54 protein-coding genes and 1 tRNA gene (1 of these 55 cut by a window edge) are annotated in these 55,961 nt (G+C 66.5%); 39 read left to right on the top strand and 16 right to left on the bottom strand.

Annotation, left to right across the window (positions count from 1 at the left end; genetic code table 11):
• The 3 genes from ntrB to EJI01_RS08855 all read right to left on the bottom strand — a co-directional run.
• Positions 1-600 carry the 5' portion of a nitrate ABC transporter permease gene (gene ntrB / locus EJI01_RS08845; RefSeq protein WP_126836743.1) on the bottom strand. The gene continues 327 nt to the left of window position 1, outside the view, so 600 of the gene's 927 nt are visible here — the first part of the coding sequence; its start codon is at positions 598-600; its stop codon lies beyond the left edge, outside the window.
• A gap of 10 nt (positions 601-610) precedes the next feature.
• Positions 611-1,855 carry a CmpA/NrtA family ABC transporter substrate-binding protein gene (locus EJI01_RS08850; protein ID WP_126836744.1) on the bottom strand — a complete coding sequence of 415 codons (1,245 nt, stop codon included), beginning with the start codon at positions 1,853-1,855 and terminating at the stop codon, positions 611-613.
• Positions 1,856-2,170: 315 nt separating this feature from the next.
• Positions 2,171-3,469 carry a nitrate regulatory protein gene (locus EJI01_RS08855; protein WP_126836745.1) on the bottom strand — a complete coding sequence of 433 codons (1,299 nt, stop codon included), beginning with the start codon at positions 3,467-3,469 and terminating at the stop codon, positions 2,171-2,173.
• An 84-nt stretch (positions 3,470-3,553) separates the two neighbouring features.
• Here EJI01_RS08855 and tsaD point away from each other — a divergent pair, with 84 nt between their 5' ends.
• On the top strand, positions 3,554-4,606 hold the full coding sequence (gene tsaD, locus EJI01_RS08860) for a tRNA (adenosine(37)-N6)-threonylcarbamoyltransferase complex transferase subunit TsaD (RefSeq protein ID WP_126836746.1): 1,053 nt from the start codon (positions 3,554-3,556) through the stop codon (positions 4,604-4,606).
• Here the strand turns inward: tsaD and EJI01_RS08865 are convergent.
• Together EJI01_RS08865 and EJI01_RS08870 are read right to left on the bottom strand one after the other, a co-directional pair.
• Positions 4,551-5,294 carry an alpha/beta hydrolase gene (locus EJI01_RS08865; RefSeq protein WP_126836747.1) on the bottom strand — a complete coding sequence of 248 codons (744 nt, stop codon included), beginning with the start codon at positions 5,292-5,294 and terminating at the stop codon, positions 4,551-4,553. The genes tsaD and EJI01_RS08865 overlap by 56 nt on opposite strands.
• Before the next feature lie 207 nt (positions 5,295-5,501).
• Entirely contained in the window at positions 5,502-5,873 is a 372-nt protein-coding gene (locus tag EJI01_RS08870) for an Hsp20/alpha crystallin family protein (RefSeq protein ID WP_126836942.1), read from the bottom strand.
• A 123-nt stretch (positions 5,874-5,996) separates the two neighbouring features.
• Here EJI01_RS08870 and EJI01_RS08875 point away from each other — a divergent pair, with 123 nt between their 5' ends.
• The 25 genes from EJI01_RS08875 (at position 5,997) to EJI01_RS08995 (ending at position 29,893) form a co-directional block, all read left to right on the top strand.
• Positions 5,997-7,283, top strand: a complete 1,287-nt coding sequence (locus EJI01_RS08875) for a branched-chain amino acid ABC transporter substrate-binding protein (RefSeq protein ID WP_126836748.1) — start codon at positions 5,997-5,999, stop codon at positions 7,281-7,283.
• A gap of 19 nt (positions 7,284-7,302) precedes the next feature.
• Positions 7,303-8,460: a pyridoxal phosphate-dependent aminotransferase gene (locus EJI01_RS08880; protein WP_126836749.1), complete on the top strand. Its 1,158-nt coding sequence runs from the start codon at positions 7,303-7,305 to the stop codon at positions 8,458-8,460.
• A 203-nt stretch (positions 8,461-8,663) separates the two neighbouring features.
• Positions 8,664-8,930 carry a 30S ribosomal protein S15 gene (gene rpsO / locus EJI01_RS08885; protein ID WP_007837783.1) on the top strand — a complete coding sequence of 89 codons (267 nt, stop codon included), beginning with the start codon at positions 8,664-8,666 and terminating at the stop codon, positions 8,928-8,930.
• Between the two features lie 205 nt (positions 8,931-9,135).
• Complete coding sequence (gene pnp / locus EJI01_RS08890; protein WP_126836750.1) at positions 9,136-11,427, top strand: polyribonucleotide nucleotidyltransferase; 2,292 nt, start codon at positions 9,136-9,138, stop codon at positions 11,425-11,427.
• Between the two features lie 78 nt (positions 11,428-11,505).
• Positions 11,506-12,504: an NAD(P)H-quinone oxidoreductase gene (locus tag EJI01_RS08895; RefSeq protein WP_126836751.1), complete on the top strand. Its 999-nt coding sequence runs from the start codon at positions 11,506-11,508 to the stop codon at positions 12,502-12,504.
• Between the two features lie 11 nt (positions 12,505-12,515).
• Entirely contained in the window at positions 12,516-13,268 is a 753-nt protein-coding gene (gene tpiA, locus EJI01_RS08900; RefSeq protein ID WP_126836752.1) for a triose-phosphate isomerase, read from the top strand.
• Between the two features lie 39 nt (positions 13,269-13,307).
• Positions 13,308-13,739 carry a preprotein translocase subunit SecG gene (gene secG, locus EJI01_RS08905; protein WP_126836753.1) on the top strand — a complete coding sequence of 144 codons (432 nt, stop codon included), beginning with the start codon at positions 13,308-13,310 and terminating at the stop codon, positions 13,737-13,739.
• Between the two features lie 119 nt (positions 13,740-13,858).
• Positions 13,859-13,943 (top strand) — tRNA-Leu (locus tag EJI01_RS08910).
• Between the two features lie 57 nt (positions 13,944-14,000).
• Positions 14,001-14,360 carry an NADH-quinone oxidoreductase subunit A gene (locus EJI01_RS08915; RefSeq protein WP_028248911.1) on the top strand — a complete coding sequence of 120 codons (360 nt, stop codon included), beginning with the start codon at positions 14,001-14,003 and terminating at the stop codon, positions 14,358-14,360.
• 15 nt (positions 14,361-14,375) lie between these two features.
• Positions 14,376-14,855 carry a NuoB/complex I 20 kDa subunit family protein gene (locus EJI01_RS08920; protein ID WP_021008163.1) on the top strand — a complete coding sequence of 160 codons (480 nt, stop codon included), beginning with the start codon at positions 14,376-14,378 and terminating at the stop codon, positions 14,853-14,855.
• A gap of 13 nt (positions 14,856-14,868) precedes the next feature.
• Positions 14,869-15,477, top strand: a complete 609-nt coding sequence (locus EJI01_RS08925; protein WP_126836754.1) for an NADH-quinone oxidoreductase subunit C — start codon at positions 14,869-14,871, stop codon at positions 15,475-15,477.
• A 7-nt stretch (positions 15,478-15,484) separates the two neighbouring features.
• Positions 15,485-16,738 carry an NADH-quinone oxidoreductase subunit D gene (locus EJI01_RS08930; protein ID WP_126836755.1) on the top strand — a complete coding sequence of 418 codons (1,254 nt, stop codon included), beginning with the start codon at positions 15,485-15,487 and terminating at the stop codon, positions 16,736-16,738.
• An 8-nt stretch (positions 16,739-16,746) separates the two neighbouring features.
• Positions 16,747-17,271 (top strand): NADH-quinone oxidoreductase subunit NuoE, encoded by a 525-nt coding sequence (gene nuoE, locus EJI01_RS08935; protein ID WP_126836756.1) that lies wholly within the window; start codon positions 16,747-16,749, stop codon positions 17,269-17,271.
• Entirely contained in the window at positions 17,268-18,611 is a 1,344-nt protein-coding gene (gene nuoF / locus EJI01_RS08940) for an NADH-quinone oxidoreductase subunit NuoF (RefSeq protein ID WP_185878870.1), read from the top strand. Before nuoE ends, nuoF begins: the two co-directional genes overlap by 4 nt.
• A gap of 21 nt (positions 18,612-18,632) precedes the next feature.
• Complete coding sequence (gene nuoG, locus EJI01_RS08945; protein WP_126836757.1) at positions 18,633-20,786, top strand: NADH-quinone oxidoreductase subunit NuoG; 2,154 nt, start codon at positions 18,633-18,635, stop codon at positions 20,784-20,786.
• A complete protein-coding gene (gene nuoH / locus EJI01_RS08950) occupies positions 20,783-21,859 on the top strand; it encodes an NADH-quinone oxidoreductase subunit NuoH (RefSeq protein ID WP_126836758.1) in 1,077 nt (358 codons plus the stop codon). The genes nuoG and nuoH overlap by 4 nt, the downstream gene beginning before the upstream one ends.
• 11 nt (positions 21,860-21,870) lie before the next feature.
• Positions 21,871-22,389 carry an NADH-quinone oxidoreductase subunit NuoI gene (gene nuoI, locus EJI01_RS08955; protein ID WP_126836759.1) on the top strand — a complete coding sequence of 173 codons (519 nt, stop codon included), beginning with the start codon at positions 21,871-21,873 and terminating at the stop codon, positions 22,387-22,389.
• Between the two features lie 39 nt (positions 22,390-22,428).
• The gene (locus EJI01_RS08960) at positions 22,429-23,076 is read left to right on the top strand and encodes an NADH-quinone oxidoreductase subunit J (protein ID WP_126836760.1); all 648 of its coding nucleotides are present in this window, start codon (positions 22,429-22,431) and stop codon (positions 23,074-23,076) included.
• Positions 23,073-23,381, top strand: coding sequence for an NADH-quinone oxidoreductase subunit NuoK (gene nuoK, locus EJI01_RS08965; RefSeq protein ID WP_086922746.1), 309 nt, complete (start codon positions 23,073-23,075; stop codon positions 23,379-23,381). The genes EJI01_RS08960 and nuoK overlap by 4 nt, the downstream gene beginning before the upstream one ends.
• Before the next feature lie 9 nt (positions 23,382-23,390).
• Positions 23,391-25,427, top strand: coding sequence for an NADH-quinone oxidoreductase subunit L (gene nuoL / locus EJI01_RS08970; protein ID WP_126836761.1), 2,037 nt, complete (start codon positions 23,391-23,393; stop codon positions 25,425-25,427).
• Positions 25,428-25,454: 27 nt separating this feature from the next.
• Positions 25,455-26,930: an NADH-quinone oxidoreductase subunit M gene (locus tag EJI01_RS08975; RefSeq protein WP_126836762.1), complete on the top strand. Its 1,476-nt coding sequence runs from the start codon at positions 25,455-25,457 to the stop codon at positions 26,928-26,930.
• Positions 26,931-27,041: 111 nt separating this feature from the next.
• Positions 27,042-28,529 carry an NADH-quinone oxidoreductase subunit NuoN gene (gene nuoN, locus EJI01_RS08980; protein WP_126836763.1) on the top strand — a complete coding sequence of 496 codons (1,488 nt, stop codon included), beginning with the start codon at positions 27,042-27,044 and terminating at the stop codon, positions 28,527-28,529.
• A 12-nt stretch (positions 28,530-28,541) separates the two neighbouring features.
• On the top strand, positions 28,542-28,847 hold the full coding sequence (locus EJI01_RS08985) for a DUF2818 family protein (RefSeq protein WP_126836764.1): 306 nt from the start codon (positions 28,542-28,544) through the stop codon (positions 28,845-28,847).
• Position 28,848: 1 nt separating this feature from the next.
• Positions 28,849-29,439 (top strand): NUDIX domain-containing protein, encoded by a 591-nt coding sequence (locus EJI01_RS08990; RefSeq protein ID WP_126836765.1) that lies wholly within the window; start codon positions 28,849-28,851, stop codon positions 29,437-29,439.
• Between the two features lie 10 nt (positions 29,440-29,449).
• Entirely contained in the window at positions 29,450-29,893 is a 444-nt protein-coding gene (locus tag EJI01_RS08995; protein WP_126836766.1) for a DUF1178 family protein, read from the top strand.
• A gap of 139 nt (positions 29,894-30,032) precedes the next feature.
• Here EJI01_RS08995 and EJI01_RS09000 read toward each other — a convergent pair whose 3' ends face one another.
• Positions 30,033-31,817 carry an ABC transporter transmembrane domain-containing protein gene (locus EJI01_RS09000; protein WP_126836767.1) on the bottom strand — a complete coding sequence of 595 codons (1,785 nt, stop codon included), beginning with the start codon at positions 31,815-31,817 and terminating at the stop codon, positions 30,033-30,035.
• Between the two features lie 77 nt (positions 31,818-31,894).
• On the opposite strand from EJI01_RS09000, the gene EJI01_RS09005 reads away from it, so the two are divergent.
• The 10 genes from EJI01_RS09005 to EJI01_RS09050 all read left to right on the top strand — a co-directional run bounded on the left by EJI01_RS09005 (position 31,895) and on the right by EJI01_RS09050 (position 42,625).
• Positions 31,895-32,422: a MarR family winged helix-turn-helix transcriptional regulator gene (locus EJI01_RS09005; protein WP_126836768.1), complete on the top strand. Its 528-nt coding sequence runs from the start codon at positions 31,895-31,897 to the stop codon at positions 32,420-32,422.
• Positions 32,406-33,875 (top strand): efflux transporter outer membrane subunit, encoded by a 1,470-nt coding sequence (locus EJI01_RS09010; RefSeq protein WP_126836769.1) that lies wholly within the window; start codon positions 32,406-32,408, stop codon positions 33,873-33,875. Before EJI01_RS09005 ends, EJI01_RS09010 begins: the two co-directional genes overlap by 17 nt.
• 14 nt (positions 33,876-33,889) lie before the next feature.
• Complete coding sequence (locus tag EJI01_RS09015; protein ID WP_126836770.1) at positions 33,890-35,194, top strand: efflux RND transporter periplasmic adaptor subunit; 1,305 nt, start codon at positions 33,890-33,892, stop codon at positions 35,192-35,194.
• 17 nt (positions 35,195-35,211) lie between these two features.
• Positions 35,212-36,774: a DHA2 family efflux MFS transporter permease subunit gene (locus EJI01_RS09020; protein ID WP_126836771.1), complete on the top strand. Its 1,563-nt coding sequence runs from the start codon at positions 35,212-35,214 to the stop codon at positions 36,772-36,774.
• Between the two features lie 255 nt (positions 36,775-37,029).
• Positions 37,030-37,800 (top strand): ABC transporter ATP-binding protein, encoded by a 771-nt coding sequence (locus tag EJI01_RS09025; RefSeq protein WP_126836772.1) that lies wholly within the window; start codon positions 37,030-37,032, stop codon positions 37,798-37,800.
• A 1-nt stretch (position 37,801) separates the two neighbouring features.
• Positions 37,802-38,509, top strand: coding sequence for an ABC transporter ATP-binding protein (locus EJI01_RS09030; RefSeq protein ID WP_126836773.1), 708 nt, complete (start codon positions 37,802-37,804; stop codon positions 38,507-38,509).
• A 45-nt stretch (positions 38,510-38,554) separates the two neighbouring features.
• Positions 38,555-39,751 carry an ABC transporter substrate-binding protein gene (locus EJI01_RS09035; RefSeq protein WP_126836774.1) on the top strand — a complete coding sequence of 399 codons (1,197 nt, stop codon included), beginning with the start codon at positions 38,555-38,557 and terminating at the stop codon, positions 39,749-39,751.
• A gap of 77 nt (positions 39,752-39,828) precedes the next feature.
• Entirely contained in the window at positions 39,829-40,704 is an 876-nt protein-coding gene (locus EJI01_RS09040; RefSeq protein ID WP_126836775.1) for a branched-chain amino acid ABC transporter permease, read from the top strand.
• The gene (locus tag EJI01_RS09045) at positions 40,701-41,687 is read left to right on the top strand and encodes a branched-chain amino acid ABC transporter permease (RefSeq protein ID WP_126836776.1); all 987 of its coding nucleotides are present in this window, start codon (positions 40,701-40,703) and stop codon (positions 41,685-41,687) included. Before EJI01_RS09040 ends, EJI01_RS09045 begins: the two co-directional genes overlap by 4 nt.
• A gap of 8 nt (positions 41,688-41,695) precedes the next feature.
• Positions 41,696-42,625: an SMP-30/gluconolactonase/LRE family protein gene (locus EJI01_RS09050; protein ID WP_126836777.1), complete on the top strand. Its 930-nt coding sequence runs from the start codon at positions 41,696-41,698 to the stop codon at positions 42,623-42,625.
• Between the two features lie 145 nt (positions 42,626-42,770).
• On the opposite strand, the gene EJI01_RS09055 is transcribed toward EJI01_RS09050, so the two are convergent.
• The 5 genes from EJI01_RS09055 to EJI01_RS09075 are packed head-to-tail and all read right to left on the bottom strand — an operon-like array spanning position 42,771 to position 48,483.
• Positions 42,771-43,814 (bottom strand): lipocalin-like domain-containing protein, encoded by a 1,044-nt coding sequence (locus EJI01_RS09055; RefSeq protein WP_126836778.1) that lies wholly within the window; start codon positions 43,812-43,814, stop codon positions 42,771-42,773.
• A gap of 2 nt (positions 43,815-43,816) precedes the next feature.
• Positions 43,817-44,887, bottom strand: coding sequence for a PLP-dependent cysteine synthase family protein (locus EJI01_RS09060; protein ID WP_126836779.1), 1,071 nt, complete (start codon positions 44,885-44,887; stop codon positions 43,817-43,819).
• Between the two features lie 27 nt (positions 44,888-44,914).
• Positions 44,915-46,702 carry a cytochrome c biogenesis protein DipZ gene (locus tag EJI01_RS09065; protein WP_126836780.1) on the bottom strand — a complete coding sequence of 596 codons (1,788 nt, stop codon included), beginning with the start codon at positions 46,700-46,702 and terminating at the stop codon, positions 44,915-44,917.
• Positions 46,703-46,726: 24 nt separating this feature from the next.
• A complete protein-coding gene (locus EJI01_RS09070) occupies positions 46,727-48,043 on the bottom strand; it encodes an ATP-binding protein (protein ID WP_126836781.1) in 1,317 nt (438 codons plus the stop codon).
• 23 nt (positions 48,044-48,066) lie between these two features.
• Entirely contained in the window at positions 48,067-48,483 is a 417-nt protein-coding gene (locus EJI01_RS09075) for an organic hydroperoxide resistance protein (RefSeq protein ID WP_126836782.1), read from the bottom strand.
• Between the two features lie 260 nt (positions 48,484-48,743).
• On the opposite strand from EJI01_RS09075, the gene EJI01_RS09085 reads away from it, so the two are divergent.
• The gene (locus tag EJI01_RS09085) at positions 48,744-49,484 is read left to right on the top strand and encodes a response regulator (protein ID WP_126836784.1); all 741 of its coding nucleotides are present in this window, start codon (positions 48,744-48,746) and stop codon (positions 49,482-49,484) included.
• An 11-nt stretch (positions 49,485-49,495) separates the two neighbouring features.
• Here the strand turns inward: EJI01_RS09085 and EJI01_RS29260 are convergent, their stop codons facing one another.
• The 3 genes from EJI01_RS29260 to EJI01_RS09095 all read right to left on the bottom strand — a co-directional run bounded on the left by EJI01_RS29260 (position 49,496) and on the right by EJI01_RS09095 (position 51,310).
• On the bottom strand, positions 49,496-49,624 hold the full coding sequence (locus tag EJI01_RS29260) for a hypothetical protein (protein WP_260602379.1): 129 nt from the start codon (positions 49,622-49,624) through the stop codon (positions 49,496-49,498).
• Between the two features lies 1 nt (position 49,625).
• Positions 49,626-50,186 carry a thioredoxin family protein gene (locus EJI01_RS09090; RefSeq protein WP_126836785.1) on the bottom strand — a complete coding sequence of 187 codons (561 nt, stop codon included), beginning with the start codon at positions 50,184-50,186 and terminating at the stop codon, positions 49,626-49,628.
• Positions 50,187-50,518: 332 nt separating this feature from the next.
• Positions 50,519-51,310 carry a DUF2182 domain-containing protein gene (locus EJI01_RS09095; protein ID WP_126836786.1) on the bottom strand — a complete coding sequence of 264 codons (792 nt, stop codon included), beginning with the start codon at positions 51,308-51,310 and terminating at the stop codon, positions 50,519-50,521.
• Between the two features lie 151 nt (positions 51,311-51,461).
• On the opposite strand from EJI01_RS09095, the gene EJI01_RS09100 reads away from it, so the two are divergent.
• Together EJI01_RS09100 and EJI01_RS09105 are read left to right on the top strand one after the other, a co-directional pair.
• Complete coding sequence (locus tag EJI01_RS09100) at positions 51,462-52,076, top strand: DUF1326 domain-containing protein (RefSeq protein ID WP_126836787.1); 615 nt, start codon at positions 51,462-51,464, stop codon at positions 52,074-52,076.
• Between the two features lie 36 nt (positions 52,077-52,112).
• Entirely contained in the window at positions 52,113-52,991 is an 879-nt protein-coding gene (locus EJI01_RS09105) for an FkbM family methyltransferase (protein WP_126836788.1), read from the top strand.
• Here the strand turns inward: EJI01_RS09105 and EJI01_RS09110 are convergent.
• Positions 52,975-55,506, bottom strand: coding sequence for an ABC transporter permease (locus EJI01_RS09110; RefSeq protein ID WP_126836789.1), 2,532 nt, complete (start codon positions 55,504-55,506; stop codon positions 52,975-52,977). The two genes, EJI01_RS09105 and EJI01_RS09110, sit on opposite strands and share 17 nt — an antisense overlap.
• A 187-nt stretch (positions 55,507-55,693) precedes the next feature.
• A complete protein-coding gene (locus EJI01_RS09120; RefSeq protein ID WP_409513940.1) occupies positions 55,694-55,909 on the bottom strand; it encodes a YciI family protein in 216 nt (71 codons plus the stop codon).
• Positions 55,910-55,961: the final 52 nt, after the last annotated feature.

Here is a 55,961-nt window from a genome sequence, read left to right on the forward strand (position 1 = left end):
CTGCACGCCCACGGCGGTGTTGATGATCATCGGCCAGATCGAGCAGATGAAGATGGTCCATATCGCGGCCGGGTTGGCGCCCTTGAAGACCAGCAGGCCGATCGGCAGCCAGGCCAGCGGCGACACCGGTCGCAGCAGGCTGATCAGCGGATTGAACATGCGCGAGAAGAATTCGAAGCGGCCGATCGCGAAGCCGGCCGGGATGCCGACCGCGGCGGCGAGGCCGAAGCCGAGCGCCACGCGCTGGAGCGACAAGAGCACGTTCCAGCCCACGCCCTGGTCGTTGGGCCCCTTGCTGTAGAAGGGGTCGCTGAACACGGTCAGCGCCTGTTGCCAGACGGCCGCCGGCGACGGGAAGCCGGTGGTGCTTTTCAGCGCCACGAGTTCCCAGATCAGGACCAGCAACGAAAAGCCGAGGATCGGCGGCAGCACGCGCAGCCAAATCCAGCTGAAGTCGCGCGGGGCGAGCGGCGTGGCCTCTTCCTGTGCTGCGGGCTCTGCAGACGGGACAGAGGCGGCCGCGGACTTCTTGGCGAGCGCCGGTGGGGCGAGATGCCCTTGGGCAGCCTCGAGCGGGGAGTGAAAGACAGCACTGACCATGGCGGGCTCCTCAGGCATTGACCTTGAACGACTCGGCGTACTTCTTCGGATCCTTGCCGTCCCATATCACGCCGTCCATCAGCTTGCTGCTGCGCATCGTGTCCTTCGGAACGGAGGTCTTGGTCGCGGCTGCAGCCTGCTTGTAGATGTCGATGCGGTTGATCTCCGTGGCCACCTTGAGGTAGTCGGGGTGTTCCTTCAGCAGGCCCCAGCGCTTGTGCTGCGTGAGGAACCACATGCCGTCGGAGAGGTAGGGGAAGTTCACCGCACCGTCGTTGTAGAACTTCATGTGGTTGGGGTCGTCCCAGTTCTTGCCCAGGCCGTTGGTGTAGCGGCCCAGGATGCGCTGGTTGATGGCGTCCACGCTGGTGTTGACATAGCTCTTGTCGGCGATGGTCTCGGCCATCTTGTTCTTGTTCTGCAGGCCGGCATCGATCCACTTCCCGGCTTCGAGAATCGCGGCCGTCACGGCGCGCGCCGTGTTGGGGTATTTCTTGACGAAGTCGCCGGTAGTGCCGAGCACCTTTTCGGGATGGTCCTTCCAGATGTCCTGCGTGGTGACGGCCGTGATGCCGATGCCGTCCATGATCGCGCGCTGGCCCCAGGGCTCGCCGACGCAGTAGCCGTCCATGTTGCCCACGCGCATGTTGGCGACCATCTGGGGCGGCGGCACCACGATGTTCTTCACGTCCTTGAAGGGATTGATGCCCGCTGCGGCCAGCCAGTAGTAGAGCCACATGGCGTGGGTGCCGGTCGGGAAGGTCTGGGCGAAGGTGTATTCCCGCTTGTCGGTGGCGATCAGCTTGGCCAGCGACGCGCCGTCGACCGCGCCCTTGTCGGCCAGCTTCTTCGACAGCGTGATCCCCTGGCCGTTGTTGTTGAGGGTCATGAGCACGGCCATGTCCTTCTTCGGGCCGCTGATGCCGAGGTGCACCCCGTAGACCAGACCGTAGAGCACGTGGGCGAAGTCGAGCTCGCCGTTGACCAGCTTGTCGCGCACGCCGGCCCAACTCGCTTCCTTGCTCGGCACGATCTTCACGCCGTACTTCTTGTCGATGCCGAGCACCGAGGCCATGACGACGCTGGCGCAGTCGGTCAGCGGAATGAAGCCGATCTTGACTTCCTCCTTTTCGGGCTTGTCCGAGCCCTGGGCCCAGACGGCTGCGCGCAGGGCGGGGTCGAGCCCGACTGCGCCGATGGCGGCGGCTTGCAGCACGCGGCGGCGATTCAACTTCGGTTTCAGCAGATCGGTCATGGGGCGAGCTCCGGAATGAAAAAGACGAAAGCACAAAACAAAAAAAGGCGTCCCGACCGCGCAGGGGCCGCTCGATATCGAGCCCTGCGGGATGGGGACGCCTTTGTCCGGTTCGGTGGGTCGCACCCGCCGTTGGATGCCACCTGCCAGAAGACCTTTGCAGGTCTATGCAGGGTTATCTAGCAAACTGCGTGCCAGTGATTCGAAGAGGTGGCCTGCTATTAAATCGATAGCTGCCGAAGTCCGTGCCGTGAGCATGGGGCAGCCAATCCATCGAACCGCGATCGGAGCACAGTTGTTGTGCAGTGCACCAATTCAGGTGTGAGGCGCCCGCGATGCCGGCTCGCGGGGCAGGTACTCGGCCATCGATAGCACCGATTCGGCGACGTCGACCAGCCTGCGGTTCTGGCTCATGGCCGTCTGGCGCAGCATCTTGTGAGCTTCCTCCTCGCTGAGGCGGCGATGCGCCATCAGGAGGCCCTTGGCGCGTTCGACCAGCTTGCGCTCGTTGAGGGCCGCGCGCACGGTGTCGAGTTCGTCGCTCATCGCCTGCAGCCGGTGCGACTGCTCCTGCACCATCTCCAGAATCGATCGCTCCAACTGCCGGCCGTAGGGCGTGGCGGAACCCATGGTTTGCGGATGGCCCGGGGCGTCTGCCGCGGGCTGCTCGTCGAAGAAGATTGCCGGAGTGCCCGCCTCGCGCGCCAGCTTGGCCAGCAGCGCGTCGTGGGCTTGCAGCTCGGCCCTGGCCTGGCTCGTTTTCTGTTCGCAGATCCGGCGCAGGTCGGCGGCCAGCCGCTCTTCGACCGATTGCATCGCGTCGATGCGCCGGCTGCAGCAATCGAACCAGGTCTGGCTCAGATCGGTATCGAGCGCCATGCCGGAGGGTGCCGCGCAAGCGATGCGGCGCAGCCGTTCCTGCTCTGCCAATTGGGCGGGGGACTGGCTGGCGCGCCAGAGCTCGGCGAGATCCGTGCCCGAGAACTCGGCGAAGACCTGGAAGCAGCGCTCCTGCGATTCGATCAGATGCAGCCACTGCTGCTGGCGCGCGCTGTCGTTATGACCCGAGGCAAAGGCCGCCCCGCCGCAGGCGCGCTCCTGGCCGGCGAACTCCTTGCCTTGCATGAAATTGAACATGGCCACCAGCTGGCGAGAGATTTCCGGGTCGGTGGCGCCATCCGCGGCTTCGAACACTACCGCTAGCAGCCCGGCGATCAGCTTGACGAAGGCGGCCGTCGCCTCGGCCGGGCTGAGCTCCAAGGCGCCGACGCGGCGGCGCAGCTCGGGCAGCGCCTCGAGGCCCGGCAGCACCCAGGCGATGCGGCTGAACAGGCGCGCTCCGTTGCCGATGCGGCCGGCATCGGCCTCGAGCCGATCGAACGAAGCGCGCACCGCTTCTTCCACGCGCAGGCATTCGGCGATCTGCTCGCTGCGCTGCGAGGCGAAGCGCTGGCCGCGCGAAGCCAGCAGCACATTCGAGATGCCGCGCTCGCGTTGCAGTGCATGGACCAGGCGGCCGATCGTGCCGACCAGCGCGCTGGTGCGGGCGAGCTGCTCCAGCGCGTCGATTTCGCAGCGCAGGGCGGCAATCAGAAAGCTCAGTCCGGATTTCATCGTGGGTGCGACGGCTGCAGTGCCATCCCAAGGACATGCAGCAACATCCGTGCCCCGATACCGGGCGCACCCTACACTCGTCGCATGTTTGTATTGGGAATCGAATCGTCCTGCGACGAAACCGGCGTGGCCCTGGTCGAGTCCGGCGCGAGCGGCTTGCCGCGCCTGGCCGCGCACGCGCTCCACAGCCAGATCGCGATGCACCAGGCTTACGGCGGCGTGGTGCCCGAGCTGGCCAGCCGCGACCACATCCGGCGCGTGCTGCCCCTGGCGCAGACGGTGCTGTCCGAGGCCGGCCGTCCGCTGGCCGATATCGACGTCGTCGCCTACACGCGCGGCCCGGGCCTGGCCGGCGCGCTGCTGGTGGGCGCGGGGGTGGCCTGCGCGCTCGGCGCGGCGCTCGGCAAGCCGGTGCTCGGCGTGCATCACCTCGAAGGCCACCTGCTGTCGCCCTTTCTCAGCGCCGATCCGCCTGAGTTCCCCTTCGTCGCGCTGCTGGTCTCGGGCGGTCATACGCAGTTGATGCGGGTCGATGGCGTCGGACGCTACGAGCTGCTCGGCGAGACCATCGACGATGCAGCAGGCGAAGCCTTCGACAAGAGCGCCAAGCTGATGGGCCTGCCCTATCCCGGCGGCCCCTGGCTCGCCAAGCTCGCGGAGAAGGGCGACGCCACGGCCTTCAAGCTGCCGCGGCCCCTGCTGCACAGCGGCGACCTCGACTTCTCCTTTGCCGGCTTGAAAACGGCGGTGCTGACCCAGGCCAGGAAGCTCGGCGGCGAACTCGAAGCGCGCAAGGCCGATCTGGCCGCCTCCACCCAGGCCGCGATCGTCGAGGTTCTTCTGAAGAAATCACTGGCCGCCCTCGAGCGGACGGGGCTGGACCGGCTGGTAGTGGCGGGCGGCGTGGGTGCCAACCGGGCTTTGCGCGAACAGCTCGATGCGGCATGCGCGAAGCGCGGGGTGCGCGTGCACTACCCCGAGCTGCATCTGTGCACCGACAACGGCGCCATGATCGCGATGGCCGCCGCGATGCGCCTGCAAGCCGGCCTGGGGCAGGCGAGCGAGCGCTACGCCTTCGACGTCAAGCCGCGATGGCCACTGGCTTCGCTCTGCGCGCCTGAGCCGCAGTTCGGGTAGTCGCGGGCTTCTTGCCGTGCGAGGGCAGGGGCAGCACCTCGAGCACCTTGCGCCAGAGTCGCGACCACTGCGGCCAGTCGTGGCCGCCTTCGGTGGTGAACACGCGCCCGGCAGGCAATGCGTCTGCCAGCAGGCGGTGATTGGCCGCAAAGCGGTCGGCGAGGCCGAAACCCAGGTACAGCGGCGGCAGGCCCTTGGCGGGCTTGGAGGCCGCGTACTGCTGAAGCCAGGGCCATAGCTTGCGATCGACCTCCAGGTCCGGCGGCGGGCCTTCGGGCGCCTTCCAGGCACGCAGGCCGCCGGCCTTGTGGATTTCGGCGCCGAGCGGCCGTCGTCCGAGATAGGGGGCCAGCGCCACGATGCCGTCGACTGCGCCGGGCTTGGCCAGTTCGTGGATCAGGGCGCCGAAACCGCCGATCGAGATGCCCACCAGCCAGATCGACTTGTAACCCGTCGCACGCTGCGGCTGGAGGATGTCGTGATGCAGCCGCTCGATGAAGGTCTGGTCGTAGTAGTACGACACGTCGGCGTCGACGAGCAGGGAGTCGGCTGCCAGATCGCGCTCCCTGACCGCGCTGATGAAGCCTTCGCGCTCGAACTCTTCAGGCTTCAGGAACGCGCCCGGAAGGAACACCAGCAAGGTGTCCGACCGGGAATCGTCGTGAGCAAGCTTCAAGTGGGTTTTCATGGCGCTTCATCGAGCGCCCGAGACTTTTTCTGCTGCCGCAGTCGAAGGTATCGAACGCAAATTAAGAGGAAAGCATTTAAAAAAAACGCCACAAATGCGACGTTTTCTGTGCCTATTTTGAGTTCAGAAATGAAACGGGTCGGCAACAAAAAGTTACCGACCCGTTAACCTTTATTGCCTCTTCTTGGCTTCTGAAACAACTTGGTATCAGTTGATGGCGAGCTGCGCGACGTTGCTCACCGGCACCAGCTTGCCCAGTTTCAGGGTCAGCACGCCGTTCTCGAGCTTGGCTTCGCTGGTTCCGACATCGATGTCCTGCGGCAGTTCATAGGCGCCTTTGAATTGACGTTTTGCATCTGCCTTGCTTTCGATGCGAACCACGGCACCTTCGATGCCGATCGACAGGTCTTCGCGCGAGAAGCCAGGAACATCCAGCGTCAGCGTCCATGTCTTTTCGTCCTGTTCCACATTGAGCGAGCGGCGCGCGGTGGAAAAGACATCGTTCACGAAGCGCTCGAGGCTGCGGTCATAAGCGCGCGGCACGAAGCGGGCGGTGCGAATTGCGGGTTCAAAAAACATGATTGGGAAACTCCTGAATGAACACAACGGGACAAGAATGTGTGTCCCTTACACTGCGCGGCGTTTCAATCAACACAAGTGCCGCTTGCCACCTCATCTAGGCGCGGCGGGAGGCGTTTCAAGATGAGTCTTTCCAGCTTTATTCGGCGCCGCAAGGCCTTGAAATCCGCCGCTCTGGCGCTATGCGCGGCGGCGTTCGCGCCCGTGCACGCTCAGCCGGTGCCGCCGCCGATCCGGCTCGCGCTGGTCGAAAGCATGAGCGGGCCGTTCGCCAATACCGGCGAAGCGGTGTTCCGCAACCTGTTGTGGGCGGTCGAGCGCGTGAATGCGCGCGGGGGCATCAAGCTGCCCGGCGGCGCCCGGCCGCTGCAACTGGACCGCTACGACAGCAAGGGCCAGAACGAAGAGGCCTTGTCGGCTCTGCGCGCGGCCATGGACGACGGCGCGCGCATCGTGCTGCAGGGCAACTCCTCGGCCACGGCCGCCGCGCTGGTGGACGCGATCGAGAAGAACAACGAGCGCGACCCGTCGCGCCGGGTGCTGTTCCTCAACTACTCGGCGGTCGATCCGGCGCTCACCAACGAACGCTGCAGCTTCTGGCACTTCCGCTTCGATGCGCATGCCGACATGCGCGTGACCGCGCTGATGGAGGTACTGAAGAACGACGCCGCGCTCAAGCGCGTCTACCTGATCGGGCAGGACTACAGCTTCGGCCAGGCCGTGCTGCGCGAATCGAAGCGGCAGCTCGGTGCGCTGCGGCCCGACGTGCAGGTGGTCGGCGAGGAGTTGCATCCGATGGGCCGCGTGAAGGACTTCGCGCCCTACGCCAGCAAGATCCTCGCGAGCGGCGCTCAGGCCGTGATCACCGGCAACTGGGGCAACGACCTCACGCTGCTCGTCAAGGCGGCGCGCGAGGCGGGTTTCAGCGGCGGCTTCTACACCTTCTACGGCAACGCGCTCGGTGCGCCGGCGGCCATCGGCGACGCCGGCATCGGGCGCGTGGTTGCCGTGGCGGATTGGTTGCCGAATGTACAGACGCGAGAGTCCGAAGCCTTCTACCGCGCCTTCCGCGAGCGCTTCCCCAAGCCGGCCGAGGACTACGTGCACATGCGCATGCAGTTGCTGGTCGAGTCGCTGGCGCAGGCGATCGAACGCGCCGGCAGCGTCGAGACGGTGGCCGTGGCGCGCGCGCTTGAAAAGGCCGAGGTCACGCTGGCAGGCCAGCGCGGCCGCATGCGCGCCGCCGATCACCAGTTCCAGCAGAACCTGGTGGTCGGCGTGATGGACAGGCAGGGCACGCCCGGCGTGAAGTTCGACGTCGAAGGCTCCGGCTACGGCTTCCGCGTCGTGAAGACGATTCCTGCCGAACGGGCCGAGATGCCCACCAGCTGCAAGATGCAGCGCTCCTGATTTCCAAGGAACAGACACGATGCGCGAAGCCATCCACAACCTCGAAGCCTCCAAGATCCGGGAAGTCGCCAACGCCGGCCTGGGTCGCAGCGACGTGCTGGCCTTCTGGTTCGGCGAGAGTGACGAAGTGACGCCGGAGGTGATTCGCCAGGCGGCGATCGATTCGCTGCAACAAGGAGAAACCTTCTATGCCCACAACCTGGGCCTTCCGGAATTGCGCGGCGCCGTTGCGCAATACATGAGTGCCCTGCACCCGGCGATCGAGGCCGCGCGCATCGCGATCACCTCCGGCGGCGTCAATGCGCTGATGCTGGCGGTGCAGGCGCTGGTCGATGCGGGCGACGAAGTGGTGGCGGTCACGCCCGTGTGGCCCAACCTGACGGCGCAGCCCGCGATCCTCGGCGCGCGCGTGCGATCCGTGCCGCTGGTGCCGAAGGAAGGGCAATGGACGCTCGAGCTCGATGCCTTGCGCGCCGCGGTCACCCCGACGACCAAGCTGCTGATCGTCAATGCGCCCAACAACCCGACCGGCTGGACACTCACGCGCGCCGAGCAGCAGGCGATTCTGGATCACTGCCGGCGGACCGGCACCTGGATCCTGGCCGACGAGGTGTACGAGCGGCTGTACTTCGACCTCACGCCGAAGGGATGCGCGCCGAGCTTCCTGGACATCTCGACGCCGGACGACCGGCTCGTCGTCGCCCACAGCTTTTCGAAGAGCTTCCTGATGACCGGCTGGCGCCTCGGCTGGCTGGTGCTGCCGCCGGCGCTGATGGACGGCATGGGCAAGCTGATCGAGTTCAACACCTCCTGCGCGAGCGTGTTCACGCAGCGTGCCGGCATCGCTGCGCTAACGCACAGCGAGGAAATCACTCCGCGCGTGGTCGCCCATCTCAAGGCCTGCCGCGACACGCTGGTGCCCCTGCTCGCCGACATCCCGGGCGTCCAGGTGGCGCCCGCGCGCGGCGGCATGTACGCCTTCTTCAGGCTCGAAGGCTTCGATGATTCTCTGGCGCTCGCCAAGCGCCTGGTGGCCGAAGCCGGGCTCGGACTCGCGCCCGGCAGCGCCTTCGCGCCCGAGGCGCAGGGCTGGCTGCGCTGGTGCTTCGCCTCGAAGGACCCGAGCCGATTGGTCGAGGGCGTCCAACGCCTCAAGCGCTGGCTTGCGGCGCAGTAAGGCCCGGGCCGAGGCCAGGGATGCCGCCGATCCGGCTTGCCGGTCGGCTGGCATCGCCCCCGGTAGGGGTTGGCGGAGCGACACGAAGTGCGCGCAGCCTGGGGCGAGCTATAATTAACGGCTTTGCATGCCGCAAGGCGCACGGCGGATGCAGTTCCAGCGCCCGTCGCAAGTCAAACATCCCGGAACAGGAAAATCACCAAATGATCGCAGCCTCCATCAAGGCCGAAGTCGTCAAAGACAACGCCCGCGCCGCCAACGACACCGGCAGTCCCGAAGTGCAAGTCGCACTGCTGACCGCCCGTATCAACGAACTCACCCCGCACTTCAAGACGCACGCCAAGGACCACCATGGCCGCCGCGGCCTGCTGCGCATGGTGAGCCGCCGCCGCAAACTGCTGGACTACCTCAAGTCCAAGGACGCCGACCGCTACACCGCGCTGATCGCCAAGCTGGGTCTGCGCAAGTAAGCCGAATCGCATGCAAGAACGCCTGGGTTAGTCCGCTAGCTCAGGCGTTTTTTACTTCGGAGCCGCCAAAACAGAGCGAAGCTGTGTCATTCCAACGAAGTTCGCCCCGAATTTCTCTGGAATGGCATCGTGTTCTGGAAAGCGCTCCGGCCCCGCGGGGTCTGTGATTGCCACGGGCAAACCGCTATCAAAACAGGAGCTAAACATGAGCCTCTTCAACAAAGTCACCAAGACCTTCCAGTGGGGCGGCAAGACCGTCGTCCTGGAAACCGGCGAAATCGCCCGTCAGGCCGGCGGTGCCGTGATCGTGGACATCGAGGGCACCGTGGTGCTGGCCACCGTCGTTGCTTCCAAGACCGCCAAGCCGGGCCAGGATTTCTTCCCGCTGACCGTCGACTACATCGAGAAGACCTATGCCGCGGGCAAGATCCCCGGCAGCTTCTTCAAACGCGAAGCCAAGCCCAGCGAGCTCGAGACGCTGACCTCGCGCCTGATCGACCGCCCGATCCGCCCGCTGTTCCCCGAAGGCTTCTTGAACGAAGTGCACGTGGTGATCCACACGCTGTCGCTCAACCCCGAAGTCGATGCCGACATCGCCGCCATGATCGGCGTGAGCGCCGCGCTGTCGATCTCCGGCATTCCTTTCAGCGGCCCGATCGGCGCCGCGCGCGTTGGCTACATCAACGGCCAGTACGTGCTGAACCCGGGCCAGACCGAGCGCAAGGATTCGCAGATGGACCTGGTCGTCGCCGGTACCGAAGCGGCCGTGCTGATGGTCGAGTCCGAAGCCCTGCAGTTGAGCGAGGAAATCATGCTCGGCGGCGTGGTGTTCGGCCATGAGCAGGCCAACATCGCGATCAATGCGATCCACGAACTCGTGCGCGACGCCGGCAAGCCGGTGTGGGACTGGCAACCGGCTCCCAAGGACGAAGCCTTCATCGCCAAGGTCAACGGTCTGGCCGAAGAGAAGCTGCGCGCCGCCTACCAGATCCGCAGCAAGCAGGCCCGCACCCAAGCCCTGCGCGAAGCCAATGCCGGCGTGATGGCTGCGCTCAAGGACAGCGGCGAGCCCTTCGATGCCGCCAAGGTCGAGGGCCTGCTGTTCGACATCGAAGCCAAGATCGTGCGCAGCCAAATCCTCTCCGGGGAGCCTCGCATCGACGGCCGCGATACGCGGACCGTGCGCCCGATCGAGATCCGCAACGGCGTGCTGCCCCGCACCCACGGCTCGGCCCTCTTCACGCGCGGTGAAACCCAGGCGCTGGTCGTGACCACGCTCGGCACCGAGCGCGATGCACAGCGCATCGACGCGCTGGCCGGCGAATACGAAGACCGCTTCCTGTTCCACTACAACATGCCTCCCTTCGCCACCGGTGAAGTGGGCCGCATGGGCTCGACCAAGCGCCGCGAAGTCGGCCACGGCCGTCTCGCCAAGCGCGCCCTCGTGGCCTGCCTGCCGACCAAGGAAGAGTTCCCCTACACGATCCGCGTCGTTTCGGAGATCACCGAGTCGAACGGCTCCTCGTCGATGGCTTCGGTCTGCGGCGGCTGCCTCTCGATGATGGATGCCGGCGTGCCGATGAAGGCGCATGTGGCCGGTATCGCGATGGGCCTGATCAAGGAAGACAACCGCTTCGCCGTGCTGACCGACATCCTGGGCGATGAGGATCACCTGGGCGACATGGACTTCAAGGTGGCCGGCACCACCAATGGCATCACTGCGCTGCAGATGGACATCAAGATCCAGGGCATCACCAAGGAAATCATGCAAGTCGCGCTGGCGCAGGCCAAGGAAGCGCGCATGCACATCCTGGGCAAGATGCAGGAAGCGATGGGCGAGGCCAAGGCCGAAGTCTCCAGCTTCGCGCCGCGCCTGTTCACGATGAAGATCAATCCCGAGAAGATCCGCGACGTGATCGGCAAGGGCGGCTCGGTGATCCGGGCGCTGACCGAAGAGACCGGCACGCAGATCAACATCGACGAAGACGGCACCATCACCATCGCTTCGACCGACCCGGCCAAGGCCGAAGAGGCAAAGAAGCGCATCGAGCAGATCACGGCGGAAGTCGAGATCGGCAAGACCTACGAAGGTCCGGTCACCAAGATCCTCGACTTCGGCGCGCTGATCAACCTGCTGCCGGGCAAGGATGGACTGCTGCACATCAGCCAGATCGCGCACGAACGCGTCGAAAAGGTGACCGACTACCTGAGCGAGGGCCAGATTGTGAAGGTCAAGGTGCTCGAGACCGACGAGAAGGGCCGCGTCAAGCTGTCCATGAAGGCGCTGACCGAGCGTCCGGCCGGCATGGAATTCAGCGAGCGGCCGCCGCGCGAAGACCGCGGCGAGCGTCGCGAGCGTGGCGATCGCCCGCCGCGCGGCGAGCGCGCACCGCGTTTCGACAACGCCGAACGCGGCGAACAAGCTGGCGAGCAGGCAGTGGCCGTCGAACAGGACCAGCGTCCGCAAGAGCCCAACGGCGGCGACCGCCAGGCCTGAGGGCGAGGGCGGTGACGCCTTTGCCGTCATTTCACCGTGCGTCCGCTCGCGAGGGCGGGCGCTGCAGCGGAGAAAAGAATGAAAGCCATTGAAATCACTTCGTACGGCGCCCCCGAGGTGCTGCGCGTGGCCGAACGTCCCGCGCCTGTCGCGGGGGCGAATGAACTGCTGATTCGCGTGGCCGCGAGCGGCGTGAACCGCCCCGACGTGCTCCAGCGCACCGGCAACTATCCGGTGCCCCCCGGCGCTTCGGATCTGCCGGGGCTCGAGGTCGCGGGCGAGATCGTTTCGGGCGATGTGGCAGCGATGCGCGAGGCCGGCCTCGCCGTCGGCGATCGCGTCTGTGCGCTGATCGCGGGCGGCGGCTATGCGGAACTCTGCGTGGCGCCGGTGGCCCAGTGCCTGCCGGTGCCCAAGGGATGGAGCGATGCGGAGGCAGCGACCCTGCCCGAAACCTTCTTCACCGTGTGGAGCAACGTGTTCGATCGAGCGCGTCTGCAGAAGGGCGAGACGCTGCTGATCCAGGGCGGCTCGAGCGGCATCGGCGTCACGGCCATCCAACTCGGCAAGGCCTTCGGCGCGACGGTGATCGTGACGGCCGGCAGCGACGACAAGTGCGAAGCCTGCAAGAAGCTCGGCGCCGACCATGCGATCAACTACAAGACCTCCGATTTCGCGGAAGAGGTCAAGCGCCTCACCGGCGGCAAGGGCGTCGACGTGGTGCTCGACATGGTGGCCGGCGCCTACGTGCCGCGCGAGATCGAGTGCATGGCCGAGGACGGCCGGCTCGTGATCATCGCGGTGCAGGGCGGCACGAAGAGCGACTTCAATGCGGGCCAGGTGCTGCGCCGCCGCCTCACGATCACGGGTTCGACCCTGCGTCCGCGGCCGGTCGCGTTCAAGGGCGCCATCGCGAAGGCCTTGCGCGAAAAGGTCTGGCCGCTGCTCGAAAGCGGTGCGGTCAAGCCGGTGATCCACAGCACCTTCGCCGCACAGGGCGAGCCCAGCGGCGCGGCGCAGGCTCATGCCTTGATGGAATCGAACCAGCACATCGGCAAGATCGTGCTGACCTGGTGAACGAGACAGACATGACGACGAAGAAAAATCTCATCGCCGGCAACTGGAAGATGAACGGCAGCCTCGCAGCCAACGAGGCGCTGGTGAAGGCGCTGCTGCAGGGCGTCGGCACGCCTTCATGCGATGTCGCAGTGTGCGTTTCGGCGCCGTACCTGGCGCAGGTGCAGGCGCTCGTCGCCGGGTCGCCGATCGCGCTGGGTGCGCAGGATGTGTCGGCCCAGCCGCAAGGCGCATTCACCGGCGAGCAATCGGCTGCGATGCTGAAGGACTTCGGCGTGCGCTACGCGATCGTGGGCCATTCGGAGCGCCGCCAATACCATGGCGAAACCGACGAACTGGTGGCGGCCAAGACGGCTGCCGCGCTCGCGAACGGCATCACGCCCATCGTCTGTGTCGGCGAAACACTGGCGCAGCGCGAGGCAGGGCAGACCGAGGAGGTCGTCAAGCGCCAGCTCGCCGCGGTGATCCATGTCAATGGCCACTGCATCAGCGAGATCGTGGTGGCCTACGAGCCCGTCTGGGCCATCGGCACCGGCAAGACTGCGACGCCCGAGCAGGCGCAGGCGGTGCACGCCGTGCTGCGCGCGCAACTGCATCACGCGGCCAGCGAACACGCGGCGGGCATCCGCATCCTCTATGGCGGCAGCATGAACGCCGCCAATGCGGCCGAGCTGCTGGCCCAGGCCGACATCGACGGGGGGCTGATCGGCGGCGCTTCCCTCAAGGCCCCCGACTTTTTGCAGATCATTGCTGCGGCACGCTGAGACCAGCGCAGCAGCGAACGAATTTAGGAGTTAGAACGAATGAACATGGTCCTCAATATCCTGGTGGGCGTACAGATGCTCACCGCACTCGCGATGATCGGCCTGATCCTGATCCAGCACGGCAAGGGCGCCGACATGGGTGCGGCCTTCGGCAGCGGCAGTGCGGGCAGCCTGTTCGGTGCCAGCGGCAGCGCGAACTTTCTTTCGCGCACCACCGGCGTTCTCGCCGCCGTGTTCTTCGCCTGCACCTTGCTGCTCGCCTACTTCAGCCATGCACGGCCCACGGGCGGCGGCAGCCTGCTCGAGCGCGCCGCGATCGGCGTGCCGGCGCCGACGCCTACCCCCGCACCTTCGGGCCCCGCATCGCAGATTCCTTCCGGCAACGCACCTGCTGCGGCACCCGGCGCGAATGCACCGGCCCCGGCACCTGCTGCACCGGCTTCGGGCGCTGCGCAGATCCCGACCAAGTGATCCTGTCGTTTTCGATGCGGTCACCGACCGAAAGCGACTTCATTTCAGGGTAAACTCTAAAGCTGTCCGGAAAGCCAAAACCCTCTCGGGTTCCTCATGCCATCCGGACACACAAAACCGCGGTCGTGGTGAAATTGGTAGACACGCTATCTTGAGGGGGTAGTGGCGAAAGCTGTGCGAGTTCGAGTCTCGCCGACCGCACCAAATCTCGTCGGCAGGAAGCTTCGTCTTCCTGCCGGCGTCAAGCGGTAAAAGACCCCGATGAACCTCGATTCCTACCTTCCCGTCCTGTTGTTCATCCTGGTCGGAGTCGGTGTCGGCGTCGCACCGCAGGTTCTCGGTTACATCCTCGGCCCCAACCGGCCCGACGCTCAAAAGAATTCCCCCTACGAATGCGGCTTCGAGGCCTTCGAAGACGCGCGCATGAAGTTCGACGTGCGCTACTACCTCGTGGCGATTCTCTTCATTCTTTTTGACCTCGAGATCGCCTTTCTCTTCCCGTGGGCGATCGCGCTCAAGGAAATCGGTCCGGTCGGCTTCTGGGCCATGATGATTTTTCTCGCCATCCTCGTCGTGGGCTTCGTCTACGAGTGGAAAAAGGGCGCGCTCGACTGGGAATGACAAGGAATCCGCAAAATGGCCATTGAAGGCGTCATGAAGGAAGGCTTCGTCACCACCACCTACGACTCGGTGGTGAACTGGGCCAAGACCGGATCACTGTGGCCGATGACCTTCGGTCTGGCCTGCTGTGCCGTGGAAATGATGCACGCGGGTGCCGCGCGTTACGACATCGACCGCTTCGGCATGCTGTTTCGCCCGAGCCCGCGCCAATCCGATCTGATGATCGTGGCCGGCACGCTGTGCAACAAGATGGCGCCGGCGCTGCGCAAGGTCTACGACCAGATGCCCGAGCCTCGCTGGGTGCTGTCGATGGGCTCGTGCGCCAACGGCGGCGGCTACTACCATTACAGCTACTCGGTGGTGCGCGGCTGCGACCGCATCGTGCCGGTCGACGTCTACGTGCCGGGCTGCCCGCCGACCGCCGAGGCGCTGCTGTACGGAATCATCCAGCTCCAGCAGAAGATCCGCCGCACCAACACGATCGCGCGTGCCTGAGAAGCGAAAGACGATGACCGACTTTGCCATTTCTCCCGAGGCACTGCAGACCCAGATCACTGAAACGCTCGGCGCCAAGGCCAAGAGCGTCACGCTCGCGCTCGGCGAAGTGACGGTGGTAGTCGGCGCGGCCGACTATCTGGAAGCTGCGACCCTGCTGCGCGATGCGCCCGGCTGCCGCTTCGAGCAACTGATCGATCTCTGCGGCCTGGACTACTCCGACTACCGCGAAGGCGAGTGGCAGGGCGAGCGCTTCTGCGTGGCGACGCATCTGCTTTCCGTGAGCCTCAACCAGCGCGTGCGCCTCAAGGTGTTCGTGCCGAACGAAGATCTGCCGGTGATCGATTCGCTGACCGGCATCTGGAACGCCGCCGGCTGGTTCGAGCGCGAAGCCTTCGACCTCTACGGCATCGTGTTCGAAGGCCACGACGACCTGCGCCGCATCCTGACCGACTACGGCTTCATCGGTCACCCGTTCCGCAAGGACTTCCCGGTATCCGGTCACGTCGAGATGCGTTACGACGCGGAACAGAAGCGTGTGATCTACCAGCCGGTCTCGATCGAGCCGCGCGAGATCACGCCGCGCGTGATTCGCGAAGACAACTACGGCGGATTGCACTGAAACCGACATGGCCGAAATCAAGAACTACACGCTGAACTTCGGGCCCCAGCACCCCGCGGCGCACGGTGTGCTGCGCCTGGTGCTCGAGCTCGACGGTGAAGTCATACAGCGCGCCGATCCGCACATCGGCCTCCTGCACCGCGCGACCGAAAAGCTCGCCGAGACGCGCACCTACATCCAGTCGCTGCCCTACATGGACCGGCTCGACTACGTCTCGATGATGAGCAACGAGCACGCGTACTGTCTCGCGATCGAGCGGCTCATGGGTCTCGACGTGCCCATCCGCGCGCAGTACATCCGCGTGATGTTCGCCGAGATCACGCGCCTGCTGAACCACCTTCTGTGGCTGGGCGCGCACGGCCTTGACTGCGGTGCGATGAACATGCTCATCTACTGCTTCCGCGAGCGCGAGGACCTGTTCGACATGTACGAGGCGGTCTCGGGCGCGCGCATGCACGCGGCCTACTTCCGTCCGGGCGGCGTCTACCGCGACCTGCCCGACGCGATGCCGCAGTACAAGGTCAGCAAGATCAAGAACGCGAAGGCGATCGAGCGTCTCAACGAAAATCGCCGCGGCTCGCTGCTGGATTTCATCGACGACTTCTGCAAACGCTTCCCCAAGATGGTCGACGAGTACGAGACGCTGCTCACCGACAACCGCATCTGGAAGCAGCGCACCGTCGGCATCGGCGTGGTCACGCCCGAGCGCGCGCTGAACCTCGGCTTTACCGGCCCGATGCTGCGCGGTTCCGGCATCGAATGGGATCTGCGCAAGAAGCAGCCCTACGACGTCTACGACCAGATGGAGTTCGACGTCCCGGTCGGCAAGACCGGCGACTGCTACGACCGCTATCTCGTGCGGGTCGAGGAAATGCGCCAGGCCAACCGCATCATCCAGCAGTGCTCGGCCTGGCTGCGTGCCAACCCGGGCCCGGTGATCACCGACAACCACAAGGTCGCGGCGCCGGCGCGCGAATCGATGAAGGCCAACATGGAGGAGCTGATCCACCATTTCAAGCTCTTCACCGAAGGCTTCCACGTGCCCGAAGGCGAGGCCTATGCCGCCGTCGAGCATCCCAAGGGCGAGTTCGGCATCTATCTCGTGAGCGATGGCGCCAACAAGCCCTACCGTCTGAAGATCCGCGCGCCGGGCTTCCCGCATCTGGCGGCGCTCGACGAGATGTCGCGCGGCCACATGATTGCCGACGCGGTCGCGGTGATTGGCACCATGGACATCGTGTTCGGCGAGATCGACAGGTGAGCGAACGAATGACCACCCACAGCAGCAATCAGGCGCCGCTTTCGGCCGCCACGCTGGAGCTCTTTGCGCGCGAGGTCGCCAAGTACCCGCCGGCCGGCAAGCAGTCGGCCGTGATGGCCTGCCTCGCGATCGTGCAGAAGGACGAAGGCTTCGTCAGCGTGCAGCGCGAGCGCGAGATCGCCGCCTACCTCGGCATGGCGCCGATCGCGGTGCACGAGGTCACGACCTTCTACAACATGTACAACCAGCAGCCGGTGGGCAAGTTCAAGCTCAACGTATGCACCAACCTGCCGTGCCAGCTGCGCGACGGCGCGGTGGCGCTGGCCCATCTCGAGAAGAAGCTCGGCATCCACATGGGCGAGACCACGCCTGACGGCATGTTCACGCTGCAGCAGAGCGAGTGCCTCGGCGCCTGCGCCGATTCGCCGGTGATGCTGGTCAACGACCGCACCATGTGCAGCTTCATGAGCAACGAAAAGCTCGATCAGCTGATCGACGGCCTGCGCACTTCGACGACGGGGAGCACGCAATGATGACACCCGAGCAAGTGCTTTCGCAGTTCCAGGCCACCGGCGTCCAGACCTGCTTTCACGACCGCCACATCGAGCCGCAGATCTATGCCGGCCTCGACGGCACCAACTGGCGCCTGGCCGACTACGAAGCGCGAGGCGGCTACAAGGCGCTGCGCAAGATCCTCTCCGAAGGCATGACGCCCGAGCAGGTGATCGCCGAGGTCAAGGCTTCGGGCCTGCGCGGCCGCGGCGGCGCAGGCTTCCCGACCGGCCTCAAGTGGAGCTTCATGCCGCGCCAGTTCCCGGGCCAGAAGTACCTGGTCTGCAATTCGGACGAGGGCGAGCCCGGTACCTGCAAGGACCGAGACATCCTGCAGTTCAACCCGCACATCGTGATCGAGGGCATGGCCATCGCTGCCTATGCGATGGGCATCAGCGTGGGCTACAACTACATCCACGGCGAGATCTTCCAGACCTACGATCGTTTCGAGGAAGCATTGGAAGAAGCGCGCGCCGCCGGCTACCTGGGCGACGCCATCCTCGGCAGCAGCTTCAACTTCCAGCTGCATGCGTCTCACGGCTTCGGCGCCTACATCTGCGGCGAAGAAACCGCCTTGCTCGAATCGCTGGAAGGCAAGAAAGGCCAGCCGCGCTTCAAGCCGCCGTTCCCTGCGAGCTTCGGTCTCTACGGCAAGCCGACCACCATCAACAACACCGAGACCTTCGCGGCCGTGCCGTGGATCATCGTCAACGGTGGCCCGGCGTATCTGGAATGCGGCAAGCCGAACAACGGCGGCACGAAGATCTACTCGGTCAGCGGCGACGTCGAACTGCCCGGCAACTATGAAGTGCCGATGGGCACGCCCTTCTCCAAGCTGCTCGAACTCGCAGGCGGCGTGCGCAAGGGCCGCCAGCTCAAGGCCGTGATTCCCGGCGGTTCGTCGGCCCCGGTGCTGCCGGCCTCGATCATGATGGAGTGCACGATGGACTACGACTCCATCGCCAAGGCCGGCTCGATGCTGGGCTCGGGTGCGGTGATCGTGATGGACGACAGCCGCTCGATGGTCGAGTCGCTCAGGCGCCTGTCGTACTTCTACATGCACGAGTCCTGCGGCCAGTGCACGCCGTGCCGCGAAGGCACGGGCTGGCTCTGGCGCGTGGTGGATCGCATCCACAACGGCCACGGCAAGCCGAGCGATATGGAGCTGCTCAATTCGGTGGCCGACAACATCCAGGGCCGCACCATCTGCGCGCTCGGCGACGCCGCGGCGATGCCGGTGCGCGCCATGATCAAGCACTTCCGTCACGAGTTCGAAGCCTTGATTCCGGGCTACGTCCCGAAGGCACCCGTCAAGGCCTGAGCGCGAATAACACATACACATATGGTTGAAATCGAACTCGACGGCAAGAAGGTCGAAATCGTCGAAGGCAGCATGATCATGCATGCGGCCGACAAGGCGGGCACCTACATCCCGCACTTCTGCTATCACAAGAAGCTCAGCATCGCGGCCAACTGCCGCATGTGCCTGGTCGACGTCGAAAAGGCGCCCAAGCCCATGCCGGCCTGCGCCACGCCGGTGACGCAGGGCATGATCGTGCGCACCAAGAGCGACAAGGCGATCAAGGCCCAGCAGTCGGTGATGGAGTTCCTGCTGATCAACCATCCACTCGATTGCCCGATCTGCGACCAGGGCGGCGAATGCCAGCTGCAAGACCTGGCCGTCGGCTACGGCGGCTCGTCCTCGCGCTATGAAGAAGAAAAGCGCGTGGTGTTCCACAAGGACGTGGGCCCGCTCATCAGCATGGAAGAGATGAGCCGCTGCATCCATTGCACGCGCTGCGTGCGCTTCGGCCAGGAAGTGGCCGGCGTGATGGAGCTCGGCATGACGCAACGCGGCGAGCATTCCGAGATCGAGACCTTCCTCGGCGATTCGGTCGACTCCGAGCTCTCGGGCAACATGATCGACATCTGTCCCGTGGGCGCGCTCACGAGCAAGCCCTTCCGCTACAGCGCCCGCACCTGGGAGCTCTCGCGCCGCAAATCCGTGAGCCCGCACGATTCGACCGGCGCCAACCTGATCGTCCAAGTCAAGAACAACCGCGTGATGCGCGTGGTGCCGCTCGAGAACGAAGACGTCAACGAATGCTGGATCGCCGACCGCGACCGCTTTTCGTACGAAGCACTCAACGGCCCCGAGCGCCTCTCGCAGCCCATGCTGAAGCAGGGCGGCCAGTGGCAGCAGGTCGACTGGCAGACCGCGCTCGAGTACGTGGCCAACGGCCTGAAGCAGATCAAGGCCGACCACGGCGCGCAGAGCATCGGTACGCTTGCGAGCCCGCACAGCACGCTCGAAGAACTGCACCTGGCCAAGCTGCTGACGCAGGGTCTGGGCAGCGCCAACATCGACTACCGGCTGCGCAACGCCGAGTTCAACGCCTTCGAAGGCGTGCGCTGGCTCGGCACCTCGATCGCATCGCTGTCGCAACTGCAGCGCACGCTCGTGATCGGCAGCAATCTGCGCAAGGACCATCCGCTGTTCGCGCAGCGCATCCGCCAGGCGGTACGCAAGGGCGGTGTGCTCAACGCATTGACGTCGCCCGAACTGCTGGCCGACGACGAAGCCTGGGCCATGCCGGTGGCGAACGCCGTGCGCGTGCCGGCACAGGACTGGGTGGACGCGCTGGCCGAGATCGCCGGCGCCGTGGCCGCCAGCACCGGCGCCGCGGCGCCGGTGGCCGGCAGCGATGCGCCGGGCGATGCGGCCAAGGCCATCGCGGCGTCGCTGCTCGGCGGCGAGCGCAAGGCCATCCTGCTCGGCAATGCGGCCGCCCACCATGTCGACGCCGGCGCGTTGCTGGCGCTGGCGAACTGGATCGGCGCCCAGACCGGGGCCAGCGTCGGCTATCTCACAGAGGCCGCCAACACGGTCGGTGCGCAGCTGGTCGGCGCGCTGCCCGCCGAAGGCGGGTTGAATGCGGGAGAGATGCTGGGCGGCGCGCTCAAGGCGGTGCTGCTGCTCAACACCGAGCCGGTGTTCGACTCGGCCACCGGTGCCGCCGCAGCCGACGCGCTCACGCACGCCCAGATGGTCGTGACGCTGAGCCCCTTCAAGGCCAACGTCGAATTCAGCGACGTGCTGCTGCCGATCGCGCCCTTCACCGAAACGCCGGGCACCTTCGTCAATGCGGAGGGCCGCGTGCAGAGTTTTCATGCGGTCGTGAAGCCGCTCGGCGAAACGCGTCCGGCCTGGAAGGTGCTGCGCGTGCTGGCCAACCTGCTGGGCCTTTCGGGCTTCTCCTTCGAATCGACGGCCGAGGTGCTGGCCGACATCGGCGCAGGCGCCGGCGTGCCGGCCGACAAGCTGAGCAATGGCACCGCGGCCCGCCTCGATGGCGAACGCGCCTCCCATGCCGCGCCGCCGGTCGTCGCCGGCATCTACCAGCTCGATTCGATCGTTCGCCGCGCACCGTCGCTGCAACTGACGGCCGATGCGCGCACAACGCAGGCCGCGGCCGCGCAGGAGGTGTTCGCATGATCGACACCCTGCACGGATTCGGCCTGGGCCTGGTCGCGGCGCCCTGGTGGACCGGCCTGGCGTGGCCGGTGATCTGGACGCTGATCAAGATCGTGGTCGTGGTGCTGCCGCTGATGGGCGCGGTCGCCTACCTGACGCTGTGGGAGCGCAAGGCCATCGGCTTCACGCAGATCCGCCTCGGCCCCAACCGCATCGGCCCGCTGGGCTTGCTGCAACCCATCGCCGACGCGCTCAAGCTCCTGACCAAGGAAATCATCCTGCCCACGGTCGCGAACAAGGGCTTGTTCCTGCTCGGGCCGATCATGACCATCATGCCGGCGCTGGTCGCCTGGGTCGTGATCCCGTTCGGTCCCGACGTCGCACTGGCCAACATCAATGCCGGCCTGTTGTTCGTCATGGCCATCACCTCGCTCGAGGTCTACGGCGTGATCATCGCGGGCTGGGCCTCGAACTCGAAGTACGCCTTCCTCGGCGCGCTGCGCGCCTCGGCGCAGATGGTCAGCTACGAGATCGCGATGGGCTTCTGCTTCGTCGTCGTGCTCATGGTCTCGGCCAGCCTCAATATGACCGACATCGTGATGGGGCAGGGCAAGGGGCATTTCGCCTCGATGGGCATCGGCTTCCTGTCTTGGAACTGGCTGTCGCTGCTGCCGATCTTCCTCGTCTACTTCATCTCGGGCCTGGCCGAAACCAACCGCCATCCCTTCGACGTGGTGGAAGGCGAATCGGAAATCGTCGCCGGCCACATGATCGAGTACTCGGGCATGAGCTTCGCGATGTTCTTCCTGGCCGAGTACGCCAACATGTGGCTGGTCTCGATCCTGTGCGCCGTGCTGTTCCTCGGCGGCTGGCTGCCTCCCTTCGACTTCCTCGCCTTCATCCCGGGCTGGATCTGGCTGGGCATCAAGACCTTCGTCGTGGTCACCATGTTCCTGTGGGTCCGCTCGACTTTCCCGCGCTTCCGCTACGACCAGATCATGCGGCTCGGCTGGAAGATCTTCATTCCGGTCACGCTCGTGTGGCTGGTGGTGGTCGGCGCCTGGATGCAGACCCCGTACAACATCTGGAAATAACTGGAATCGCCATGTCTGCGCACACCGCAATCTCGCCGGCGCCGTTCTCGCTCAAGGACTTCCTGTCCAGCTTCATGTTGGTCGAGTTGTTCAAGGGCCTTGCGCTCACCGGCAAGTACGCCTTCAGCCGCAAGATCACCGTGCAGTTTCCCGAAGAGAAGACGCCGCTGTCGCCGCGCTTCCGCGGCTTGCACGCGCTGCGCCGTTACGAGAATGGCGAGGAGCGCTGCATCGCCTGCAAGCTTTGCGAGGCGGTCTGTCCGGCGCTTGCGATCACCATCGAATCGGACGTGCGCGACGACGGCTCGCGCCGCACCACGCGCTACGACATCGACCTGACCAAGTGCATCTTCTGCGGCTTCTGCGAAGAGAGCTGCCCGGTCGATTCCATCGTCGAGACCCACATCTTCGAATACCACGGCGAGAAGCGCGGCGACCTGTACTTCACCAAGGACATGCTGCTGGCGGTCGGTGACCGCTACGAAAAAGAAATCGCTGCCAACAAGGCAGCGGATGCCAAGTACCGCTGAGGCGGGACGGCCCGATCCTCACAAAAACGAACCCGATCCATGGACGTCAAGACCGGCCTGTTCTATCTGTTTGCCGCGGTGCTGCTTTTCGCGGCCTTCCGTGTCATCACCGCGCGCAACCCCGTGTACGCCGCGCTCTACCTGGTGCTTGCATTCTTCCAGGCATCGGCCATCTGGCTGCTGCTGCGCGCCGAGTTCCTGGCGATCTCGCTGGTGCTCGTCTACGTAGGCGCGGTGATGGTGCTGTTCCTGTTCGTCGTGATGATGCTCGACATCAACGTCGACGCGTTGCGCGAGGGCTTCTGGAAGCACTTTCCGCTCGCCGCCGGCGTCGGCGCGCTGATCGCGCTCGAGATGGCCGCGGTGCTGATGGGAGGCTTCCGTCTCGCCGAGCCGAAGACCGCCATGGCCTCCGGGCCCGGCACTTCCAACACGCTCGAGCTCGGCAAGCTGCTCTACACCGAATACCTCTACCCGCTGGAGATCGCTGCCGTCATCCTGCTGGTCGCCATCGTCGCGGCCATAGCGCTCACGCTGCGCACCCGCAAGGACAGCAAGTACGTGAACCCGGCCGACCAGGTGCGCGTGAAGGCGCGCGACCGCGTGCGCATCGTGCAGATGCCCGTCACACGCGCGGCGCCGCCGGTCGCTCCAGAAACACCGCCAGCCGGGGAGACCAAGGCATGACGCTCACGCTCGGACACTTCCTCTCGCTGGGTGCGATGCTTTTCGCACTCTCGGTGATCGGCATCTTCCTCAACCGCAAGAACCTGATCGTGCTCTTGATGTGCATCGAGCTGATGCTGCTCGCCGTCAACGTGAACTTCGTCGCCTTCTCGTACTTCCTGGGCGACATGCATGGCCAGATCTTCGTGTTCTTCATCCTGACCGTGGCCGCGGCCGAATCGGCCATCGGGCTGGCGCTGCTGGTCCTCTTGTTCCGCAACAAGTCGAACATCAACGTCGACGAACTCAACGCGCTCAAGGGCTAGGACTGACATATGAGCGCAACACTTTCCGCATCCGCATTGTTGGCCGTGCCGCTGGCGCCCCTGGTCGGCTCCGTGCTGGCCGGCCTGTTCGGCACCAAGTTCGGCGGCAACCATATCGGCCGCCGCATCACGCATTCGCTGACCATCCTCGGCGTCTTCGTCTCCTTCGTGATCTCGGTCATGACGCTCAAGAGCGTGGTGGCCGACGGCGCCCGCTTCAACGCCACCATCTACGAATGGATGGTGGTCGGCGGCCTCAGGATGGAAGTCGGCTTCCTGGTCGACGGCCTCACCGCGATGATGATGTGCGTCGTGACCTTCGTCTCGCTGATGGTGCACATCTACACCATCGGCTACATGGAGGAAGACGAGGGCTACAACCGCTTCTTCGCCTACATCTCGCTGTTCACCTTCTCGATGCTGATGCTCGTGATGAGCAACAACATGCTGCAGCTGTTCTTCGGCTGGGAAGCTGTGGGCCTGGTGTCCTACCTGCTGATCGGCTTCTGGTACAACAGGCCGAGCGCGATCTTCGCCAACCTCAAGGCCTTCCTGGTCAACCGCGTGGGCGACTTCGGCTTCATCCTCGGCATCGGGCTGATTGCCGCCTACGCCGGCACGCTGAACTACGCCGAGGCCTTCGCCAAGGCCGACTCGCTCGCCCAGCTGAGCTTCCCCGGCACCGAGTGGATGCTGATCACCGTGATCTGCATCTGCCTGTTCATCGGCGCGATGGGCAAGAGCGCGCAGTTCCCGCTGCACGTCTGGCTGCCCGACTCGATGGAAGGCCCGACACCGATCTCGGCGCTGATCCATGCGGCGACCATGGTGACGGCCGGCATCTTCATGGTGGCGCGCATGTCGCCGCTCTTCGAGCTCAGCGACACGGCCCTTTCCTTCGTGCTCGTGATCGGCGCCATCACCGCGCTCTTCATGGGCTTCCTGGGCATCATCCAGAACGACATCAAGCGCGTGGTCGCCTACTCGACGCTCTCGCAGCTCGGCTACATGACCGTGGCACTGGGCGCGTCGGCGTACTCCGTCGCCGTGTTCCACCTGATGACGCACGCCTTCTTCAAGGCGCTGCTGTTCCTCGGCGCCGGCTCGGTGATCATCGGCATGCACCACAATCAGGACATCCGCTGGATGGGCGGCGTGCGCAAGTACATGCCGATCACCTGGATCACCTCGCTGGTGGGCTCGCTGGCGCTGATCGGCACGCCGCTGTTCGCGGGCTTCTATTCCAAGGACAGCATCATCGAAGCCGTCCGCGAAAGCCACCTCTGGGGTGCCGGCTTCGCGTACTGGGCGGTGCTGGCGGGCGTGTTCGTCACCGCCTTCTATTCGTTCCGCATGTACTTCCTGGTCTTCCACGGCAAGGAACGCTACGACCAGAATCCCGAGAACAATCACCACGGCGACGATGCGGAACCGGATCCGCACGGCCATCACCACGATCACAGCGTGCCGCACGAGTCGCCCTGGGTGGTCTGGCTGCCGCTGGTGCTGCTGGCCATTCCCTCGGTCGTGATCGGCTACATGACCATCGAGCCGATGCTCTACGGCGGCTTCTTCAACGACGCGATCTTCATCGACGAGAGCAAGCACCATGCGATGAAGGAACTGGCCGAGGCCTTCCACGGACCGATGGCGATGGCGCTGCATGGCCTCACCGCCGCGCCGTTCTGGCTCGCGCTGGCCGGCGTGGTGACGGCCTGGTACATGTACCTCGTCAATCCCGCGCTGCCGGCGGCCATCAAGCGCGCCTTCGGCCCCGTCCATCGGCTGCTCGACAACAAGTACTACATGGACTGGATCAACGAGCACCTCATCGCGCGCGGTACGCGCGCCCTGGGCACCGGCCTCTGGAAGGGCGGGGACCAGGGAGTCATCGACGGCGCCATCGTCGACGGCTCGTGGAAGGCGATCGGCCGCGTCGCCGGCGTCATGCGCTGGATGCAGTCCGGCTACATCTACCACTACGCGTTCGCGATGCTGATGGGCATCTTCCTCCTCATGACGTACTTCGTCTGGTTCAACAGGTAAGCGCAAAGCGCCGGAGATAAAACAAAAATGGGTTTGTTGAGCCTTGCCATCTGGGTGCCGATCGCGTTCGGCGCCGCGCTGCTGGCCTTCGGTAAAGACGAGCATGCGAACGGCGTGCGCTGGACCGCGCTGGTCGGATCGATCGCGAGCTTCCTGGTCACCATTCCGCTGTATACGCGCTTCGAGAACGGAACCGCCGCGATGCAGTTCGTCGAGAAGGGAAGTTGGATCGAGCGCTTCAGCATCCACTACCACGTGGGTCTCGACGGCCTGTCGCTGTGGCTGGTTCTCTTGACCGCGTTCATCACGGTGATCGTCGTGATCTCCGCGTGGGAGGTGATCACCGAGCGCGTCAACCAGTACATGGGCGCTTTCCTGATTCTCTCGGGCCTCATGATCGGCTCCTTCTCGGCGCTCGACGGCATCCTGTTCTACGTCTTCTTCGAAGCCACGCTGATCCCGATGTACCTGATCATCGGCATCTGGGGCGGTCCCAACAAGATCTACGCGGCCTTCAAGTTCTTCATCTACACGCTGCTCGGCTCGCTCCTGATGCTGGTCGCGCTGATCTACCTGTACAACAAGTCGGGCGGCAGCTTCGACATCCTGAGCTGGCACAAGCTGCCGCTTCCCGCGGGCGCGCAGACCTTCCTGTTCTTCGCCTTCTTCGCGGCGTTCGCAGTCAAGGTGCCGATGTGGCCGGTCCACACCTGGCTGCCCGACGTGCACGTCGAGGCGCCCACGGGCGGCTCGGCCGTGCTGGCCGCGATCATGCTGAAGCTCGGCGCCTACGGCTTCCTGCGTTTCTCGATGCCGATCGCGCCCGATGCCGCACACGAATGGGCCTGGCTCATGATCGGGCTGTCGCTGATCGCCGTCATCTACGTCGGCCTGGTGGCGCTGGTGCAGCAGGACATGAAGAAGCTGGTTGCCTATTCGTCGGTGGCGCACATGGGCTTCGTGACGCTGGGCTTCTTCATCTTCAACGATCTCGGCGTGTCGGGCGGCATCGTGCAGATGATCGCGCACGGCTTCGTCTCGGGCGCCATGTTCCTTTGCATCGGCGTGCTCTACGACCGCGTGCACTCGCGCCAGATCGCCGACTACGGCGGCGTGGTCAACACCATGCCCAAGTTCGCGGCCTTCGCGCTGCTGTTCGCCATGGCCAACTGCGGGCTGCCCGCCACCGCCGGCTTCGTCGGCGAATGGATGGTGATCCTCGGCGCGGTCAAGGCCAACTTCTGGCTCGGCCTGGGCGCCTCCACCGCGCTGATCTTCGGCGCCGCCTATACGTTGTGGATGTACAAGCGCGTCTACCTCGGGCCGGTGGGCAACGACCATGTGAAGGAACTGAGCGACATCAATGCGCGCGAATTCCTCATGCTAGGCTTGCTCGCGGCCGCGGTGCTGTGGATGGGAATCTATCCCAAGCCCTTCACCGACGTGACGAACGCCTCGGTGGCCGAGCTGCTGCGCCACGTGGCGACCTCGAAGATTCCATGAGTCGTATGACCCCCACGTTTGCGGCTTCGCCGCTGCACTGCCCCCAGAGGGGGCTCCGGCCCGGCTCGGGGCGGCCCAGCGCCGGCCGGCCTCGCTGAACAAGAGAACGAGATGATTGACAAACTCAGCTGGATGACGATCTACCCCGAGGTGGTGCTGCTGGTCATGGCCTGCATCATCGCGCTGGTCGATCTGTCCACCACCAGCACGCACCGCACGCGCACCTACGTGCTGACGCTGCTCACGCTTGCCGTGGTGGCCTTCCTTACCGGGCTGCAGGCCGCCGAAGGCAAGACCCACTACGGCTTCGGCGGCATGGTCGTGAGCGATCCGATGGGCAACTGGCTCAAGTGCTTTGCCACGCTGGCGCTGATGGCCACGCTGGTCTACGGCCGGCCCTATGCCGCCGACCGCGGCATGCTGAGCGGCGGCGAGATGTTCACGTTGAGCATGTTCGCCTTGCTCGGCATCTTCGTGATGATCTCGGGCAGCAACTTCCTCCTGATCTACCTCGGGCTCGAGCTGCTCACGCTGTCGAGCTACGCGCTGGTCGCGCTCAGGCGCGACAACGCGGTGGCCAGCGAAGCCGCGATGAAGTACTTCGTTCTCGGCGCCATGGCCAGCGGCTTCCTGCTCTACGGCATGTCGATGATGTACGGCGCGACCGGTTCGCTCGACACCAACGAAGTGTTCAAGGCCATCGCGAGCCGCAAGGTCAACCACCAGGTGCTGGTGTTCGGCCTGGTGTTCATCGTTGCCGGGCTGGCGTTCAAAGTCGGTGCGGCGCCGTTCCACATGTGGGTGCCCGACGTCTACCAGGGCGCGCCGACCGCGGTCACGCTGCTGATCGGCGCGGCGCCGGAGCTGGCGGCCTTCGCGATCATCATCCGCCTGCTGGTGGAAGGCCTGCTGCCGCTCGCGATCGACTGGCAGCAGATGCTCGCCTTGCTCGCCATCGCGTCGCTCCTGGTGGGCAACCTCGCTGCCATCGCGCAAACCAACCTCAAGCGCATGCTGGCCTATTCGACCATCGCGCAGATGGGCTTCATGCTGCTGGGCCTGGTGGCGGGCGTGGTCAACAACAACACCTACAACGCGCAGTTCGCCTACAGCGCCTCGATGTTCTACATCGTGACCTACGTGCTGACCACGCTGGCGAGCTTCGGCATCATCCTGCTCTTGGCGCGCGAAGGCTTCGAGAGTGAGGAAATCACCGATCTCGCCGGCCTCAACCAGCGCAGCCCGCTCTACGCCGGCGTGATGGCGGTGGCCATGTTCTCGCTGGCGGGCGTGCCGCCGCTGGTCGGCTTCTATGCCAAGCTGGCCGTGCTGCAGGCGCTGATCGCATCGGGGCAGGGCATCTATATCGCGCTGGCCGTGTTCGCAGTCGTGATGTCGCTGATCGGCGCCTTCTATTACATCCGCGTGGTCAAGGTCATGTACTTCGATGCGCCGGTGACCGCGAGCACGGTGTCTGCGCCGCGCGACGTGCGGGCGGTGCTGACGGTCAATGGCGCGCTGATCCTGATCCTCGGCATCGTGCCCGGCGGCCTCATGACGCTCTGCGCGCAGGCCATCGTGGCCACGCTGGCGAACTAGGCTTCATCCTAGGTGTCGCAGGGCGCATCGATCTGGGTCGTGCTGCTGGTGGCGCTGGCGGCCGCCAATCTGCCCTTCGTCAACGAGCGCTTGTTCGGGTTGGTGCCGCTGTCCGCACGCACCAAGTCGCTGGGCCTGCGACTGGCCGAACTCCTGCTTCTCTATTTCGTGGCCGGCGGCGTCGGCCTCCTGTTCGAGCGCCGCGCGGGCCAGATCGCGTCGCAGGGTTGGGAGTTCTACGCCGTCACCGGTGCGCTCTTCATCGTGCTGGCCTTCCCCGGTTTCACCTGGCGCTATCTGCTCAAGCATCGGAAATGACATGGACGACGCACATCTGAGGGAAGAGGGCACGAACAGCGAGCTGCTGTTCAAGGGCAACTTCCTGCACGCCAAGCGCGACACCGTGCGCCTGCCCGACGGCAAGAGCGCGACGCGCGAATACGTGATCCACCCTGGCGCGGTGGTGGTGGTGCCGCTGCTCGACGACGGACGCGTCGTGCTCGAGCGGCAATACCGCTACCCGATCGGCCGCGTGATGACCGAATTTCCGGCCGGCAAGCTCGATGCCGGCGAAGACCCGCTGGTCTGCGGCCAGCGCGAATTGCTTGAAGAAACCGGCTACAGCGCGCGCGAATGGGCACACGCCGGCGCCATGCACCTGGCGGTGGCGTACTCGACCGAGATCATTCATATCTACTTCGCGCGCGGCTTGTCCCTCGGCGACCGGCAACTCGACCACGGTGAGTTCCTCGACGTCACCACGGCCACGCCGGACCAACTGTTCGCCTGGTGCCGCGACGGCACCGTGTCCGATGCCAAGACGCTGACCTGCACGCTGTGGCTGCAAAACGTCCTGTCGGGCGCATGGGCGCTCGATTGGCAAAGCCCCGCCTTGCCCGCCGGCGCCTGATAATCCGGGCATGAAGGTTCTCAACCTCCAATGCGCCCATGGCCACGGCTTCGAGGGCTGGTTCGCCTCCAACGAGGCGTTCGAGACGCAGCTCGCCGGCGGCCTGGTGTCGTGCCCGATCTGTGCCGACACGGCCATCACCAAGCTGCTGGCCGCGCCGCGCCTGAACCTCGGCAGCCCCAAGCCGCCTGCCGAAACGCCGAGCGTCCCTGCCGCTGCGGCTGAAAATTCGCCCGAAGCGCGCTGGATGCGCGCGGTGCGCGAGGTGATGGCCAAGACCGAAGACGTCGGCGAGCGCTTCGCCGACGAGGCCCGCAAGATGCACTACGGCGAAGCCGAGGAGCGCGGCATCCGCGGCCAGGCCACGCGCGAGGAAGCGCAGACCCTGCTCGACGAGGGCATCTCGGTGTTCTCGCTGCCCATCCCGCCGGCGCTCAAAGAAACCCTGCAGTAAAAGCTCTCCCCCAGGCTTGCCCATTTCGTGTGGCCGCCCACCCCCTCACCGGGGGCAACACCAGCGGCCCGGCAAAGCCGGATCCGCGGTGTTCCTGGTATTGAGAAGGCGAAGGCGCGTTGGCTGCCTGCCGGTGTGCCTACGAGGTGAATTGCAGTGCCGCGAGGCGCGCATAGACGCCGTTCTGCGCGACCAGCGTCGCATGCGTTCCCTGTTCCACGATGCCGCCGTGGTCGAGCACCACGATGCGGTCGGCCTTCTGGACCGTCGCGAGCCGGTGCGCGATGACCAGCGTAGTGCGGCCCACCATCGCCGATTCGAGCGCGGCCTGGACCATGCGCTCGCTCTCGGCGTCGAGGGCGCTGGTGGCTTCGTCGAGCAAGAGCAGCGGCGGGTTCTTGAGCATCGCGCGCGCGATCGCGATGCGCTGGCGCTGCCCGCCCGACAGGCGCACGCCGCGCTCGCCGAGGAAGGTGTCGTAGCCCTCGGGCAGCGCTTTCAGAAAGCCGTCGGCGAAGGCGGCGCGCGCTGCGGCATGGACTTCTTCGACGCTCGCATCGGGCCGGCCGTAGCGGATGTTCTCCAGCGCGCTGGCCGAAAAGATCACTGCGTCCTGCGGCACCAGTCCGATGCGCGTGCGCAGTTCGTCGAGCGACAGCGCTGCGAGCGAAGTGTCGTCGAGCATGATGCGGCCTGCCTGCGGGTCGTAGTAGCGCAAGAGCAGCTGGAACACCGTGCTCTTGCCTGCGCCGCTCGAGCCCACCAGCGCCACGGTTTCGCCCGGAGCCACCGCGAGGCTGAAGTCGCGCAGCGCCGGGGTGCCGGGCCGTGAGGGATAGTGGAAGCTGACGCCCTCGAAGCTGACCGCGCTGCCGGCGGCCGGAACGGGCGCCTTGGCCGGCTGGGCCGGCGAGACGATGACCGGCCTGGCGTGCAGCAGTTCCATCAGGCGCTCGGTCGCGCCGGCCGCGCGCAGCAGGTCGCCGTAGACCTCGCCCAGCACCGCGGCGGCGCTCGCCAGGATGATCACGTAGACCACCGTCTGCCCGAGGTGGCCGGCCGTGATGTCGCCGCGCAGCACGGCCTGCGTGCCCTGGTACAGGCCCCACAGCAGCGCGGCCGAGGTCGCGATGATGATGAAGGCCACCAGCACCGAGCGCGCTTTGGTGCGGCGCACCGCGGTGCGGAAGGCGTTGTCGGTGGAGGCGTCGAAGCGGGCCGCTTCTCGCGCTTCGGCCGTGTAGCTCTGCACCACGGGGATCGCATTCAGCACCTCGGCCGCGATGGCACTCGAATCGGCCACGCGGTCCTGGCTGGCCCGCGAAAGCCGGCGCACGCGGCGACCGAACCACATGCTCGGCAGCACCACCAGCACCAGGATGCCGAGCACCTGCACCATCACATAGGGATTGGTCCAGATCAGCATGGCGAGCGCGCCGGTACCCATCACCGCGTTGCGTAGCCCCATGCTGAGCGAGGAGCCGACGACGGTCTGCACCAGCGTCGTGTCGGCCGTCAGCCGCGACAGCACCTCGCCGGTCTGCGTGGTCTCGAAGAAGGCCGGGCTCTGGCGCAGCACATGCGCGTAGACCGCATTGCGCAGGTCCGCCGTCACGCGCTCGCCGAGCCAGCTCACGGTGTAGAAGCGCGCCGCCGAGAAGATGCCGAGCGCGACGGCCACCGCGAACAGGGCGAGGAAATGCTCCCGCAGCGCCATCGCCTGCGCGCCGCGGTCGGAGGCGATCAGGCCGCCGTCGATCAGGCCGCGCAGGGCCAGCGGAAACACCAGGGTGGTCGCCGCCGCCAGGACCAGGAACACGGCAGCCAGCAGGATCTGGGTGCGGTAGGGGCGAAGAAAAGGGGTTAGCCCGGTCAGCGATTTGGGAGAGCCCTTGGCAAGGGAGGGCGAAGCAGGGGAAACCATGACTTCGATTCTAGCCAACGCTTGCCGCCTCAAAGGAAGCCTTGACAATAGTTGTCGCGACAAATAATATCGCGGCCATGTCCGATTCCCAACGCCCAGGGGCCGTACCGCGGGCCGCCGCCGACTTCTACAAGCCGGAAAACTACCAAGCCGAAGAGAGCGTCGGCTACATGATGCGCCGCATCACGACCCTCGTGAGCCAGGCGGTCACGAGCGACATGTGGGAACCGGGCGCACCGACCTTCCCGCAATGGGCGCCGCTCTACAAGCTTCATCTGGGGCACGCCACCACCGTTGCCGAACTCGCGCGCGAATGCCAGCTCGACACCGGCGCGATGACGCGCCTGCTCGACCGCCTCGAGGCCAAGGGCCTGTGCCGGCGCGTGCGTTCGCTTTCCGACCGGCGCGTGGTCAACATCGAACTCACCGACGAGGGCCGCGCCGCCGCCCGGCAGGTACCCCATGTCCTGTGCCGCGTGCAGAACGAGGCGCTCGCCGGCTTCAGCCGCGAAGAGTGGGAGCAGCTCAAGGGCTATCTGCGCCGCATCCTCGACAACACGCAGGCCCTTGCGGTCCGTGGAGAAAAAGATGAATCGGCTTCCTGAGTTCGCGCGCCGCCGAATGCCCGCCGTGGCGGCTGCCGTGGCGGCCCTCGCTCTGGCCGGTTGCGCCGACATGGCCCATATCGATTCGCACGCCAAGCTGCGCGATGCGGACTCGCTGGGCCTGAGCGCTGCGCCGGCCGCCCCTGCCGTCGACAGCCAATGGTGGCTCGGCTTCGGCGACGCGCAGCTCAATGCCATGATCGACCAGGCGCTGCAAGGCAATCCCAACTTGCAGGTCGCGCGTGCGCGCCTCGCCCGCGCGCGGGCCTCGACCGCCATCGCCGAGGCCGGCGGCAAACCGCAGATCGATGGCGCGCTCGATCTCACGCGGCAGAAGTTCAGCGGCAACTATATCTACCCGGCGCCGCTCGGCGGCTCGATCCAGGAGACCGGCACGCTGCAGCTGAATGCCGGCTGGGAGCTCGATTTCTTCGGCAAGAACCGCACCGCGATCGAGGCGGCCATCGGCAGCGCGAACGCCGCGGCCGCCGATGCAGATGCCACCCGTATCCTCTTGGCCAGCAACGTCGCACGCGGCTACTTCCAATGGGCTCGGCTGGCCGACCAGCTGGCCGTGGCGAAGCGCACGCTGGCGCAGCGCGAAGAAACGCTGAAGCTGGTGCGCGACCGCGTCTCCGCCGGGCTCGATACGCGCCTCGAACTGCGCCAGAGCGAAGGCGGCCTGCCGCAGGCGCGCCAGCAGATCGAGGCCCTCGGCGAACAGATCGCGCTCGCGCAGCACGCGCTCGATGCGCTGGTCGCCAAGCCGAACGCGACGCAGGGCCTGGCCCCGCCGGCGCTCGGCGGCATCCGGCCGATCGCGCTGCAGCCCACGATCCCGGTCGACCTGCTGGGCCGGCGCGCCGACATCGCGGCCGCGCGCTGGCGTGTCGAGGCCGCGACCAGCGATGTCGCGAACGCGAAGACGCAGTTCTATCCCAACATCAACCTGGTGGCCTTCGCCGGCTTCTCGAGCATCGGCTTCGACACCCTGGTCAAGTCCGGCAGCCAGCAGTGGGGCGTGGGTCCGGCCATCCGGCTGCCGATCTTCGAAGGCGGCCGGCTGCGCGCCAACCTGCGCGGCAAGGCGGCCGATCTCGATGCCGCGATCGAGAGCTACAACGCCTCGGTGCTCGATGCGGTGCGCGAAGTCGCCGACCAGGTCGCGAGCGCGCAATCGGTGGCTCGCCAGCAGGCCGAGCAGCGCGATGCGCAGAGCGCGGCCGAAGCCGCCTACGACATCGCCGTGCAGCGCTACGGCGCCGGCCTCGGCAACTACCTGAATGTGCTGACCGCAGAGACCTCCGTGCTCGCGCAACGCCGCGAAGCTGTCGAGCTCGCCGCACGCGCCCTCGACACGCAGGTCGGCCTGGCGCGCGCGCTGGGCGGCGGCTGGCAGCCCGCCACATCGTTCACCGCTGCGGCCGGCACGACATCGACTCCGCATCCCTGACGAAAGACATTCCCATGGACAGCAAGGACAACGCCGACACGAGCCTCCCGGCCCAACCCGACGCCGAGGCATCGCCTTCCAGCAACAAGCGCCGCCGCGCGCTGACCGCGCTCGCCTCGGTGGCGGTGCTGGCCGGTGCCGGCTGGGGCGTCTACGAGTGGCTGGTCGCGAGCCACTACGAGTCGACAGACAACGCCTACGTGCAGGGCAACGTGATCCAGATCACGCCGCAGATCGGCGGCACCGTGATGGCCATCATGGCCGACGACACCGACCTGGTGAAGGCCGGCCAGCCGCTGGTGCAGCTCGATCCGGCCGATGCCAAGGTCGCGCTCGACCAGACCGAGGCAGCGCTCGCGCAGACGGTGCGCCAAGTGCGCACGCTCTACGCCAACAACGGCGCGCTGGCCGCGCAGGTCACGCTGCGCCAGTCCGACGTCGTCAAGGCGCAGAGCGACATCGCGCGCGCCCAGGACGACCTGAAGCGCCGCCAGGCCCTCAGCGGCAACGGTGCGGTGTCGAAGGAAGAGCTCAACCATGCCGAGACGACGCTCGCCAACGCGAAGAGCGCGCTCGCGGCGGCGCAGGCCGGCGTGGTCTCGGCGCGCGAACAGCTCGCGAGCAACCAGTCGCTGACCGAAGGCACCAGCGTCGAGCAGCACCCGAGCGTGCTCGCGGCCGCCGCCAAGGTGCGCGAAGCCTACCTCGCGACGCAGCGCGTCGCGATGCCGGCGCCGGTCGAAGGCTATGTGGCCAAGCGCACCGTGCAGCTCGGCCAGCGCGTCGCGGCCGGCACGCCGATGATGTCGATCGTGCCGCTGAGCCAGGTGTGGGTCGACGCCAACTTCAAGGAAGTGCAGCTGCGCAACATCCGCCTCGACCAGCCCGTGAAGCTCACTGCCGACGTTTACGGCAAGAAGGTCGAATACACCGGCCGCGTCGCCGGTCTCGGCGTCGGCACCGGCGCCGCCTTCGCGCTGCTGCCGGCGCAGAACGCCACCGGCAACTGGATCAAGGTGGTGCAGCGGGTGCCGGTGCGCATCGCGCTCGACGCCGAGCAGCTCAAGGCCAATCCGCTGCGCGTGGGCCTCTCGATGGAGGCCGAGATCGACGTCACGCAGAAGGGCGGCAAGATGCTCGCCGACGCGCCGCGCGCCAGCGCGCTGGCGCAGACGCAGGTCTACAGCCGGCTCGACCAGGGTGCCGACGCCGAAGTGCAGCGCATCATCGCGGCCAACATGGGCCGCGGCGGGGCGCTCGCGAGCACCGCGCGGCGCCCGGCGGCGGGCGGAACGCCTTCGCAGGTCAACCCGATCTGATCGACGGCTGGCGCACGATGGCGACCGCTTCGGCTCCTCCCGCACCCCTGCCGCCCCTCGAGGGTTCCGCCCGGCTGTGGGGCACGATCGCGCTCTCGGCCGCGACCTTCATGAACGTGCTCGACACGTCGATCGCCAACGTTTCGCTGCCGGCCATCTCCGGCGACCTCGGCGTGAGCTCGACGCAAGGCACCTGGGTCATCACCAGCTTCGCGGTGGCCAACGCCATCGCGGTGCCGCTCACCGGCTGGCTCACGCAGCGCTTCGGCCAGGTGCGCCTGTTCATGGCCAGCGTGCTGCTGTTCATCATCAGCTCCTGGCTCTGCGGGCTGGCGCCCAATATGACGATGCTGATCGCGTTCCGCGCGCTGCAGGGCTTCGTCGCCGGGCCGATGATTCCGCTGTCGCAGACCCTGCTGCTGTCGAGCTACCCGAAGGCCAAGGCCGGCCTCGCGATGGCGATGTGGTCGATGACCACGCTGGTCGCGCCCGTGATGGGGCCGCTGCTCGGCGGCTGGATCACCGACAACATCTCCTGGCCCTGGATCTTCTACATCAACATTCCCGTGGGCCTGCTCGCCGCCGGCATCACCTGGGGCATCTACCGCAAGCGCGAGAGCACGACGCGCAAGGTGCCGATCGATGCGATCGGCCTGGCGCTGCTGGTGCTGTGGGTGGGTTCGCTGCAGCTGATGCTCGACAAAGGCAAGGAACTGGACTGGTTCCATTCGCCGGAGATCGTTGCGATGGCGGTGGTGGCGGTGGTCGGCTTCGCTTTCTTCCTGGTCTGGGAGCTGACCGACAAGCACCCGGTGGTCGACCTCTCGCTCTTCAAGCGCCGCAACTTCTGGTCGGGCGTGCTGGCGACGGCGGTGGCCTACGGCCTGTTCTTCGGCAACGTAGTGATCCTGCCGCTGTGGCTGCAGCAGTACATGGGCTACACGGCGACGCAGGCCGGCATGATCATGGCGCCGGTCGGTCTGCTCGCGATCGTGTTCTCGCCGATCGTCGGCCTCACGGTCGCCAAGATCGATCCGCGCCGCTACGCCACCTTCTCTTTCCTGGTGTTCGCGCTGGTGCTTTGGATGCGCTCCAACTTCAACACTCAGGCCGACTTCTGGACCATCATGATCCCGACCGTGATCCAGGGCGTGGCGATGGCCTTCTTCTTCATTCCGCTGGTGACGATCACGCTGTCGGGCCTTGCGCCGGACCGCATCGCTGCGGCCTCGGGGCTGTCGAACTTCGCGCGCATCACCGCGGGCGCCATGGGAACATCCATCGCCACCACGGTGTGGGAGAACCGCGCCGCGCTGCATCACGCGCAGCTGGTCGAGTCGGTCAACCAGGGCAATGCAGCCGCGAGCAGCGCCATGGCCGGGCTGGCCGGCAGCGGCTTCAGCACCGAGCAGGTGCTGGGCCAGCTCAACCGCATCGTGGACCAGCAGTCCTTCATGCTGGCCGCGAACGACGTGTTCTATGCATCGGCCGTGCTGTTCCTGCTGCTCATCCCCTTCGTCTGGCTGGCCAAGCCGACGAAGAGCGCCGGCAATTCAGACGCCGCGGCCGGCGCACACTGAAGCTGTCCTGTTCGTGGGGGCCGCCGCGCACGGCCGCCCGAAGCGGCCGGCCCGCCCCCGGCAGGGGTTGGCGAAGCGACACGAAGTGCGCGCAGCCTGGGGGCGAGCTTATCCTGCAGTGCAGCATAGGCATTTGCCCCAGTAGGCAAGTTTGGTTGCCGCTGCAAACAATGTGTTTTCCGCGCAACCATGGTGGTGCGCTCAAGTGGACCGCATGACCGATTCTTCCTTCCAGCACACGGGCGACCGCGCGAGATGAGCGACATCATTCTCGAAACACGCCAGCTCACCAAGGAATTCAAGGGCTTCACCGCAGTCAGCAAAGTCGATCTGTCGGTCGTCCGCGGATCGATCCATGCGTTGATCGGTCCCAACGGCGCCGGCAAGACGACCTGCTTCAACCTGCTCACCAAGTTCCTCGAGCCCACCTCGGGCACCATCCTGTTCAATGGGATAGACATCACGAACGAGCGCCCGGCGCAGATCGCGCGGCGCGGCATCATCCGCTCGTTCCAGATCTCGGCCGTGTTCCCGCATCTGACCTTGCTCGAGAACGTGCGCCTGGGCCTGCAGCGCGCGCTCGGCACCTCCTACCACTTCTGGAAGAGCGAGAAGTCGCTGCTCCCCCTCAACGACCGTGCGCGTGCGCTGCTGGCCGAAGTCGGCCTCGAAGACGTTGCCGACGAACAGACCGTGAACCTGCCCTACGGCAGCAAGCGCGCGCTCGAGATCGCGACCACGCTCGCGATGGAGCCCGAGCTGATGCTGCTCGACGAGCCCACGCAGGGCATGGGCCACGAGGACGTGCACCGCGTGGCCGAGCTCATCAAGCGCGTGTCGGCCGGCCGCACCATCCTGATGGTGGAGCACAACATGAGCGTGGTGTCGACCATCGCCGACACCATCACGGTCCTGCAGCGCGGCGCCGTGCTGGCCGAGGGGCCGTATGCCGAGGTCTCGAAGGATCCGCAGGTGATGGAAGCCTATATGGGCACCGCCGACGGTCAACTCCAGGGTGCGCATTGAGATGACAGCTGCTCTGGAAATCAAGGACCTCCACGCCTGGTACGGCGAGTCGCATGTGCTGCATGGCGTCGATATGGTGGTGCAGCCCGGCGAGGTGGTCACGCTGCTGGGCCGCAACGGTGCGGGGCGTACCACTACGATGCGCGCCATCCTGGGCCTCACCGGCACGCGCAAAGGCAGCATCAAGGTCGACGGCATCGAGACCATCGGCATGGCCACGCACCGCATCGCGCACCATGGCATCGGCTACTGCCCGGAGGAGCGCGGCATCTTCGCAAGCCTGTCGGCCGAAGAGAACCTGCTGCTGCCGCCTGCGCTCAAAGGCGCAGGGCAGGGCATGTCGGTGGACGAGATCTACGCCATGTTCCCCAACCTCGCCGAGCGCCGCAACAGCCAGGGCACGCGCCTGTCGGGCGGCGAGCAGCAGATGCTGGCCGTCGCGCGCATCCTGCGCACCGGCGCCCGGCTGCTGCTGCTCGACGAGATCTCCGAAGGCCTGGCACCGGTGATCGTGCAGGCGCTGGCCCGCATGATCCACACGCTGCGCGGAAAGGGCTACACCGTCGTCATGGTGGAGCAGAACTTCCGCTTCGCGGCGCCGCTGGCCGACCGCTTCTACGTCATGGAGCACGGCCGAATCGTCGAAAAGTTCGGTGCCTCCGAGCTCGACGCCAAGATGCCGGTGCTCCACGAACTGCTCGGCGTCTGAGTCACGCCGCCATTCTTCCGCTTCAACCCACACCAGGAGACACCCATGAAAGCGAAACTCAAGATCGTTGCCCTCATGCTCGGCGCCGCCGGCCTCGCCACCCACGCGGTGCAGGCGCAGGAGAAGGTCGTCATCGGCTACATCAGCGACTTGTCGGGCCTTTATGGCGACCTGGAAGGCAAGGGCGGTGCCACGGCCATCCAGATGGCCATCGACGATATGGGCGGCAAGGTGCTCGGCCAGCCGGTGGAAGTGCTGAGTGTGGACCACCAGAACAAGCCCGACATCGCCGCTTCCAAGGCACGCGAATGGATCGATACCGCGGGCGCCACATTGATTTTTGCGGGCACCAACTCCGGCGTCGCGCTGGCCACGGCCAAGGTAGCGCAGGAGAAGAAGCGGGTGTTCTTCACCAACGGGGCTGCCACCTCGGCGCTGACCAACGCCCAGTGCAGCCCCTATACCGTGCACTATGCCTACGACACCGTCGCGCTGGCCAAGAGCACCGGTGGGGCCGTGGTGGAGACCGGTGGCAAGAGCTGGTTCTTCCTGACGGCGGACTACGCTTTCGGTCACGCGCTCGAAGCGGATACCGCCAAGGTGGTCAAGGCCAAGGGCGGCACAGTCGTCGGTGGCGTGAAGGCGCCGCTCAATGCGTCGGACTTCTCGTCCTTCCTGCTGCAGGCGCAAAACTCCAAGGCACAGGTGCTGGGCCTGGCCAACGCCGGGGGCGACTTCATCAATTCGATGAAGGCGGCCAAGGAGTTCGGCATCGACAAGAGCATGAAGATTGCCGGGTTGCTGGTGTTCCTGACCGACGTCAAGAGCCTGGGCCTGCCCGCCACGCAGGGTCTGCTGCACACCACCAGCTGGTACTGGGATACCGACGACGAGTCGCGCAAGTGGGCCGCACGCTACGAAGCCAAGACCAAGAACAAGCCGACCGACATCCAGGCGGCAGACTACTCGGCGACCATGACCTACCTCAAGGCCGTCGAAGCCGTGAAGTCGACCGATGCCGACAAGGTGATGGCGCACCTCAAGAAGACGCCGATCAACGACTTCTACGCCAAGGGCGTGATCCGTCCCGATGGACGCATGGTGCACGACATGCTGCTGGCCGAGGTCAAGAAGCCGTCCGAATCCAAAGGGCCCTGGGATTTGCTGAAGATCGTCAAGAAGGTGCCGGGCGATCAGGTCTTCACAACGAAGGAAGAGAGCACTTGCGCGCTCTGGAAGTAGGGTTCGCGCTGCGGGCGGCCGGGCACGGCCGCCCTCTGGAATAAAAAGAAACCGAGGCGTCGGGCCTCATTGCATCCATGAACATTTCCCTTCCTGCCTTGTTGAGCCAGCTCCTTCTGGGGCTGGTCAACGGGTCGTTCTACGCGATCCTGAGCCTCGGGCTGGCGGTGATCTTCGGTCTGCTCAACGTCATCAATTTCGCGCACGGCGCGCTGTTCATGATGGGGGCGGTGCTGTCGTGGATGGCGATGAACTATTTCAACGTCAACTACTGGGTGATGCTGGTGGTGGCGCCGCTGATTGTCGGCGTCTTCGGCGTGCTGATCGAGCGCTTGCTGCTGCGCTGGATCTACAAGCTCGATCATCTCTACGGCCTGCTGCTGACGCTCGGCCTCACGCTGCTGATCGAAGGCGGGTTCCGCTCGGTGTACGGTGTTTCCGGACTCGCCTACAGCACGCCGGAAGCGCTCAGCGGCGGCACCAACCTGGGCTTCATGTTCCTGCCCAACTACCGCGCCTGGGTGGTGGCGGTGTCGCTGGTCGTGTGCTTCGCCACCTGGTATGCCATCGAAAAAACCCGGCTCGGCGCCTACCTGCGCGCCGGCACGGAGAATCCGCGCCTTGTCGAGGCCTTCGGCGTCAACGTGCCGTTGATGGTGACGCTGACCTACGGCTTCGGCGTCGCGCTGGCGGCATTCGCCGGGGTGCTCGCAGCGCCCGTCATCCAGATCTCTCCGCTGATGGGGCAGAACCTCATCATCATCGTGTTCGCCGTGGTCGTGATCGGCGGCATGGGGTCGATCATGGGCGCCATCCTCACCGGGCTCGGGCTGGGGGTGATCGAGGGCCTGACCAAGGTGTTCTATCCCGAGGCGTCCGCTACCGTCGTCTTCCTGATCATGGTGGTGGTGCTTCTCATCCGCCCCGCCGGTTTGTTCGGCAGCGAAAAATGAAGAAGATCTCCACCGTTGTCTACGCCGCGCTGCTGCTGGCGCTCATCGCCGCGCCGTTCCTCGGCCTCTATCCCGTGTTCGTGATGAAGGTGCTGTGCTTCGCGCTCTTCGCGTGTGCCTTCAACCTGCTGCTGGGCTACACCGGCATGCTGTCCTTCGGCCATGCCGCCTTCCTCGGCAGCTCGGCCTATGTGACCGGGCATGTCATCAAGATATGGCATTTCACGCCCGAACTCGGGCTCATCGCGGGCACGCTGATGGGCGCGCTGCTGGGGCTCGTGTTCGGCTGGCTGGCCATTCGCCGCCAGGGCATCTACTTCTCGATGATCACGCTGGCGCTGGCCCAGATGATGTACTTCGTTGCCCTGCAGGCGCCGTTCACCGGCGGCGAGGACGGTCTGCAGAGCGTGCCGCGCGGCAAGCTCTTCGGGCTCATCGACCTGAGCAACGACCTGACCATGTACTACGTCGCCCTGGCGATCGTGGTCGCGGCCTTCCTGCTCATCGCGCGCACCGTGCACTCGCCTTTCGGGCAAGTCTTGAAAGGCATCAAGGAGAACGAACCGCGCGCCATCTCGCTGGGCTACGACGTGAGCCGCTTCAAGCTGCTGGCCTTCGTGCTCTCGGCTGCGCTCTCGGGTTTGGCCGGCTCGCTCAAGACACTGGTGCTGGGCTTCGCCTCGCTGTCCGACGTGCACTGGACCGCATCCGGCCAGGTCATCCTGATGACGCTGGTGGGCGGCCTGGGCACGCTCTCCGGCCCGCTGGTCGGCTCGGCGGTGGTGGTGCTGCTCGAGAACAAGATCGGCGAATTCGGCAACCTGCTCGCGGACATCACGCGCATCGAGTGGTTCAACACCCTCGGCGAATCGGTCACCATGGTCACCGGCCTGATCTTCGTGATCTGCGTGCTGGCCTTCCGGCGCGGCATCATGGGCGAGATCATTGCTTTCGTCGACCGGCGGAAGGCGCCGCGTGCGTAGGGCGATCGATGTGGCAAGCTGCTGAGCGCTACCCCGACCCCGCGATCGAGATCCTCGATCCGCGCTTCGCCAAGTACCGCATCGGAAGCGCCGCCGTCGAGCGGCTGGCAACCGGCTTTCGCTGGGCCGAGGGGCCGGTGTGGTTCGGCGACGGCCGCTATCTGCTGTGGAGCGACATCCCCAACAACCGCGTGCTGCGCTGGGACGAGGAGACCGGCGCGGTCAACGCCTTCCGCAAGCCCTCGAACTTCGCCAACGGCCACACGCGCGATCGCCAGGGGCGGCTCTTGAGCTGCGAGCACGGCACGCGGCGCGTGACGCGCACCGAGTACGACGGCAGTATCACCGTGATCCTCGACCGCTTCGAAGGCAAGCGCCTCAATTCGCCCAACGACATCGTCGTCAAGTCGGACGATTCGATCTGGTTCACCGATCCGCCCTTCGGCATCCTCGGCCACTACGAGGGCCATGCGGCCGAGGCCGAGCTGCCCACCCATGTCTACCGCGTCGATGGCCGCACCGGCGAAGCCACGGTGGTGTGCGGCGACGTGAATCGGCCCAACGGCCTGTGCTTCTCGCCCGACGAGCGCCGGCTCTACGTGGTGGAGTCGGGCACGCTGCCGCGCCGCATCCGCGTGTTCGATCTCAGCGACGACGGCCGCCAACTCCAGAACGACCGCGTGTTCCTGCAGACCGAGATGGAAGGTGCGCCCGACGGCTTCCGCTGCGACGTCGACGGCAATCTGTGGGCCGGCTGGGGCACGGGCGAGGGCCGCGACGGCGTGATGGTGTTCGCGCCCGACGCCACGCCGATCGGCCGCATCGCCTTGCCCGAGCGCTGCGCCAACCTGTGCTTCGGCGGCACGGCGCGCAACCGGCTCTTCATGGCGGCGAGCCAGTCGCTCTACGCGCTCTACGTCAACACGCAAGGCGCGTGAGAGCCCACCCCCAGGCTTCGCGCACTTCGTGTCGCGCGCGCCTTCCCCCTTGCAGGGGGCAACACCAGCGGCCCGGCGAAGCCGGTTCCGCGGTGTTTCCCGAACAGGTTCCAGGTCTTGCCCGAAAAGCAGGTCCCAATCCGCATCACATCCGCAGCGCCTGGGCGTACCCCGTCATCTCGAGGTAGCCGCGGCCGACGCGTCGCCCGCTCGCGTCCTGCAGATCGCTCAGGCCCTCCCAATAGACGGCACCGGTCGAACCCCGGCTGTCGAGCTCCTGGTCGTCGAGCAGCGCCTGCACCCTGAAGGTGCCGGCCGGCGTCTGGATGCGCCATCGGGTCGGGTAGGCCGCACGCGTGCGCGGGCTGGTCCAGGTGCTTTCGGCGTCGAAGCGCAGTTCGTCGGGGCCGAACACGCGCAGCGTTCCGTCGGCACTGCGCAGCGACCCGCCGAACCACAGGGCCGATCCGTCGCGGCGCCGGATGCGGAAGGCCATCAGCGCGCCGCCGTCGTCGAGGTTCATGCCGATCCAGTCCCAGCCCGCCGCGTCGGGATGCAGATAGGCCTCGCTCCACTCGTGGTCGAGCCATGCCTTGCCTTGCACATCGAAGCCGCGGCCCTGAAGGGTGAGGCGGCCCTGCGCCGCGAGCTGCGGTTCGCTGTAGTAGTAGCTGGCCTGTTCGGCCTCGGGGCCCTTGCGCGACAGGCCGTCCTTGCCTTGCAGCAGCACCGGCTGGGTGGGCGAGAAGCGCAGGTCGAGCCCGAAGCCTTCGGCCGGCAACTTGGCCGTATAGCCCTGGGCGTCGCGCTTCAGCGTCCAGTTGCGCAGCCGGACGTTGGTGTCCTCTTCGGCGGCCGACGCCACGCCGAAGCCGGCGCGCGCGATGCGCTCGTCGTGCCAGAGCTTGCGGCCTTCGAGATCGGTGAGGGCCGCGTGCGCGAAGATCAGCTGCCGCGCCGCGAAGTGCGAGCGCATCGACTGCGTCGCAGCGATCCGCGATCGGAAGAAGGTGAGCTGGAAGCCGAAGTCGCGCGCGCCGGCCTGGGCATGGCCCGTGATGTACCACCATTCGGTGCGCAGATCCGGATGGCTGCCGAAGTCGCGCGGGAACTGCATCGTCTTCTGCGGCAGGCCCCAGGCATGCGGCGCCGCGAGTGCCGACAGAAGCACGGTGCGGCGCGACAGCATGCTCAGCCCGCCAGGATTGCGTCGACGCGCCGTTGCGCCGCGCTGCAATCGCCGAAGGCGTTCGCCACCCACGCCGCATCGTGGTAGCTCGGCAGGTAGCGCTCGCCAGCGTCGCACAGCAGCGAGAGGATCGAGCCCTGCCATCCCGCTGCGCGCATCTCGCCGGCCAGTGCCAGCATGCCGATGAAGTTGGTGCCGGTCGACGGGCCGACCCTGCGGCCCAGCAGCGCCGAGAGCGCGCGCATCGCGGCGATCGAGTCGGTATTCGGCACTTCGATCATGCGGTCCACCAGCGAAGGGATGAAGCTGGCTTCCACGCGCGGCCGTCCGATGCCTTCGATGCGCGAGCCCGGCGCGGTGAGCGTCGCATCGCCGCTCGCGTGGTAGGCCGCGAACACCGAGCCCTCGGGATCGACCACGCAGATCTGCGTGTCGTGGCAACGGTAGCGCACATAGCGCCCGATGGTCGCGCTGGTGCCGCCGGTGCCGGCGCCGACCACGATCCACGCGGGCACCGAGTACCGCTCGTGGCCCATCTGCTGGAACATGCTCTCTGCGATGTTGTTGTTGCCGCGCCAGTCGGTCGCGCGTTCGGCGTAGGTGAACTGGTCCATGTAGTGGCCGCCCGCGCGCTCGGCCAGCGAGCGCGCTTCGTCGTAGACCTCGGCCGCGTGGTCCACGAAATGGCACTGGCCGCCGTAGAAGGCGATCTGCGCGATCTTCTCGGGCGAGGTGCTCTTCGGCATCACGGCGATGAAGGGCAGACCCAGAAGCCGCGCGAAGTAGGCCTCGCTCACCGCGGTCGATCCGCTCGAGGCCTCGACGACCGTGGTGCGCTCGCCGATCCAGCCGTTGCACAGCGCGTAGAGGAAGAGCGAACGCGCGAGCCGGTGCTTGAGGCTGCCGGTCGGATGCGTCGATTCGTCCTTGAGGTAGAGATCGATGCCGTGCGCGGCGAAGGCCGGCAGCGGCAGCGGGATCAGGTGCGTGTCGGCGCTGCGCTGGTAGTCGGCCTCGATGCGGCGGATCGCGCTGCCGAGCCAGAGGCTGTCGGGAGGGGAGGCATGGGTCACGCCGACGAGTCTACAAGCCCTGTGCGCTCAACCGAAGGTGAATGCATAGGCCTGCGCGCCGGCATCGAGGAATTCGATCTCGAACAGGCGCTCCTTCGCGGATGCCGACTGGCGAACCAGTTGGTAGAGCCGCTGCGCGTCGATCGTTCCGTTGCCCTGGGCGTCGATGTCGGACCCGTGGTCCGCAAGCGGCGGCTTGCCGTCCACCAGCACCTTGAAGCGCACGGGCCTGCCGTCGGCCGAGGGGCCGAGCACCAGGTGCAGATCGCGCGCATGGAAACGGTAGGCGATGCGGCCGTTGGCGCGGTTCGCGACCGCGCGCTCGCGCTCCACGGTCCAGTCGCCGGCGAGCGCCCATTGGTTGGTTCGCAGCGAAGCGGCAGCCTGGTAGGCGTTCGCGCGATCATTCGCGATGCCGCCCGGCGAAGCGAAGCTGTGCGTGCGTTCGTAGCCCAGATAGGTTTCTCCCGACAACGCGGGCGTCGAGCCCGGCGCGGCCTGGACGCCTTCGCCATGCGGCGCGACCAGCCCGGACGGAACATCGCTTCGCCCAGCCTCGGCCAGCAGCTGTTGGATGACTCGTTCCAGTTTCTCGTACCGGTTCTCTCCGAACTGGTGATGGCGGATGCGCCCCTCGGCATCGATGAAATAAAACGCTGGCCAGGCCTGGTTGTCGAAGCCGCGCCAGATGGCGAAGTCGTTGTCGATGGCGACCGGGAAGTCGATGCCGAGATCCTTGGTCGCGCGGCGAACGTTCGCAGGGCGCTTCTCGAAGGCGAACTCGGGCGCGTGCACGCCGAGGACCACCAGGCCCGCATCCTTGTACTTCTCCGCCCACGCGCGCAGGTAGGGCAGGGTGCGCAGGCAGTTGATGCACGAGTAGGTCCAGAAGTCGACCAGCACCACCTTGCCGCGCAGGCCTTCGGGCGTCAGCGGGGCGGAGTTGATCCACTCGGTCGCGCCGGCCAGCGAAGGAAAGACGCCCTCGATGCCGAGCGCTCGCGCGGGTGCCGGTTCGCGGGCGGCTGCCGTCGGGATCAGGCCGGTCTCCTCGGCAAGCAGGCTGGTATCGGCGGGCTGCGGCTTCCGCAGCCCGATCTTCTCGACCAGCGCCTGCTCCAGTGCCGAGGTGGTGCCGACCGAGAGGCGCGCGAGCAGGCCGGTGTCCAAGCCCAGTGCGATGGCGCCCACACCCACCAGCACCGCTGCGCCGGCAGCGCGCCGGATCCATTCGCCGGTGTGGAGCGATCCCTTCAAGGCCGCGAACACGCGCCCGCCGAAAAGCAACGCAGCCGCCAGCGAAGTGCATGCCCCGGCGGCATAGGCCAGGAGCAGCAGCGAGGTGCCGACGCTGGCGCCGTTGAGCGCTGCGCCGGTGAGGATCAAGCCGAGGATCGGACCGGCGCAGGGCGCCCAGAGCAGGCCCGTGCCCACGCCCAGCAGCAGCGGCGACAGAAGGGAAGGCCGTGCGCCGGTCCCTTCCGCCTGCGAGTCCGACAGCCGGATGCCGAGCGCGACCAGCGGCCTGCTCAGGCGGTCGGCCACGCTCGGGAACAGCAGCGTGACGCCGAAAACCGCCAGCAGCGCGATCGCGGCGTAGCGCCCGTACTGGTTGAGCTCGACCACCCAGCCGCCGCCCACCGCGGCCAGCGTAGCAATGAAGGCAAAGGCCAGCGCCATGCCGAAGAGAAGGGGCAGGCCGTGCGTGCGGAACGGCCGATCGGCGCGCGCGAACACGAAGGGCAGCACCGGCAGGATGCACGGGCTCAGGATGGTGAGCACGCCGCCGAGGTAGGCCACGATTAGGAGGAGCATGGTGTTTCTCGATGGGCGCAGCGCTCAGGCTGCGCCGGGTTTGAACAGGGTCACGCGGGCCTCGAGCCCGCCTTCGCTGCGGTTCTGCAAACTGAGCTCCGCGCCCATCGCCATCGCGAGCTGGTGCGCGATGGCGAGTCCGAGGCCGGTACCGCCGGTGCTTCGGTTGCGCGAGCTTTCGACCCGGTAGAAGGGCTTGAGCACGGCTTCGAGCTCGTCGGGCGGGATGCCCGGCCCGTTGTCGAGCACCGCGATGACCAGCCGGTCCGCATCGGCCTGCACCCGCACGCGCACCTCGCTGCCGAACTTCAGCGCGTTGTCGACCAGGTTGACGAGGATGCGGCGCAGGGCATTAGGGCGCGTCACGATCGGCGCGTCGATGCGTCCCTCGAGCAGCACCTGCTGGCCGGAGTCCTCGTAGTCGCCGACCATGCTCTCGAGCAGCGCGTCGGCATCGACGCGCAGGGGCGGCTCGGTGGCGCCGTGCAACGTGCGCGCATAGGTGACGCCTTCCCGCACCAGCGCATTCATGGCGTCGAGGTCCTGCCGGAACTTCAGCTGGTCGCGCTCGTTGTCCATCATCTCGGTGCGCAGCCGCATGCGGGTGATCGGCGTCTGCAGGTCGTGCGAGATGGCAGCCAGGATCTCCACGCGTTCGGCCATGTAGCCGGAGATGCGCCGCTGCATCGCGTTGAAGGCGCGTGCCGCATGCGCCACCTCGGTGGGGCCTTCTTCCTCGAGGTTGCGCGCCTTCAGGTCGGGCCCGAGCTCGTCGGCTGCCGCGGCGAGCCGCGCCAGCGGCCGCGTGACCAGCCGCACCGCGAGCCAGGCGCAAAGGGCCAGCACCCCGAGCTGGATCAGGAGCAGCCACACGACCCAGTTCGACACCGGCATGCCCACCCGCCTGGCGTCGACGATCACCGGGCTGCCGTCCGCCAGCTTCACCTCGATCCGAAGGCCGTCGGTCGGTTCGGCGACCTGCGCCACCTTCACGACCTGGAACGGATGCAGCGCATTGACGATGGCAGTGGCGAACTCCTGCGCCGCCGGCGCCGTGGGCTCCGGGCCCGTGACGCTGCCGCCCAGCACGAAGCGGTAGTTGCGCCGCTCCAGCCGGCCGAGCCAGCTCGCGCGCTCGGCGGCGGGCAGGCGGTCCAGCAGGGCAATCGAACTCGCGATGTCGCGTTCGATGCCGCTCATCATCAGATCGCGCAGCGCCATGCCGCGCTCGTAGCGGATCGCCGCGAAGGTCAGCAGCTGCGCGATCGCGAGGCCCACCACGATGATCAGCGTCATGCGGGAGAACAGCGAGCGGGGGACGAGGCGGTGCATGGTGGGCATGGACGGGTTATAGACCTGCCCGCTCAGACCAGGTTGATCTCGACGCCGATGTTGCCCCGCGTGGCCTTGGAGTACGGGCAGGTCTGGTGCGCGGCGTCGACCAGCGCGCGGGCGACTTCGGGATCGATGCCCGGCAGGCTGACGTTGAGGCGGGCCTGCAGGAAGTAGCCGCCTTCCGCGGTGCCCAGGTCGACTTCGGCGTCGACGGCGAGGTCGGCCGGCAGCTTGACCTTCATGCCGGCTGCAGCTTTTCCGATAGCGCCGATGAAGCAGGCGGACCAGCCGGCGGCGAACAGCTGCTCGGGATTGGTGCCGCTGCCGTTGCTGCCGGGAGACGAGAGCTTGATGTCCAGGTTGCCGTCGGAGCTGCGGGATTCGCCGCTGCGGCCGCCCGTGGTGTGGGTCTTGCCGGTGTAGACGACCTTGTCGATGCGTGTCATGGTGGATTCCTTGGTTGGTTGAAGAACTGACGCAAGGATTGTTGGAGCGAAGCCGCCGGAAGAAAGCGAGCTTCGTATGCCTGTGTATCCGGGCCGTCTTTCACAACAGTAAATTTCACTGTCGTCGCCGGCATCGCGGGCGCCGCGAAACACAATGTCGTGGCCTGCAGCGCCGGATACTTGGGCATACAAAGGAGTCGATTCCGGCGCAGGAGCGGACTACATTGCGCTTGCAACACCTGCTCGAAGCCCCCACTGCCATGACTCCCAAGACCTCCGACCACATCCTCATCGTCGACGACGACCGCGAGATCCGCGAACTGCTCACCACCTACCTGGTCAAGAACGGCCTGCGCGTGGTCGCGGTGCCGACCGGCCGGCACATGCGCGCCGCGCTGGAGGAATCGGGTCCCTTCGACCTGATCATTCTCGACTTGATGTTGCCGGGCGAGGACGGGCTGACGCTGTGCCGCGACCTGCGCACGGGCAAGTACAAGTCCACGCCCATCCTGATGCTGACGGCGCGCAGCGAGGAGGCCGACCGGATCCTCGGCCTCGAGATGGGCGCCGACGATTACCTGGCCAAGCCCTTCTCCGCTCGGGAGCTGCTGGCGCGCATACGCGCCGTGATGCGCCGCACCCGCATGCTGCCTCCGAACATGCGTTCGACGGAGTCGGCGCAGAAGCTCGCCTTCGGCGATTGGCATGTGGACACCACCGCGCGGCACCTGCTCGACGCGAGCGGGACGATGGTCGCGCTGAGCGGCGCCGAGTACCGGCTGCTGCGCATCTTTCTCGATCATCCGCAGAAAGTGCTGAGCCGCGACCAGCTGTTGAGCCTGACCCAGGGCCGGGAAGCTGAGCTCTTCGAGCGCTCGATCGACCTGCTCGTGAGCCGGCTGCGCCAGCGGCTGCGCGACGATGCGCGCGAGCCGAGGTACATCAAGACCGTGCGCAGCGAAGGCTACGTGTTCGCATCGGCGGTGGAAGCGGTCGACTGAGCCGACAGCGCCTAGCCGCGGGCGCGCTTTTCGGGCCCCGCGCGCTGACGGGCCGTGATGCAATGGCAGCTCGTCGGATTGCGGATCTCGTGCGAGATGCCGCCCGCCAGGAAGAGCAGGGCGAACCAGATCTTTTTCACGTCATGAGCCCGCAGGCGACTGCTGCGCAAGAAGCGCCTGGATCTTCTTCTCGGTCTCGCCGTAGCGTCCCTCGCCGAAATGCGAGTAGACGACCTTTCCCTGCTTGTCGATCAGGTAGACGGCAGGCCAATACTGGTTGTTGAAAGCCTTCCAAGTCGCGTAGCTGTTGTCCTGAGCCACGGCGTGCTTGATCTGCAGCTTCTTGATAGCGTCCTTGACGTTCTTGGTGGATTTCTCGAACGCGAACTCCGGCGTGTGCACGCCCACCACGACCAGGCCCTGGTCCTTGTACTTCTCGTGCCATTCCTTGACGTAGGGCAGGTGGTTCAGGCAGTTGATGCAGGTGTAGGTCCAGAAGTCGATGAGAACCACCTTGCCGCGCAGCTCTTCCATCTTCAGCGGCTGGGAGTTGAGCCAGGTGTCGATCTTCTGGAACTCCGGTGCCGAGCGGGTCGCGCCGGCGGCGGTGTCGCCGCCGAGCGGAGGCGCGGCGAAGGTGAGGGCGGCCACCGACGCTGCGGCGGCCACGGCAAGGGGAATTGCAATGGATCGGATGTTCATGGTGATTTCCTTTCGGTGAGCGATGAGACTGGCTTCGGAACGAACGGATTCTTGGGCGCGTTCGGCCTTGCAAGTGCACATCGCGTATGCCTTTGTATCGGCGCGAGAAATCCACACACTACGTTTCGCAGCCATCGCCGATGCCGTCTGGACGCTCGCGTCCCGCGCCTAGTCCGCTGAATCACTGAAATCGGTCGGCGCTGTCCACCCGATGCGGGCGCGCTGCGGCGTTGCAAATGCTCGCGATACCTACGGGTATCGCTGCGCTTTGCGCCTTGCATCGCATCCCGTCTCGGGCGTCCCTCACCGCCCATTTCAATGATTCAGCGGACCTAGCCCGCGGCTGCAATCAGCTTGATGCCACCCAGGGCGATCAGCACCATGCCGAGCGCTGCAGCCAGACGGTCCCCGCGAGGCAGCAGTTTCTCGAGCGCGACGGCGATCGACAGCGCGGCGACCCAGGCGAGGTTCATGACCCCGCCGACGAACAGCAAGGCCATCAACGCCCAGCAACAGCCCACGCAGAACAGCCCGTGCCGCGCCCCCATGACGAATGCACCGTACGCGCCGGGGCGCCATTCTCCGAGCAGGAAGCCCATCGGCGTTCGACAGCGCGAAAGACACATGCGCTTCACGGGCGAGAACTGGTAGATGCCGGCGATCAGCAGCAGCGCGCCGGTCAGCAGCGGCGACGTGCTGAGGATCATCGGGTCGATCCAGCCCGGGAACTGGAGCGCCCACTGCGCGGCCGTGGCACCTGCGCTGAAGACGAACCACACTGTCAGGTACGCGGCGACGAAGCCGCGCGCCCGCGCCATGTCCCCGCTGGGCGCGCTCATGTTGACGAAAGTCAGGACCATCGGCATGGCCGAGGGCAGCATCATCGCGGCCATCATGACCGCCCACATGGACCAGATGGCGAGCACGTTGGACGCGGTCCAGCGCGACGAGGCGGGCATCGTCAGTTGCGCAAAGGGATGGCCCATGTCGATCGCGATCCAGGCCAGGAATGCCCAGGCTATCAAGGCGAGCGCGAGGATCCCGATCGCCCACCTCGGCTGCCGCGCAATGAGAGCGGCCGGGCCCTGCGGCCTGTCCGTCGAATCGCGCCTCTCCTGTTCCATCGACAGCCCTTCCTGTGCGCAACCGCTATTCGATCCAACACCTGTCCCGAACGATCCGCGCCTCGCGGCGGCCTGTCAACCCGCAGCTTGCAGGCACCCGGCGATCGGCATAGCATTCTTTTGGCGGCGCCTTCTCTCGGGGAGAATCCTGATGACCAACTGGCATGTAGACGGCGAGTACATGGAGACATGCAACTGCGCCTTTCTCTGTCCCTGCATCACCTCCAACCTCACGGCACGGCCGACCGAGGGTGATTGCAAGGCCGCGGTCGCGATGCGTATCGACAAGGGCGAGAAGGACGGCGTGAAGCTCGACGGCCTGTCCTTCATCGTGCTGATGCATTCGCCGGGCGCGATGGGCGACGGCAACATCACGGTCGGGCTGATCGTCGACGACCGTGCCTCGGACCCGCAGGCCGAGGCGATCGCCGCCATTGCGACAGGTTCGGCCGGCGGCCCGATGGCGGCGCTCGGGCCGCTCGTCGGCCGTGTCGCAGGCGTCGAGCGGCGGCCGATCCACTTCGACGTCGACGGGCTGAAGCGCACGGTGCGCGCCGGCGAGCTGGTCGACCAGGCGTGCGTCGGCATGGCGAGTGCGGTGGCGCCCGACCAGGCCATCGGCGTGGACAACACGGCCCACCCGGTGAACAGCCGGCTGTCGCTCGCCAAGGCGACGCGCAGCAGCTTTCACGCTTTCGGCATCGACTGGGACGACGCGACCGGCACGCGCAACGGACACTTCGCGCCGTTCTCGTGGGCCGGTTGATTCACCCGAGCGCTGGGCAAGCCACCGGCATCCCCATTGATCAATTTCGGACGAACATACGCAGCGGAACGGCTCCTGAAGAGCGCGGTCTTCACCAAGCTTTTCTTCCCGCTGTTCACGCAGCGGGCAGCCGAAAGGTTTCCGCAGTTCGTCGTCTTTTCCTCCGACCTGATCGGCCAGGGCATCAACCTCTACGGCTACTGGGAGCACGAGGAACTCGAGGCGCTGGCGCAGTGGCTGGAGGACCATCATGTCGTCGGGGGCGCGATGCTCGACGTGGGAGCGAACATCGGCAACCACAGCGTCTTTCTCGCCCGGCACTTCGACATCGTCCATGCCGTGGAGCCTTCTCCTCGGACCTTCGGCGTGCTCCTGATGAATGCTTCGCTGGCCTCCAATATCCAGTGCCACCAGATCGCGGCGTCGGACAGGAACGGGCTGGCCGCATTCCGCCTGGAGACCGTGAACGTCGGGTACTCCCGCATCGTCGACGCCCCGCTGAGCGGCAGCACCATCCAGGTGAGGTGCTGGAAGCTGGACGACTATTTCCAGGAGCTAAAGGACATCCGCCTGGTCAAGATCGATGTCGAGGGGCACGAAGCGCAAGCCATCAAGGGAATGGAAGCAATCCTGCGCAAGTGCTCGCCCATCGTCGTATTCGAACAGCACTTCAGTGCGTTCAAGGACGGCAAGTCGGAGGCGATCGAGCTGCTCAAGGAGAACGGCTACACGGAGTTCTACTTCGTCGACAGGGTTCCTTCGACGCAAGGGGGAGGACGTACCTCCAAGCTCTGGTTCTTCCTCTGTTCGCTCCTCATGGGCTTCAGGCTTGTCGTCAAGAAGCGGTCGGAGTTGGAGCCGGCCTTCTACGAGATGCTGATTGCCAAGAAGGCGGCCGTCACCAGTCTTCCTTGACGGCCAGCACCGCATCGCGCGCGGCCGCCGCGCGGCCCGCCAGCCAGGCGGTGAAGGTGCCGGCCGCCACCACCGCGGCGCACAGCGCGGCCAGGCGTGCCCACGGCACCAGCAGGTCCATGGTCCAGTGGAAGCTCTGCGGGTTGACCACGTGCACCAGCACCACCGCGACCGCGAGCCCGAGCCCTAGGCCGGCCAGAGCGCCGATGGCGGTCCAGGCCGCGCCTTCGCCGGCCACCACCGCGAGCACCTGGGCGCGCGTGAAGCCCAGGTGCGCGAGCAGCCCGAATTCCTTGCGCCGCGCCAGCACCTGCGCGCTGAAGCTGGCGGCGATGCCGAACAGGCCGATGCCGATCGCCACCGCCTGCAGCCAGTAGGTGACGGCGAAGCTGCGGTCGAAGATGCGCAGCGAGGTTGCGCGCAGCTGGCCGACGGAGGCGATCTCGATCGGCTCGGCGGCGGCGGCCGCGCGCACCGCCTGCTGCACCTGCGCTTCCGATGCACCCGGCGCAAGCCACAGCGAGATGTCACTCACGCTGCGGTCGCCGGTCAGGCGCTCGAAGTCGCGCGCGTCCATGGTGATGGCGCCGAACTGCCGCACGTAGTCGCGCCAAACGCCGGCGACGAAGAAGCGCCGGCCGCCGCCGAAGGCCTTGGTGAGCGCTTCGAAATCCGTGCCCGGCTTCGCGCCGTAGAGCTCGACCATCGCCTCGCTGACATAGATGCCGATCCGCCCCGTGGGCACCGGCAGTTCTGCACCGAGCAAGGGCAACGAGCGCGATGCTTCATCCTCCATGTTGCGCGAGATCAGCGTGACCGCCGGCCGCGTGGGATCGAGCAGCAGCGCGCGCGTGCGCAGCGTGCCGGTGCGCGCCACGCCGGGCAAGCGCGCGAGCGCCTGCACGAAGGCCGGCGTGAAGGCCGCCTGCTCGCTCTGGCTCGAGCTGCCGGCCGTGGCGCTGCGCACATAGAGATCGGCCGGCAGCACCACGTCGAGCCAGCGCGTGACCGACTCTCGAAAGCTCGCCACCATGACGGTGAGCGCCACCGCCAGGCTCAGGCTCGCGACCACGCCGCTGACCGCCACCGCGGCCGTGCCGCGCATGCGCCGCGCGCGCTCGATCGCGAGCATCGGCAGCACGCGGCGTTCGAACAGCGGCGCAAGCCGGTCGTAGAGCAGCGCGATCAGCCAGGGCAGGGCGGCGATGCCGCCGACCAGAAGGAAGCCCACCGAGAGGTAGGCCGCGATCGGGATGCCGAAGACCGCCGGCGCCGTCGCCAGCCCCGCACCGGCCGCGATCAGCAGCAGCGCCAGCTTGTGCGCGCCGCTTTGCGCAGGCGCGGCGCCCAGGCCCTTGAGCGTCTGCGCCTCCGGCAGCGCCTGGGCCGCGCGCGCGGGCCACCAGCCGCCGACCGCCGCGGCGAGCAGGCCGAGGCCGCCGTAGAGCAGCGCGGAGCCCGAGCTCCAGCGCAGCGTCGGCGCCACGCCTTCGAAATAGCCGCCGCCAAGGTCGCCGCCCAGCACGCGCAGCGCGAAGGCGGCAAGCGCGGTGCCGAGCGCGATGCCGGCGACGCTGCCGATGAGGCCCAGCACCAGCGATTCGGCCAGCACCAGCCGCAGCCGCTCGCGCGGCGTGAGGCCCAGCACGCCCAGCAAGGCGAACTGCTGCGCGCGCTTGGCGACGCTGAGCGCCAGCACCGAGAACACCAGGAAGGCGCCGGTGAACAAGGCCACCAGCGCGAGCACCGTGAGGTTCACGCGGTAGGCGCGCGAGAGATTGCTCACGCGTTCGGCCGCATCGCCCGGCTCGGCGATCCGGATGCCGGCGGGCCAGCCCGGCGACGCCTGCAGCGAATGAATGAAGGCCGCGCGGTCGATGCCGGGCGCGAGCCGCAGGTCGATGCGGGTGAGCTGGCCGGCGCGGCCGAAGAGATCCTGCGCGGCGCCGATGTCCATCACCGCTAGCGCGCTGCCGCCGGCCGCCACCTGGCCGGCCACGCGCAGTGCGTGCTGCTGCGTGCCGATGCGCAGCTGCACCGTGGTCGCCGTTTCGCCGAGCGCCGCGCGCGCGGCGGCATTGAGGAACAGCGTATCCGGCGCGAACAGCGCGAAGCGGTCGGCATCCGTCGCCGGCTGCGGCATCAGCGCAGGCGCGATCGTGGGCAGCACCAGCGCATCGACGCCGATCACGCGCAACGCGATGCGGCGTTCGCTGCCAACGATCGCCGTCGCCTGCGATTCGAGCACAGGGCTGGCCAGCGTCACCTGCGGATGCTGCGCCACGCGCGCGAACACGGCCTCGTCGAAGCCGCCTTGTGCCGCACGCAGCTCCAGGTCGGGCTGGCCGTTGACCGAGCGCACGGCGCTCGCGAACTCGTCGAGCGCCGAGGCGTTGATGAGCTGCACCGAGAAGGCCAGTGCCACGCCCAGCATCACCGCCAGCACGGCGGCCGCGTTGCGCCAGGGATGGTGGCGCAGTTCCTGCCAGGAAAAGGTACGAAGAAGCGCTCGCATGGAGCTCGCGATTCTGCGCGCTCGGTCAAAGCCGTCCGGCTTGCGCGGCGAGGTAGGCGCGCACCGCCGGGCTGGTGCTGAGGCCGGCCGCGCGCGCCGCGGCATCGATGGCCGGGTGAGCGCAGACGAAGGAGAGGCGCAGCCGCTCGTCCGGCGCGGCCTCGCCCCTGCGGTGTCGGCCGCGAACTCATCGACCAGCAGAAGCAGGCTCTGCGCGGCCTCGTCCTGCACGCAGGGCGCGCGCGGCCCATTCGAGCGCGGTGTCGAGGTCCGGCACCATGACGAAGTAGCCGCCGAGCTGCTCCTTGGTGTCGGCGAAGGGGCCGTCCTGCACCTGCCGCTTGTCGCCGCGCACGCAGCGCGGTGCTGTCTGGACGCAGCCACGTCTCGACGCCTGCCTCAAGCACCGCGACATCCTTCGCCAGCGGCACGAGGACGCGGAATGCGTCACGAAC

The organism is Variovorax sp. MHTC-1, from assembly GCF_003984645.1.
Classification (GTDB): Bacteria; Pseudomonadota; Gammaproteobacteria; order Burkholderiales; family Burkholderiaceae_C; genus Variovorax.

Excerpts from the sequence above, each read along its gene's own strand:
- EJI01_RS08850 (WP_126836744.1), bottom strand. The coding sequence starts at position 1,855 with ATGACCGATCTGCTGAAACCGAAGTTGAATCGCCGCCGCGTGCTGCAA.
- EJI01_RS08855 (WP_126836745.1), bottom strand. The coding sequence starts at position 3,469 with ATGAAATCCGGACTGAGCTTTCTGATTGCCGCCCTGCGCTGCGAAATC.
- tsaD (WP_126836746.1), top strand. The coding sequence starts at position 3,554 with ATGTTTGTATTGGGAATCGAATCGTCCTGCGACGAAACCGGCGTGGCC.
- EJI01_RS08865 (WP_126836747.1), bottom strand. The coding sequence starts at position 5,294 with ATGAAAACCCACTTGAAGCTTGCTCACGACGATTCCCGGTCGGACACC.
- EJI01_RS08870 (WP_126836942.1), bottom strand. The coding sequence starts at position 5,873 with ATGTTTTTTGAACCCGCAATTCGCACCGCCCGCTTCGTGCCGCGCGCT.
- EJI01_RS08875 (WP_126836748.1), top strand. The coding sequence starts at position 5,997 with ATGAGTCTTTCCAGCTTTATTCGGCGCCGCAAGGCCTTGAAATCCGCC.
- EJI01_RS08880 (WP_126836749.1), top strand. The coding sequence starts at position 7,303 with ATGCGCGAAGCCATCCACAACCTCGAAGCCTCCAAGATCCGGGAAGTC.
- rpsO (WP_007837783.1), top strand. The coding sequence starts at position 8,664 with ATGATCGCAGCCTCCATCAAGGCCGAAGTCGTCAAAGACAACGCCCGC.
- pnp (WP_126836750.1), top strand. The coding sequence starts at position 9,136 with ATGAGCCTCTTCAACAAAGTCACCAAGACCTTCCAGTGGGGCGGCAAG.
- EJI01_RS08895 (WP_126836751.1), top strand. The coding sequence starts at position 11,506 with ATGAAAGCCATTGAAATCACTTCGTACGGCGCCCCCGAGGTGCTGCGC.
- tpiA (WP_126836752.1), top strand. The coding sequence starts at position 12,516 with ATGACGACGAAGAAAAATCTCATCGCCGGCAACTGGAAGATGAACGGC.
- secG (WP_126836753.1), top strand. The coding sequence starts at position 13,308 with ATGAACATGGTCCTCAATATCCTGGTGGGCGTACAGATGCTCACCGCA.
- EJI01_RS08915 (WP_028248911.1), top strand. The coding sequence starts at position 14,001 with ATGAACCTCGATTCCTACCTTCCCGTCCTGTTGTTCATCCTGGTCGGA.
- EJI01_RS08920 (WP_021008163.1), top strand. The coding sequence starts at position 14,376 with ATGGCCATTGAAGGCGTCATGAAGGAAGGCTTCGTCACCACCACCTAC.
- EJI01_RS08925 (WP_126836754.1), top strand. The coding sequence starts at position 14,869 with ATGACCGACTTTGCCATTTCTCCCGAGGCACTGCAGACCCAGATCACT.
- EJI01_RS08930 (WP_126836755.1), top strand. The coding sequence starts at position 15,485 with ATGGCCGAAATCAAGAACTACACGCTGAACTTCGGGCCCCAGCACCCC.
- nuoE (WP_126836756.1), top strand. The coding sequence starts at position 16,747 with ATGACCACCCACAGCAGCAATCAGGCGCCGCTTTCGGCCGCCACGCTG.
- nuoF (WP_185878870.1), top strand. The coding sequence starts at position 17,268 with ATGATGACACCCGAGCAAGTGCTTTCGCAGTTCCAGGCCACCGGCGTC.
- nuoG (WP_126836757.1), top strand. The coding sequence starts at position 18,633 with ATGGTTGAAATCGAACTCGACGGCAAGAAGGTCGAAATCGTCGAAGGC.
- nuoH (WP_126836758.1), top strand. The coding sequence starts at position 20,783 with ATGATCGACACCCTGCACGGATTCGGCCTGGGCCTGGTCGCGGCGCCC.
- nuoI (WP_126836759.1), top strand. The coding sequence starts at position 21,871 with ATGTCTGCGCACACCGCAATCTCGCCGGCGCCGTTCTCGCTCAAGGAC.
- EJI01_RS08960 (WP_126836760.1), top strand. The coding sequence starts at position 22,429 with ATGGACGTCAAGACCGGCCTGTTCTATCTGTTTGCCGCGGTGCTGCTT.
- nuoK (WP_086922746.1), top strand. The coding sequence starts at position 23,073 with ATGACGCTCACGCTCGGACACTTCCTCTCGCTGGGTGCGATGCTTTTC.
- nuoL (WP_126836761.1), top strand. The coding sequence starts at position 23,391 with ATGAGCGCAACACTTTCCGCATCCGCATTGTTGGCCGTGCCGCTGGCG.
- EJI01_RS08975 (WP_126836762.1), top strand. The coding sequence starts at position 25,455 with ATGGGTTTGTTGAGCCTTGCCATCTGGGTGCCGATCGCGTTCGGCGCC.
- nuoN (WP_126836763.1), top strand. The coding sequence starts at position 27,042 with ATGATTGACAAACTCAGCTGGATGACGATCTACCCCGAGGTGGTGCTG.
- EJI01_RS08990 (WP_126836765.1), top strand. The coding sequence starts at position 28,849 with ATGGACGACGCACATCTGAGGGAAGAGGGCACGAACAGCGAGCTGCTG.
- EJI01_RS08995 (WP_126836766.1), top strand. The coding sequence starts at position 29,450 with ATGAAGGTTCTCAACCTCCAATGCGCCCATGGCCACGGCTTCGAGGGC.
- EJI01_RS09000 (WP_126836767.1), bottom strand. The coding sequence starts at position 31,817 with ATGGTTTCCCCTGCTTCGCCCTCCCTTGCCAAGGGCTCTCCCAAATCG.
- EJI01_RS09005 (WP_126836768.1), top strand. The coding sequence starts at position 31,895 with ATGTCCGATTCCCAACGCCCAGGGGCCGTACCGCGGGCCGCCGCCGAC.
- EJI01_RS09010 (WP_126836769.1), top strand. The coding sequence starts at position 32,406 with ATGAATCGGCTTCCTGAGTTCGCGCGCCGCCGAATGCCCGCCGTGGCG.
- EJI01_RS09015 (WP_126836770.1), top strand. The coding sequence starts at position 33,890 with ATGGACAGCAAGGACAACGCCGACACGAGCCTCCCGGCCCAACCCGAC.
- EJI01_RS09020 (WP_126836771.1), top strand. The coding sequence starts at position 35,212 with ATGGCGACCGCTTCGGCTCCTCCCGCACCCCTGCCGCCCCTCGAGGGT.
- EJI01_RS09025 (WP_126836772.1), top strand. The coding sequence starts at position 37,030 with ATGAGCGACATCATTCTCGAAACACGCCAGCTCACCAAGGAATTCAAG.
- EJI01_RS09030 (WP_126836773.1), top strand. The coding sequence starts at position 37,802 with ATGACAGCTGCTCTGGAAATCAAGGACCTCCACGCCTGGTACGGCGAG.
- EJI01_RS09035 (WP_126836774.1), top strand. The coding sequence starts at position 38,555 with ATGAAAGCGAAACTCAAGATCGTTGCCCTCATGCTCGGCGCCGCCGGC.
- EJI01_RS09040 (WP_126836775.1), top strand. The coding sequence starts at position 39,829 with ATGAACATTTCCCTTCCTGCCTTGTTGAGCCAGCTCCTTCTGGGGCTG.
- EJI01_RS09045 (WP_126836776.1), top strand. The coding sequence starts at position 40,701 with ATGAAGAAGATCTCCACCGTTGTCTACGCCGCGCTGCTGCTGGCGCTC.
- EJI01_RS09050 (WP_126836777.1), top strand. The coding sequence starts at position 41,696 with ATGTGGCAAGCTGCTGAGCGCTACCCCGACCCCGCGATCGAGATCCTC.
- EJI01_RS09055 (WP_126836778.1), bottom strand. The coding sequence starts at position 43,814 with ATGCTGTCGCGCCGCACCGTGCTTCTGTCGGCACTCGCGGCGCCGCAT.
- EJI01_RS09065 (WP_126836780.1), bottom strand. The coding sequence starts at position 46,702 with ATGCTCCTCCTAATCGTGGCCTACCTCGGCGGCGTGCTCACCATCCTG.
- EJI01_RS09070 (WP_126836781.1), bottom strand. The coding sequence starts at position 48,043 with ATGCCCACCATGCACCGCCTCGTCCCCCGCTCGCTGTTCTCCCGCATG.
- EJI01_RS09075 (WP_126836782.1), bottom strand. The coding sequence starts at position 48,483 with ATGACACGCATCGACAAGGTCGTCTACACCGGCAAGACCCACACCACG.
- EJI01_RS09085 (WP_126836784.1), top strand. The coding sequence starts at position 48,744 with ATGACTCCCAAGACCTCCGACCACATCCTCATCGTCGACGACGACCGC.
- EJI01_RS09090 (WP_126836785.1), bottom strand. The coding sequence starts at position 50,186 with ATGAACATCCGATCCATTGCAATTCCCCTTGCCGTGGCCGCCGCAGCG.
- EJI01_RS09095 (WP_126836786.1), bottom strand. The coding sequence starts at position 51,310 with ATGGAACAGGAGAGGCGCGATTCGACGGACAGGCCGCAGGGCCCGGCC.
- EJI01_RS09100 (WP_126836787.1), top strand. The coding sequence starts at position 51,462 with ATGACCAACTGGCATGTAGACGGCGAGTACATGGAGACATGCAACTGC.
- EJI01_RS09110 (WP_126836789.1), bottom strand. The coding sequence starts at position 55,506 with ATGCGAGCGCTTCTTCGTACCTTTTCCTGGCAGGAACTGCGCCACCAT.